General features: G+C 73.1%; 43 protein-coding genes and 1 pseudogene (1 of these 44 running past the window's edge). 21 read left to right on the forward strand and 23 right to left on the reverse strand.

Annotated elements, in window-relative coordinates; genetic code table 11:
- Positions 1-604: 604 nt before the first annotated feature.
- Both B056_RS0130030 and B056_RS0130035 read right to left on the reverse strand, forming a co-directional pair.
- The gene (locus B056_RS0130030; RefSeq protein ID WP_154677314.1) at positions 605-5,413 is read right to left on the reverse strand and encodes a DNRLRE domain-containing protein; all 4,809 of its coding nucleotides are present in this window, start codon (positions 5,411-5,413) and stop codon (positions 605-607) included.
- A gap of 421 nt (positions 5,414-5,834) precedes the next feature.
- Positions 5,835-6,539, reverse strand: coding sequence for a LuxR C-terminal-related transcriptional regulator (locus B056_RS0130035; RefSeq protein ID WP_018505549.1), 705 nt, complete (start codon positions 6,537-6,539; stop codon positions 5,835-5,837).
- 753 nt (positions 6,540-7,292) lie between these two features.
- Between B056_RS0130035 and B056_RS44990 the strand changes: the two genes are divergently transcribed.
- Positions 7,293-8,537, forward strand: coding sequence for a lytic transglycosylase domain-containing protein (locus B056_RS44990; protein ID WP_018505550.1), 1,245 nt, complete (start codon positions 7,293-7,295; stop codon positions 8,535-8,537).
- 61 nt (positions 8,538-8,598) lie between these two features.
- On the opposite strand, the gene B056_RS0130045 is transcribed toward B056_RS44990, so the two are convergent.
- From B056_RS0130045 to B056_RS0130055, 3 genes are all read right to left on the reverse strand, one after another.
- Positions 8,599-10,131, reverse strand: a complete 1,533-nt coding sequence (locus B056_RS0130045; protein ID WP_018505551.1) for an ATP-binding protein — start codon at positions 10,129-10,131, stop codon at positions 8,599-8,601.
- A gap of 88 nt (positions 10,132-10,219) precedes the next feature.
- A complete protein-coding gene (locus B056_RS0130050) occupies positions 10,220-11,968 on the reverse strand; it encodes an FAD-dependent oxidoreductase (RefSeq protein WP_018505552.1) in 1,749 nt (582 codons plus the stop codon).
- 113 nt (positions 11,969-12,081) lie between these two features.
- Complete coding sequence (locus B056_RS0130055; RefSeq protein WP_230203266.1) at positions 12,082-12,999, reverse strand: hypothetical protein; 918 nt, start codon at positions 12,997-12,999, stop codon at positions 12,082-12,084.
- Between the two features lie 115 nt (positions 13,000-13,114).
- Here B056_RS0130055 and B056_RS0130060 point away from each other — a divergent pair, with 115 nt between their 5' ends.
- From B056_RS0130060 to B056_RS0130070, 3 genes are all read left to right on the forward strand, one after another.
- On the forward strand, positions 13,115-14,122 hold the full coding sequence (locus tag B056_RS0130060; RefSeq protein ID WP_020572791.1) for an alpha/beta hydrolase family esterase: 1,008 nt from the start codon (positions 13,115-13,117) through the stop codon (positions 14,120-14,122).
- A gap of 83 nt (positions 14,123-14,205) precedes the next feature.
- The gene (locus tag B056_RS38540; protein ID WP_018505554.1) at positions 14,206-14,721 is read left to right on the forward strand and encodes a MerR family transcriptional regulator; all 516 of its coding nucleotides are present in this window, start codon (positions 14,206-14,208) and stop codon (positions 14,719-14,721) included.
- A 61-nt stretch (positions 14,722-14,782) separates the two neighbouring features.
- On the forward strand, positions 14,783-15,157 hold the full coding sequence (locus tag B056_RS0130070) for a thioredoxin family protein (protein WP_154677315.1): 375 nt from the start codon (positions 14,783-14,785) through the stop codon (positions 15,155-15,157).
- A 40-nt stretch (positions 15,158-15,197) separates the two neighbouring features.
- Here the strand turns inward: B056_RS0130070 and B056_RS38545 are convergent, their stop codons facing one another.
- Positions 15,198-16,598 carry a GGDEF domain-containing protein gene (locus B056_RS38545; RefSeq protein WP_154677316.1) on the reverse strand — a complete coding sequence of 467 codons (1,401 nt, stop codon included), beginning with the start codon at positions 16,596-16,598 and terminating at the stop codon, positions 15,198-15,200.
- 432 nt (positions 16,599-17,030) lie between these two features.
- Here B056_RS38545 and B056_RS0130080 point away from each other — a divergent pair, with 432 nt between their 5' ends.
- A complete protein-coding gene (locus B056_RS0130080) occupies positions 17,031-17,741 on the forward strand; it encodes an MBL fold metallo-hydrolase (protein WP_018505557.1) in 711 nt (236 codons plus the stop codon).
- A gap of 58 nt (positions 17,742-17,799) precedes the next feature.
- Positions 17,800-18,102 (forward strand): SelT/SelW/SelH family protein, encoded by a 303-nt coding sequence (locus tag B056_RS0130085; RefSeq protein WP_020572792.1) that lies wholly within the window; start codon positions 17,800-17,802, stop codon positions 18,100-18,102.
- A gap of 26 nt (positions 18,103-18,128) precedes the next feature.
- On the opposite strand, the gene B056_RS0130090 is transcribed toward B056_RS0130085, so the two are convergent.
- The 3 genes from B056_RS0130090 to B056_RS0130100 all read right to left on the reverse strand — a co-directional run bounded on the left by B056_RS0130090 (position 18,129) and on the right by B056_RS0130100 (position 21,286).
- Complete coding sequence (locus B056_RS0130090) at positions 18,129-18,932, reverse strand: response regulator transcription factor (protein ID WP_018505559.1); 804 nt, start codon at positions 18,930-18,932, stop codon at positions 18,129-18,131.
- Complete coding sequence (locus tag B056_RS0130095; RefSeq protein ID WP_018505560.1) at positions 18,908-20,371, reverse strand: sensor histidine kinase; 1,464 nt, start codon at positions 20,369-20,371, stop codon at positions 18,908-18,910. The genes B056_RS0130090 and B056_RS0130095 overlap by 25 nt, the downstream gene beginning before the upstream one ends.
- Positions 20,372-20,521: 150 nt before the next feature.
- Positions 20,522-21,286: a CAP domain-containing protein gene (locus tag B056_RS0130100; RefSeq protein ID WP_026240306.1), complete on the reverse strand. Its 765-nt coding sequence runs from the start codon at positions 21,284-21,286 to the stop codon at positions 20,522-20,524.
- Positions 21,287-21,558: 272 nt separating this feature from the next.
- Here B056_RS0130100 and B056_RS0130105 point away from each other — a divergent pair, with 272 nt between their 5' ends.
- On the forward strand, positions 21,559-22,371 hold the full coding sequence (locus B056_RS0130105; protein ID WP_018505562.1) for a DUF427 domain-containing protein: 813 nt from the start codon (positions 21,559-21,561) through the stop codon (positions 22,369-22,371).
- A 210-nt stretch (positions 22,372-22,581) separates the two neighbouring features.
- Here B056_RS0130105 and B056_RS0130110 read toward each other — a convergent pair whose 3' ends face one another.
- The 3 genes from B056_RS0130110 to modA are packed head-to-tail and all read right to left on the reverse strand — an operon-like array spanning position 22,582 to position 25,552.
- Positions 22,582-23,865 (reverse strand): ABC transporter ATP-binding protein, encoded by a 1,284-nt coding sequence (locus tag B056_RS0130110; RefSeq protein ID WP_018505563.1) that lies wholly within the window; start codon positions 23,863-23,865, stop codon positions 22,582-22,584.
- On the reverse strand, positions 23,862-24,731 hold the full coding sequence (locus B056_RS0130115) for an ABC transporter permease (protein WP_018505564.1): 870 nt from the start codon (positions 24,729-24,731) through the stop codon (positions 23,862-23,864). Before B056_RS0130115 ends, B056_RS0130110 begins: the two co-directional genes overlap by 4 nt.
- Positions 24,728-25,552 carry a molybdate ABC transporter substrate-binding protein gene (gene modA / locus B056_RS0130120; RefSeq protein WP_026240308.1) on the reverse strand — a complete coding sequence of 275 codons (825 nt, stop codon included), beginning with the start codon at positions 25,550-25,552 and terminating at the stop codon, positions 24,728-24,730. Before modA ends, B056_RS0130115 begins: the two co-directional genes overlap by 4 nt.
- Before the next feature lie 103 nt (positions 25,553-25,655).
- On the opposite strand from modA, the gene B056_RS0130125 reads away from it, so the two are divergent.
- The gene (locus B056_RS0130125) at positions 25,656-26,255 is read left to right on the forward strand and encodes a pyridoxamine 5'-phosphate oxidase family protein (protein ID WP_018505566.1); all 600 of its coding nucleotides are present in this window, start codon (positions 25,656-25,658) and stop codon (positions 26,253-26,255) included.
- 106 nt (positions 26,256-26,361) lie between these two features.
- On the opposite strand, the gene B056_RS0130130 is transcribed toward B056_RS0130125, so the two are convergent.
- The 3 genes from B056_RS0130130 to B056_RS38550 are packed head-to-tail and all read right to left on the reverse strand — an operon-like array spanning position 26,362 to position 31,004.
- Positions 26,362-26,721 carry a DUF742 domain-containing protein gene (locus B056_RS0130130; RefSeq protein WP_018505567.1) on the reverse strand — a complete coding sequence of 120 codons (360 nt, stop codon included), beginning with the start codon at positions 26,719-26,721 and terminating at the stop codon, positions 26,362-26,364.
- Positions 26,722-26,742: 21 nt separating this feature from the next.
- Complete coding sequence (locus B056_RS0130135) at positions 26,743-27,159, reverse strand: roadblock/LC7 domain-containing protein (RefSeq protein WP_018505568.1); 417 nt, start codon at positions 27,157-27,159, stop codon at positions 26,743-26,745.
- Complete coding sequence (locus B056_RS38550) at positions 27,156-31,004, reverse strand: sensor histidine kinase (RefSeq protein ID WP_051105783.1); 3,849 nt, start codon at positions 31,002-31,004, stop codon at positions 27,156-27,158. Before B056_RS38550 ends, B056_RS0130135 begins: the two co-directional genes overlap by 4 nt.
- Before the next feature lie 408 nt (positions 31,005-31,412).
- On the opposite strand from B056_RS38550, the gene B056_RS0130145 reads away from it, so the two are divergent.
- From B056_RS0130145 to B056_RS38560, 8 genes are all read left to right on the forward strand, one after another.
- Positions 31,413-32,738: an ABC transporter substrate-binding protein gene (locus B056_RS0130145; RefSeq protein ID WP_020572793.1), complete on the forward strand. Its 1,326-nt coding sequence runs from the start codon at positions 31,413-31,415 to the stop codon at positions 32,736-32,738.
- The gene (locus B056_RS0130150) at positions 32,739-33,536 is read left to right on the forward strand and encodes an ABC transporter ATP-binding protein (protein ID WP_018505570.1); all 798 of its coding nucleotides are present in this window, start codon (positions 32,739-32,741) and stop codon (positions 33,534-33,536) included.
- Complete coding sequence (locus B056_RS38555) at positions 33,533-34,339, forward strand: ABC transporter permease (protein WP_018505571.1); 807 nt, start codon at positions 33,533-33,535, stop codon at positions 34,337-34,339. Before B056_RS0130150 ends, B056_RS38555 begins: the two co-directional genes overlap by 4 nt.
- Before the next feature lie 201 nt (positions 34,340-34,540).
- Positions 34,541-35,722 carry a hypothetical protein gene (locus B056_RS0130160; RefSeq protein ID WP_026240309.1) on the forward strand — a complete coding sequence of 394 codons (1,182 nt, stop codon included), beginning with the start codon at positions 34,541-34,543 and terminating at the stop codon, positions 35,720-35,722.
- Positions 35,719-37,143: an amidohydrolase family protein gene (locus B056_RS0130165; protein WP_018505573.1), complete on the forward strand. Its 1,425-nt coding sequence runs from the start codon at positions 35,719-35,721 to the stop codon at positions 37,141-37,143. Before B056_RS0130160 ends, B056_RS0130165 begins: the two co-directional genes overlap by 4 nt.
- 106 nt (positions 37,144-37,249) lie before the next feature.
- A complete protein-coding gene (locus B056_RS0130170; protein WP_026240310.1) occupies positions 37,250-39,262 on the forward strand; it encodes an EAL domain-containing protein in 2,013 nt (670 codons plus the stop codon).
- 100 nt (positions 39,263-39,362) lie between these two features.
- Positions 39,363-40,577: an alpha/beta hydrolase family protein gene (locus B056_RS0130175; protein WP_018505575.1), complete on the forward strand. Its 1,215-nt coding sequence runs from the start codon at positions 39,363-39,365 to the stop codon at positions 40,575-40,577.
- Between the two features lie 266 nt (positions 40,578-40,843).
- Positions 40,844-41,341 carry a hypothetical protein gene (locus tag B056_RS38560; protein ID WP_035753300.1) on the forward strand — a complete coding sequence of 166 codons (498 nt, stop codon included), beginning with the start codon at positions 40,844-40,846 and terminating at the stop codon, positions 41,339-41,341.
- Here the strand turns inward: B056_RS38560 and B056_RS0130185 are convergent.
- The gene (locus B056_RS0130185; RefSeq protein ID WP_026240312.1) at positions 41,287-41,925 is read right to left on the reverse strand and encodes a hypothetical protein; all 639 of its coding nucleotides are present in this window, start codon (positions 41,923-41,925) and stop codon (positions 41,287-41,289) included. The two genes, B056_RS38560 and B056_RS0130185, sit on opposite strands and share 55 nt — an antisense overlap.
- Before the next feature lie 1,420 nt (positions 41,926-43,345).
- Here B056_RS0130185 and B056_RS0130195 point away from each other — a divergent pair.
- On the forward strand, positions 43,346-43,951 hold the full coding sequence (locus B056_RS0130195) for a TetR/AcrR family transcriptional regulator (protein ID WP_018505578.1): 606 nt from the start codon (positions 43,346-43,348) through the stop codon (positions 43,949-43,951).
- Positions 43,952-43,966: 15 nt separating this feature from the next.
- Here the strand turns inward: B056_RS0130195 and B056_RS0130200 are convergent, their stop codons facing one another.
- Both B056_RS0130200 and gltX read right to left on the reverse strand, forming a co-directional pair.
- Complete coding sequence (locus B056_RS0130200) at positions 43,967-45,016, reverse strand: LacI family DNA-binding transcriptional regulator (RefSeq protein WP_230203267.1); 1,050 nt, start codon at positions 45,014-45,016, stop codon at positions 43,967-43,969.
- A 304-nt stretch (positions 45,017-45,320) separates the two neighbouring features.
- Positions 45,321-46,814 (reverse strand): glutamate--tRNA ligase, encoded by a 1,494-nt coding sequence (gene gltX, locus B056_RS0130205; RefSeq protein WP_026240314.1) that lies wholly within the window; start codon positions 46,812-46,814, stop codon positions 45,321-45,323.
- 231 nt (positions 46,815-47,045) lie between these two features.
- Here gltX and B056_RS0130210 point away from each other — a divergent pair, with 231 nt between their 5' ends.
- A complete protein-coding gene (locus tag B056_RS0130210) occupies positions 47,046-47,927 on the forward strand; it encodes a PaaX family transcriptional regulator (RefSeq protein ID WP_035753303.1) in 882 nt (293 codons plus the stop codon).
- Positions 47,928-47,955: 28 nt separating this feature from the next.
- Here the strand turns inward: B056_RS0130210 and B056_RS0130215 are convergent, their stop codons facing one another.
- The 3 genes from B056_RS0130215 to B056_RS0130225 all read right to left on the reverse strand — a co-directional run bounded on the left by B056_RS0130215 (position 47,956) and on the right by B056_RS0130225 (position 50,639).
- A complete protein-coding gene (locus B056_RS0130215; RefSeq protein ID WP_035753306.1) occupies positions 47,956-48,858 on the reverse strand; it encodes a FadR/GntR family transcriptional regulator in 903 nt (300 codons plus the stop codon).
- Positions 48,859-49,536: 678 nt separating this feature from the next.
- Positions 49,537-50,076, reverse strand: a complete 540-nt coding sequence (locus B056_RS0130220) for a carboxymuconolactone decarboxylase family protein (protein WP_018505584.1) — start codon at positions 50,074-50,076, stop codon at positions 49,537-49,539.
- A complete protein-coding gene (locus tag B056_RS0130225) occupies positions 50,076-50,639 on the reverse strand; it encodes a peroxiredoxin (RefSeq protein ID WP_018505585.1) in 564 nt (187 codons plus the stop codon). Before B056_RS0130225 ends, B056_RS0130220 begins: the two co-directional genes overlap by 1 nt.
- 111 nt (positions 50,640-50,750) lie before the next feature.
- Here B056_RS0130225 and B056_RS0130230 point away from each other — a divergent pair, with 111 nt between their 5' ends.
- From B056_RS0130230 to B056_RS0130240, 3 genes are all read left to right on the forward strand, one after another.
- Positions 50,751-51,713 carry a LysR substrate-binding domain-containing protein gene (locus tag B056_RS0130230; protein WP_026240316.1) on the forward strand — a complete coding sequence of 321 codons (963 nt, stop codon included), beginning with the start codon at positions 50,751-50,753 and terminating at the stop codon, positions 51,711-51,713.
- Positions 51,714-52,518: 805 nt separating this feature from the next.
- The gene (locus tag B056_RS0130235) at positions 52,519-55,122 is read left to right on the forward strand and encodes a carboxylate--amine ligase/circularly permuted type 2 ATP-grasp protein (RefSeq protein ID WP_026240317.1); all 2,604 of its coding nucleotides are present in this window, start codon (positions 52,519-52,521) and stop codon (positions 55,120-55,122) included.
- A 257-nt stretch (positions 55,123-55,379) separates the two neighbouring features.
- Positions 55,380-57,161: an N-acetylglutaminylglutamine amidotransferase gene (locus B056_RS0130240; RefSeq protein WP_026240318.1), complete on the forward strand. Its 1,782-nt coding sequence runs from the start codon at positions 55,380-55,382 to the stop codon at positions 57,159-57,161.
- A gap of 43 nt (positions 57,162-57,204) precedes the next feature.
- Here B056_RS0130240 and B056_RS44995 read toward each other — a convergent pair.
- Positions 57,205-57,522 (reverse strand): annotated as a pseudogene (locus B056_RS44995) (RNA-guided endonuclease TnpB family protein); the annotation flags it as partial.
- Positions 57,417-57,671, reverse strand: the 3' portion of a protein-coding gene (locus B056_RS46270) for a helix-turn-helix domain-containing protein (protein WP_076784804.1). Its footprint extends 60 nt past the window's final position; the window shows 255 of its 315 coding nt (coding positions 61-315); its start codon lies off the right edge, out of view; the stop codon is at positions 57,417-57,419. The pseudogene B056_RS44995 and the gene B056_RS46270, both read right to left, overlap by 106 nt.

A 57,671-nucleotide genomic window follows, 5' to 3' on the forward strand; every position in this document is an offset into this window, starting at 1 on the left:
ACGCGTCATCCGCCGCCAGGTCACCGACCAGGCGGATTTTTCCCCCTGACCATCACGCGCACGCACTTCAGGAAACCTTCACGGAGATCACCGAGCGGCTCAACCCCTCGCGCCGTCACCGCACCTACCCACGCGCCATCAGACGAGGTCGACACAACGCCTACCGGGTCAAACGCCCAACAGACACCGGCACCCGCCATGATCGACCGGCCACGATCATCCTCGCTCGCGCCGCTTAACTAAGCGGCATTGGCCTATAAGTGTCTCGGTTGAAGGTCGTGCTTGACGGGCGGTGTTGTGGTGAAATTTTTATATGTCGAAGGAATGGTGCCACCTGTGAGGGCGACACCATTCCTTGTCCACGGTCCGTCCTGACTCAAATCAGTATCCCGGCAACCAGAGTAACCAGGCCGGCGGCAGTAATTGCTAGAAATCCTTTCAGCATCACGGGGAAGTATCGATACTGCCTGTCCCTGAACGAGCTAGGGTCGACATCTCGCTTGGTTCGGATCTGAACCGAACTGAAGAAAGCGCCGATAATGCCGCCGACTAGAATGCTGAGTCCGACGGATGTTGTCTGATTCAAGGGTTCCTCCAAGAATGGCTAGCTCATGAGACCGTAGGCGGAGAATCCGGCCCCCGCAATGTTGGTCGCCAAGGAGTAACTATCCTGCAGCGATCCCTTTATGAAAGCCCCGCTACCGAAAGTCGCGAATGATATTGCGGCTCCCGCCACGGCCTTCCCGCATTCGCCGTCACTTCCGATGGTGCACTCGCTGACAGCCGCCGCTCCAGAGAGAGCCATCGACACGGTGCCGGCAGGCGGAAAGAAGGGCGCCGCAAGAGATGTCGCGTCGCTCGCAAGACTCAGCACATCTCCTAGATCGGGGTCGGTAAAGACATCCTTGATGTCACCGAAAAGTGCGCCGGTGGGGTCGAGGTTGTTGGCGGGGTCGCCGCCGGCGTAGGTGTAGGGGTTGGCGCGGGTGGGGTCGTCGATGGTGACGACGGAGTCGGTCTGGGTCCAGGTGGCCTGGTTGGGGTTGTAGTAGCGGAGGCCGATTTTGTACTGGCCGGTGTCGTCGAGGTATGCGCCGGCGAAGCGGTAGGGGTTGGTGGGCAGGGTGCCGCCGACGGCGGTAGCGGTGGCGGCTTCGCCGTAGGGGCCGTAGGTGTAGCGGGCCCGTTCGGCTCCGGAGCCGTCGATGAGTCCGACGACGTTGGCCTGGCCGTCGTAGACGTAATGGTAGGTGGTGGTGCTCCCGCCGCTGGGGACGAGCAGGGATATCAGGCCCCCGGCCGGATCACGTGCCACGTGCGTTGTCTGCCCGCCGGTGGTGAGACTATGCACGCCGAGAAGGCCGTTACGGAACGAGGTTCCACCGGCCTGGGTGCGCAGGACGTTGGTGTCGCCGGCATAGGAGTAGGACGTGGCCGGTCCACCGGAGGTGACGGTGGTGGAGGTCTGCTGGTTCGCGCCGTTGTAGGCGAGAGTGTAAAGCTGCTGGTTACGGGTCTGGCTGCCCTCGCCGTTGTAGGTGAAGTTACCGACCCCGCCGCTCGGTAGCGGTGAACAGGGGGCGGAGGCGCCGGGGTTTGTGGTGGTGGTCCAGCAATGCTGGTTGCCGGAGTTGTACCCGTAGTAAGTGGTCGCGCCGGTGCCCTTTCGGGCGGAGAGCCGGTTGCCGGTGGCGTCGTAGGTGTAGACGAAGTCGTCCGCCGCGCCGTTGTTGAACCTGGTCAGACGTCCGGCGGTGTCGTAGGTGTAGGTGGCGACGAAGCCGGTGGCCAGGTCCTTGCGGCCCTGGATCTGGTTGCGGTCGGTGGTGCTGGAGGTGGTGCACGTCCCCGACGTGTACGGGGAGTAGCAGTACTCGTAGTCCATCACCCGGTTGGCGTCCGCGTCGCTGGAGGCGCGGGTCGTCCGGATGCGCTTCAGCCGGCCGCCGGTGTCGAAGGTGGTGTGGGTGTGCATCGCGAACGTGGTGGGTGGGGTGGAGGTGTTCGCCGAGGCCCAGGTGTCGACGCGGCGGCTGTCGGCGTCGTAGCCGAACACCGTCCGGTTGCCGGCCCGGTCGATCATGGTGGCGACGTTGTTGACGTCGTCGTAGGTGTATGTGGTGGTGCCGCTGAGCTCGGTGACGGTGAGCAGGTTGGACGCCCCGTCGTAGGTGTAGCTGGTCGTGGAGCCGCCGGGGAGGGTCATCGAGGTGAGTCGGGACAGGCCGTCGTAGGCGTAGGTCGTCGTGCCGGAGGCGTCGACCCGCTCGGTCAGGTTGCCGGCGTGGTCGTAGTCGAAGGTGATGTCGGTGGTGGTGTCGGAGTAGTCGATCTCGGTGAGGCGGTCGTTGTTGGTGTAGGAGTAGTCGACCGTCACCCCGGTGCCCGTCACGATCTGGCGGACCCGTTCGCCGTTGTCGAAGTACACCCAGCGCTGGGCCAGGCTGTTGCCGGCGGGCGGATTGACCCGCAGGAGCTGCTTGGTGGTCACGCCGTTGTAAGTGGTCGTGCCGTAGGTGTAGGTGGTGGCGTTGCCGTTCGGGTCGGTCGAGGCGGCCGGCTGGCCGTCGGGGTTGTAGCTGATCTGGGCCTCGGCGCCGAAGGCGTTCTCGTTCGCGGTGATGTTGCCCGGGCCGTCGAAGGTGAACAGCGAGCGGTTCGCCGCCGGGTCGGAGGAGCACATCGGCTGGTGGGTCTGCGGGTTGGCGGGTGCCGGGGTGGCGGCGGGGCACGCCGGGTCGGTGTTGACGTAGCCGTACTTGGTGGTCGCGCCGAGCGGACCGGCGGTGGCGGTGAGGCTGCCGCCGTTGTTGTAGCCCCAGGTGTTGGTGAAGGTGCCGCCGATGGCGTTGGTCACCGAGCCGACCCGGGCCTGCGCGGTCCACGTGGTCGACCGGTCGTTGCCGTCGGCGTCCTCGACGGCTGTGACGCGGCTGCCGTAGTCGCGGTGCTCCACGGTGTAGACGGTCGCCTTCGACCGCGGGTCGGTGACCGTCCGGGTCGGGGGAGTCGCGGCGTCGTTGTAGGCGAACGTGGTGGTCAGGTTGACGCCGGCGCTGGGATGGCGGGTGATCGTGAGGACCCGGCCGGCGGTGTCGTAGGTGAAGTCCGTGGTCCGGCCGTCGGGATCCCAGAACTTGGACAGCTCACCGTTCGCCGAGCCGAAGGTGGTGTAGTCGTAGCTGCGCACCTCGCCGCCGGGGTCCGTCGAGTAGTCGAGGTTCCAGCCGGCGTAGTGGTAGGTGGCGGCCCGCCCGATGTGCGTGTCGGCCAGCGAGGTGAGGAAGTCCTTGCCGCTGGTCGGCTCGTTCGTGTACGCGGCCTGCGTGATCCGTCCACGGGTGTCCTTGATCGTGGAGAGGAAGCCCTCGGCGTAGCCGGGACGGGCCGCGTAGTCGAACGTGGTCGTGTTGCCGTTGCGGTCGGTGGCCTTCCAGAGCTGGTAGACCAGGTTGAGGGGGTCGGTGGTGAACTTCTTGAAGACGTAGACCGTCTTCGAGTCGTCGAAGGTCAGCCGGTACTGGCCGGTCGCCGGCTGGTTCTTCTCCAGCTTCGCGTTGAGGCCCGGCGGGGTCGTGTAGGTGAGCCCGCCGTTGGACTCGAACACGTAGGGGGTGCCTGCCTCGTCGTGGAAGGTGGCGCCGTTGTGACTGGCGCCGTTCCCGTTCTCGAGGATGGAGACGCCGGTGGAGAGTTTCCACCGGTTGAGGCCGAGCGGGGTGTCACCGGCGTTCTGGAAGACGGCAGCCTCGCCGGAGTTGTAGAACCGGGAGACGGTCAGCGGCCGGCCGACGCCGCCGATCGCGTACTCGGCGCACTGGAGCAGCAGGTTGCCGTTGCCGACGTTGACGTTCGCGTCGCAGCGCGAGTCCAGCTTCTGGCCGACGAAGGTGTTGAACTCGCGGCTGCCCGTCTGGGACGTCCAGTCGACGACCATGGAGGGCCGCTGCGCGGCGTTCGTCGCCTGGGTCGAGGCGAACTGGACGACGCCGACCTGCGTCGATTCGTCCGCCTTGAGGATCAGCCCCTGGTTGGCGACGGTGCCGTTGACCCAGTCCTGGGCGAGCTTGCCCGCGTAGATGTCGAACTCGCCGGGGGTGCCGGTGACGTTCTTGACGTCGTAGGCGGCGCCGGCCCACGTGCCGCCGGTCCACGCTCCGCTGCCGCTGTTGTTCCAGGTGGCGGCAGTGGTCCAGCTCTGGCTCAGCCGGTGGAGGTACACGGGGAAGTTCGGCGAGGGCGACGACGCGCCGGTGACGGTGAGCTTGATGTCGGCGGTGGCGACCACGGCGTACTTCGGGATCGCGGAGAGGTCGAAGTTCATGAGCGTGCGCCGCTTGACCACGCCGTTCGGTGAGCCGCCGTGACCGATCTCCAGCAGGCCCGACGAACAGTAGTTCGCGGTGGCGTAGGGTCCGTCGACCACATAGCAGTCGGTGATCTGTGACGGGCCGATGGTGACGGTCGGGTCGACCGTCACGGGCCAGCTCCGGCCCCGGTCCGCGAGCCAGTCCTTCGCCACCGTCTGGGTGACGACGGTGGCGTTCGCCGGCAGCGGGTCCGGGCCCGGCGTGGCGGAGGGGGCGGGGGTGGCGGTGGCGGTGGCAGTGGGCGCGGGGGCCTCCGTGGCGGGCCGCAGGGTGCTCGCGACGGCGTCCCGGCCCGACAGGTTGTCGGCCCTGTCCTCCGCGAAGGCGGCCGGCAGGGTGAAGACGGGTTTGCCGTCCGTACCGGAGACGGCGACGCGCCCGTGGTCGAGCTTCGCGGTCAGGCCGGCCGAGGGTGTGATGGCGAAGGGGTAGGTCGTCGCGGCGCTCGCGCTGTCGAGCACCAGGGATTCCTTCACCCCGGTCGGGAGCACCGTGTAGACGAGGGTGACCCCGGGCAGCGCGTTCTTGTAGGTGACGGTCGACCCCTGGACCGACCCCTGCGCCGTCGAGCCGCGCAGCCGCATGTCGACCCATTTGTCACCGCTGGAGACGCGGACCGCTCCGTCGGCGAGGCTGCCGGGGAAGGCCGCACCGTAGCCGGCGGCCTTCGCCTGCCACCCGCCGCCCGTGGCGGCGGGGACGAGGGCGGTGTCGATCGGCTGCCAGGCGCCCCCGGCGTCCTTGTAGTGGATGGGCGCGGACGAGATCTCGGTCCGGTACACCCCGTCCGTCGACGCGACGGTCCGTGACGTGGCGGTCCGGAGGTCGATCACCTCCCCGGACGCCGGCTTGCCGCTCATCCCGCCGGCGGGTGCCGGGCGTACCGATCCCTCGGTGGGGGCCTCGGTGAACGGTCGGGAGGGTGGAGCCGCCTGCGCGGCTGGAGAGATCAGGACGGGGAGGGTGAGACCGCCGAGGGCGACAAGGCCCGCCGTGACGGCCGCGAGCCTGTGTCGGACGGCCCGCTTCCTGGATTTTCGCACCGTGACTCCCTGGTGTCCCCGCGGTCGCGGGATCGCCGATGAGGGGTTGTGAACCAAGGGCCGAACTACGGCCGGCACGGATCCGCCTGGTGGCGTTGTTTTTTCCGCGCCGAACTGTGGGACGGGCATGCCGTAGCCGGGCCCTCGCCCGGGCGCCGGCTGCGCCGGGCGGAAAGAACCATCACAGATCGTCGCCGCGGGACGAGTAATGGACATCGGCTGCGGGAACGAATTTCGGCGGACCGGGCTAAGCCGGTGAGCTTTTTGTCTCCGCCTTTGTCTCCGCCGCGTCTACGCCGAACGGAGTAGGCGCGGCGGATGCGGGGGAGCTGGCTCGGACGCCCACCGGGCGGTTAGGACGGAGATCAGGTTCGGGAAACCAGGAGAATGCCGACCGGTAACGGTCGGCTGGCGATGTCGCTCAGCTGGCGATGTCGGGCCGCAGATCCAGGTCGGCGACGAGAGCCGCGATACGAGCGGCCTGGACGCGGGTGGGAACGTTGAGTTTCCCCAGCAGGGACTGCATGTGGGTCTTTACGGTCGCCGGGCTGACACCCAGAATTCGGCCGATGTCCGCGTTGGAGCGGCCGGGCACCACCAGGAGGTCGAGCACCTGCCGCTCGCGCGGCGTGAGCAGCGCGACCTTGGCGGCGACGGGCTCCGGGAGGGCGACGAAGCTCTGCCGGAGCCGGGCGACCAGGAGCTCGCCGACCCGCGGGCTGAGCACGGCTCCGGTCCCGCCGGCCACGTCACGGATCGCCGCCTCGAGGCGGCCGTGCCGTACCTCGTCCTTGAACAGGAAGGCCGACGCGCCCGCGACCAGCGAACCGAGAATCTCGTTGGCGCCACGGGAATGGGCCGCCAGCAGAATGATCCGGGTGCCCGCGAGCAGCGGGTCCGCGGTGATCCACCGGATGGCGTCGAGGCCCCCGGCCTCGGGCAGCGCGAAGTCCAGGACAACCACGTCGGGACGCAGCCGGCGGGTCTCCGCCATCAGCCGGCGGCCGTCCGCCACATCCGCGAGAAGGTGCAGGTCAGGGGTCGCGTCAATGAGTTCCCGCAGACCCTGCCGTGCCAGGTAGTCGCCGTCGGCGAGCAGGACCGAAACGACCTCAGAAAGTTCCATCGAGATCTCCGCTCGAGGTCGCTTCCCGCCGCGGTGACGCACCTGGACCGGCGTCCCTGGACCAGCCAGTCTGAACCCGCATCGGACTCGGTTCCATCCTTGTTCAGTGAGCGGAGCGACTGCTGCGACGACGAGCTGTGCCGTCCTTGTGACGCAGGCGAGCATCACACACGAAAAGTTGCGGCGTCCACTCGTTGCGCAACCTTTGTTCGGTTGATACGTTGCTGCGCGTCGAGAGTTCTCGGTGCCGGGTCAATGACGATCTCCAGTACCCATGAGATCGTTACTCTGCGTTGTCTGGTATTCGTTGCGCTGAAAGTGTGACGGTTATCTCGCGGAGGTAACGGTAACCCTGAAACCCCGCGTGCCGACGAACGGCCATCGGGGGAATCGCGGACCCTACGCGTCAGCCCGCTCCGCCCCTCCGGACGGGTTGGCGCGTAGCCCGTTCCAATCATAGGAAAAGCGCTTCGGCATCGTCGACGGACGCGACTGAAGCGCTGTTCCGTCCGTGGTGTGTAGCTGCGCCCACGTAGCAGTCCCGCTTGTGAGGAAAGGTGGCTTTCGATGAGCCGGCACCGCAGGGTGTCCGGAGAGCGCCGTTCCCGCAGCGCCGGGCGGCATCGACGGACGGTCCTCGAACCGACTCCATGCGGTGCGCGCCACCGGCGGCCGGCACCGCGGCCGGCGGCACACCCCGCGGGCCGGCCGAGTTCCGCCGGCCGACCGCGTTCCGCCGTCCGGACAACGCTCGTGCGCGGTGTGCTCCTGCTCGTCGTGCTCCTGTCGGGCGCGGGCGCCGGGTCGCTCGACATCTCCGCGCCGGACGCGAGCGGGTGGGCGTCTCCGCCCAGGTCCGAGCCCCCGCCGTCACCCCCGTCGCCGGCGGACCGCCCTGGGCCCGCGGGCCGGGACGTCCCGGCGACGGAAGCCGGGACCACGAGCGGCCCGCCCAGCCCGTCCAGCCAGGTTCTGACCGGAGAGGTACCGCCCGCCCTGTCCGTGCGTTCCGGTGAGGTCGACGGAACCCGGGCGATCCCCGGCCTCGTCCTGGCCGCCTATCAGAGAGCGGCGCAGCGCTGGGCGGTGGAACAGCCGGCGTGTCATCTCCGCTGGCAGCTGCTCGCCGGAATCGGCCGGATCGAGTCGGACCACGCCGCCGGCCGAGCGATCAGCACCGACGGGACGATCACCGACCCGATCATCGGAGTCGCCCTCGACGGCCGTGGGGGCCGGGCGCTGATCCGGGACACCGACGGCGGCACCCTCGACCGGGACACCCGGCTCGACAGGGCGGTCGGCCCGATGCAGTTCATCCCCTCCACCTGGCGGTGGGCCGGGCGGGACGGATCGGGCGACGGCCGCCGCGACCCGCACAACATCCACGACGCCGCGCAGGCCGCCGCGGGCTATCTCTGTGCCCGGGGCAGAGATCTCGACGTCGCCGCGGATCGTCGGGCGGCTCTGTTCTCCTACAACCCCTCCGACGACTACGTCCGGGCGGTCCTGGGCTGGGCCGAGTACTACTCCGGTCGGGGCGCGCCGGTCGACGGGCCGTCGACCGCGCAGGCCGCGGCGCGCGGTGGCGGGGTCGACATACCGCCGGAGCCGTCGGCGACGGGTGGGCCGGGACCGGGGACCGGTGCGCGACCTGGGCCGGTCACGGTTCCGGCGCCGACCCCGACCCCGACCCCGACCCCGACGCAGCGTCCCACCGGCCCGACGGCGACGCGGTCCCCCACGACCGGAACCGTGCCGACCACGGGGAGCGAGCCGCCGCCATCCACGACCGTTCCCGCCATGACCGTTCCCGCCGGATCCATGAGCCCGTCGGCGGGGCGCCCGCCGGCCGTGCCCCCACCGACCTCGCCGGATCCCGCAAGCGGGCCGGAGAGCGTGGCGGCGGACCCGGACGGGCCGGTGCCGTTCGTGCTCGACGGTGGGTCGGGGCCGCTGACGGTCGTTCCCCTGACCCCGCGGGCCGACAGCGGCTCCTGATCGTCACCCGGCCTGCTGCCAGCCCCGCGGCCCGGCGTGGCCTGGCCTGGCCGATGCCCGCTCAGGCTGAGGAGGCCGGCTCCGTGGCTGACTCGTGCGGTGCGGGTTCCTCGTGCGGCGCGGCCTCGGCGGGCATCAGCGGGTCGGGGTGCAGCGGCAGGGTCACCCGGAACCGGGTGTCGCCGGGCTGCGAGGTCACGGTCAGGTCGCCGTGGTGGCGGCCGACGACGATGCGCCAGGAGATGTCCAGCCCGAGGCCGGTGCCCTCGCCGACCGGCTTCGTGGTGAAGAACGGCTCGAAGATGCGGTCGCGGATCTCCGGCGGCACGCCGGGCCCGGTGTCCCGGATCTCGACGGCCAGGTTGTCGTGGTCCGCCGAGGTGGCGACGGTCAGCGTCCCCGAGCCGGCCATCGCGGCGACCGCGTTGTCGATGAGGTTCGTCCAGACCTGGTTGAGCTCGCCGGCGTAGACCGCGATCTCGGGCAGCGCCCGGTCGTACTCGCGGACCACCCGCACCCCGGACAGCTTCCCGCCGAGCATCGTCAGGGTGCTGTCCAGCAGCTCGTGGATGTCGACGCTGCGGTACGGCGCCCGGTCGAGCTGGGAGTACTGCTTGGCCGCCCCGAGCAGGGTGGAGATCCGGGTGGTGGAGTCCTCGATCTCCTTCATCAGCAGTTCGCTCTCGACCGTGTAGTACAGCCAGCGGATCGCGCCCTCCAGCACCTCCGGCGCCACCGTCGCCGCGACCCGCTCCAGCCAGTCGACGTCGAAGCCCGCCTGGACGAACGTCGGCGCGATCTCCCACCCGGCGTTGCAGCCGTGGTCCTCCAGCCAGTCGGTCAGGGCGTCCTCGCGGTCGCTGGTCTCCATCGGGGTCAGCGTCGGGGCCTTCGCCACCCGCTCGGCGGCCTCCTCCTGCAGGCCGATCAGGGTCTCCAGCGCCTCGCGGTCGTACGGCCCGGCGGCGATCAGGCCGAGCTTGTGCCGCATGCCGGCGACCCGCTCGCGCAGCGACGCCGTGGCCCGCACCGCGGCGGCCGCCGGGTTGTTGAGCTCATGGGTCAGCCCGGCGGACAGCGAGCCGAGCGCCAGCAGCCGCTCCCGCTGGCCGGTGAGCGCCTGGGTGCTCTGCAGGCCGAAGAACAGCCCCTCCAGCATGTGGACGGCCATCGGGAACCACTCGCGCATCAGCCGCGCCAGCGCCGCGCCGTCCAGTACGACGAACCGGGACGGGATCGTGACCCGCATCGAGTTGGTGTAGAGCTGCGGGACGCGGTCGCCCAGGTAGGAGTGCCACGCCCCGGAGTACACCCCGCTCTGGGTCGTCCGGCTGACCTCGACGTCGTCGTCGCCGACCCGCCTGGTCAGCACCAGGCCGCCCTCGACCAGCACGTAGAAGCAGGTGGCCGGCTCGCCCTCGCGGAACACGACGCCCGGCTCGATCAGCTCGACGTGGCCGTTGCGGCAGATCCAGTCGAGCTGGTCGTCGGTGAGCTTCTCGAACAGGAACAGCGTGCGCAGCTCGTCGAGGTCGCAGGGCATCTGCCGGCCCTGGCCGCAGGCCTGGGTGGCGCCGTCAGCGTCGTCCGCCATCGTGTTCCCTTCGCCTTCCGTGATCCGTGCCGCTCGGGTCGGTGGCTCTCGGGTCAGCGCCTCCGGGACATCAGCGATTCCCGAGGTGTCAGCGCTTCGCGAGGTAGCGGTGCACCAGCGCGACGGCCATGGCCCCCTCGCCGACGGCCGAGGCGACCCGTTTCACCGACTCGGCGCGGGCGTCGCCGGCCACGAACACCCCGGGAACGCTGCTCTCCAGGTGGTACGGGTCGCGGTCCAGATCCCAGCCGGACGGGCGCCGCCCGTCGACGACGAGATCCGGCCCGGCGACGACGAAGCCGTGCTCGTCGCGCACGACGACGCCATCCAGCCAGTCGGTGCGCGGGGCGGCGCCGATGAAGACGAACAGCCACTGGGTGTCGACCTGCTCGGTCTCGCCGGTGCTGTTGTCGCGCAGGACGAGGCCCTCCAGGTGGTCGGTTCCCCGCGCGGAGAGGACCTCGGTGCACACCCGGACCGTGATCGCCGGCACGGCCGCGATCTGCTGGATGAGGTAGTGCGACATGGACGCCTCGAGCGACTTGCCGCGCACCAGCATCGTCACCGAGCGGGCGTGCCGGGCGAAGTACATCGCGGCCTGCCCGGCGGAGTTCGCCCCGCCGACGACGTAGACGTCCTGCCCGGAGCAGCTCGGGGCCTCGGTGAGCGCGGAGCCGTAGAAGACGCCCCGGCCGGTCAGGTCGGTCAGGCCGGGGGCGGCGAGCTGGCGGTAGGAGACGCCGGTCGCGAGGATCACCGTGTGCGCGTCGATCCGGCCGCCGTCGGAGAGGAGCAGCCGGCGGGCCGGACCGGCGGCCTCCAGCGTGACGACCTCGGCGGCGGTGAGCAGCTCGGCGCCGAACTTCACGGCCTGGCGGCGGGCCCGGTCGGTGAGCTGCGAGCCGGAGACGCCGTCCGGGAAGCCCAGGTAGTTCTCGATCCGCGAGCTCTGGCCGGCCTGGCCGCCGGTCGCGTGCCGTTCGAGGAGAACCGTCCGCAGGCCCTCGGAGGCGCCGTACACCGCCGCGCCGAGGCCGGCCGGGCCGCCGCCGACCACGACGAGGTCGTAGAAGTCACCGGTGGGGGCGGTCGCGAGGCCGACCTGGATGGCGAGCTCGGTGTCGGTCGGGTCGGTCAGCGCCGAGCCGTCGGTCGTGATGACGCAGGGCAGCGACTCCGGGTCCGCGCCGGCGGCGGTGAGCAGCCGGGCGCCCTCCGGCTCGTCGGCCAGGTACCAGCGGTAGGGGACCTGGTTGCGGGCCAGGAAGTCGCGCACCTCGTACGAGCGGGCCGACCAGCGGTGCCCGACCACCCTGGTCTCGACGACCGGCCGGTGGTCGGTGGCGCGCCACGCGTCGAGCAGTGCCTCGAGGACGGGGTAGAGCTTCTCCTCCGGCGGGTCCCACGGCTTGAGCAGGTAGTGGTCGAGGTCGACGACGTTGATGGCGTCGATCGCGGCCTCGGTGTCGGCGTAGGCGGTCAGCAGCACCCGCCGCGCGGCGGGGAACAGGTCCATCGCCTGTTCCAGGAACTCGATGCCGTTCATTCCGGGCATGCGGTAGTCGGCGAGCAGGACGGCGACGGCGTCGCCGCGCAGCTTGATCTCGCGCAGCGCCTCCAGCGCCTGCGCCCCCGACTCGGCGCGCACGATCCGGTACGTCTCACCGAACCGGCGGCGCAGGTCGCGGGCGACGGCGCGGGAGACGCTCACGTCGTCGTCGACGGTCAGCAGCACGGCCCGAGGGGCACCGCGCCCGCCGCCGGGGTTACCGCGCTCGCCCTGGCCGCCGCCGGAGCCGGGATTCGCCCGGCCCGCCGGGTTCTCGCCCGCCGCCATCAACGCGCCGGGCCGGTCGCCGGGCGTGCCGCCAGGCGGGCCGCCGGGCCGGTGGTGGGGCGTGTTGCCGGGACTGTTTCGGTGCGTCGCCTGCGTCCGCTCACGTCCTCAGTCTAGTTCCGGTGTAGTGGTCGTCCCGGATGCTCCGTGATGTTTGCGGTGGAATCGGAGTTCACGGTGGAATCGCAGCGTAACGCCGGAAGGAGTGCTTCGCGGGCGTCCGGGCGGGCGGCGGCGCCGACCGCGAGATCGACCGGGTCTAGGTCGCGTTGGCGGGTCAGGAAGAGGCGGATCTGGTCCCGGTCCGACGGCGTGGCGGCCCGGGGCCGCCGCGCCGGGCCCGGCTGCCCCGCCGGGCCGGCCGGCCCGGGTTGTCCCGCCTGTCCCGCCGGGCCCGGCTGCCGCCGCCGGGGGGCGGCCGGGCCCGGGCTGCCCGGCGGCACCCCGCCGGGCAGCGGGCCCACCGCCACGACGTCCACCGGGATGAACGGGACCACGCCGTCCAGGATGAGCTGGCCGGGCGCGCGATCGCCCTCCCACGCCCCGCCGTCACGCTGCACGAAGAGTTCCTGGCCGTGTACGGCGAACCTCAGCTGGGACGGCTCCGCCCGGCCGGCGTGCACCGCCGCCCCGCCGTAGGCGGCCGCCAGCCCGTGGCGCGCGGGATCCCCGCCGGCCGCCGGCCCGGCGGTCGCCTCGGCGCCGGGCACGAGGCGCAGCCGTTCGGCGGCCCCCCGGATGTGGCGCAGGCTGAGGCCGGCCCGGCGCAGCGCCGCGATCGCCCGGGCCTGTGTCAGCTCGCCGCGGCCGGGGCGAAGCAGCCCGGAACGCCGCCAGTAGGCGAGCTGGCCGGGTGTCACATGACCCGCGGGAACCTGACCGACGGGAACCTGATCCATGGGAAGCGGGCCGGTGGGAATCCGTCGGCCCGCGGCGGGAATGGGCTCGGGCGCGGCGCCGCGCGGGCCGACGGAGCGTTCCGGAATCGGCGCGGGCGGTCTGCCCGGCGGCCCCGTCACCTGGTCCGTCACCCGGCGAATGTAGCTCTCCGCCGGGCGGTCGGCTCGCCCGAGGTTGCCTTTGTTGTCGGCTTCGTGTCCTCGCCGGGGGGATCATTCCCCGGGCGGTGGGACGTAATGTCCGGGCGTGGCCGGAAAATCGGGTGACAGGTGGATCCGTCGAATCCTGTGCGCGACGGCCGCCCTGGCGTGCGTGACCGCCTGTGGCACAGGCGGTGGCGAGCCGGCCGCACCAGCCGGGGCGGGGGCGGCGGCAGCGGCGGCAGCGGCCGGGCCGGCCGGTACGGCGGCACCCGCGACCACGGCCGGCTGCGGGGCGGCCCCCGCCGCCGCGCCGGTCGCGGGCCCGCGGGTCCTGCGGCACGACGGCGCCGAGCGCACCTATCTGCTGGCCCTGCCGACCGGCTACGACGGGCGGACCCCGGCGCCGGTCGTCCTCGACTTCCACGGCTTCAAGGCGGACAAGGAGACCCAGGAGGGCCGCAGTGCCATGGGCCGGCTCGGGGCCGACCGCGGCTTCGTCGTCGTGACGCCGGACGCGCTCGGCGAGCCGCGCCGCTGGAACACCCCGGGCGCGCCGGAGGCGGCCGACGACTTCGGCTTCGTCGCCGCGCTGCTCGACGACCTCGGCGCCCAGCTGTGTCTCGACCCCGGCCGGGTCTACGCGGCCGGGCACTCCAACGGCGCCGAGTTCGCCGCCGCGCTGGTGTGCCGCCAGGCGCCGCGGTTCGCCGGCGTCGCGATGGTCTCCTCGACCAGCCTCGCGACCTGCCCGCCCGGCACCGCCCCGGCGACCATGGCGGTCCACGGGACGGCGGATCCGTCCGTGCCGTACGCCGGGGGCGTGATCAGCGGTTCGACCACCCGGGTCCCGCCCGCGACGCGGGTGATCGACGAGTACGCGCGGCGCTACGCCTGCGCGCCGGCCGTGCTGCGCACCGTCGCCGGGATGGGGGTGGAACGGTCGCGGCGCACCGGCTGCGCGGGCGGCGCCGAGGTCGTCCTCGACACCGTCGTCGGCGGGACGCACGCCTGGCCGAGCAGCCCCGACGCGCTCGCCGACCGCGCCGACTCGCCGGCCGGCCGCACCTACCAGGCGACCCTCGCCATCCTGGACTTCTTCGCCGGGCACTGACCCACCCGGACGTCCGGGTGGGCGCGTCAGGGCTTGCCTTCACATCGACGTCAACGTCTAGCGTCGGCGCTGAGGAGGTCGGGATGCGCATCGGTGAGCTGGCACGGCGGGCGGGGACGAGTCCCCGGGCGCTGCGGCACTACGAGGACCAGGGGCTGCTCGCCGCCCGGCGGCTGACCAACGGCTACCGGGACTACAGCGACGCGGACCTGCGGGCCGTCGAGGAGATCAGGGCGCTGCTCGCGGCCGGGTTCGCGCTGGAGGAGACCCGGCCGTTCGTCGAGTGTCTGCGGGCCGGGAACGAGACCGCCGACTCGTGCCCGGACTCGATCGAGGGCTACCGGCGCAAGATCGCGCAGATCGACGACTACGTGGCCCGGTTGCTGCGCTCCCGCGAGCGGCTCGCCGCCCAGCTCGCGCTGGCCCGGGACGTCACCGAGGCGCCCGTCGCCGGACCGTCGGGTGTCGGACCGTCTGGTGCCGGACCGCCCGGGGCCGGGCCGACGGACGGCCCGGCCCTGCCCCGGGTGCCACCGGGGATCCCGGGTTGCTCGCTGCACCCGCCGCGGCCCCCGGGCCGTGCGCACCCCCAGCCCTGATCAGGTCCGGTCCCAGTCGTGACCAGGCCGTTCATGACCCTGAAGGATGAAGGAGCTGCCGATGACCACGTCCGATGTTCAGGTCCGGTCGGTGCCGGGCGCGTCCGCTGGCGCCGGAACCGTGTGGCACGCCGACGACACCACGTTCGACGAGATCGTCCTGCGTTCGCCGTTGCCCGTCCTGGTCGACTTCTCCGCCGAGTGGTGCCCGCCGTGCCGGATGATGCGGCCGGTTCTCGCCCAGATCGCGGCCGAGCTCGCCGACCGGCTGCGGGTCGTCGAGGTGGACGCCGACGCCAGCCCGCGGACGGCGATCGCCCACGGCGTGCTGGCCATGCCGACCCTGGTGGTCGTCCGCGGCGGCGAGACGGTCGCGAAGCTGGTCGGCGCGCGCAGCCGGCGCCGCCTGCTGGCCGACATCGCGGATCATCTGTGACGGTCCGCTTCGTGCGGGCCGGTCGGCCGTGGCGGGGCGGTCAGCTGCGGCGGGGCGGCGGCGCGGCCGGGTCGTCCGCGGTTCCCCGCGGCCCGCTCGCCGAGCCGCAGCCGATCACGACCCGGTTGCGGCCCGCCGCCTTCGCCGCGTACAGGTTGCGGTCGGCGGCGATCAGCAGGTCCATCTGGCCGTGCGCGTGCACCGGGTAGACGGCCGCGCCGACGGAGACGGTCGCCCGTAGTCCGGCCCCGCCGCCGAGCTCGATCGGGTCGCGGGCGACGTTGCGCCGTAACCGTTCGGCGAGCTCGCCGGCGGTCTCCGGGCCCACGGTGGGGCCGAGCAGGGCGAACTCCTCACCGCCGAAGCGGGCCAGCAGGTCGCCGGGCCGGCTGGCCGCGGCCAGCCGGGCGCCGATCTCCGCGAGAGCCCGGTCCCCGCACGGGTGGCCGAACCGGTCGTTGATCGACTTGAAGTTGTCGACGTCCACCAGGACCAGGGTGAAGGGCTGCCCGGACCGGTCCGCGCGGCTGATCGTGGCCGGGAGCTGGTTCTGCAGGAACCGCCGGGTGCGCAGCCCGGTGAGCACGTCGGTGGTGGCGAGCCGGCGCTGCTCGGTGACCAGCACGGCCAGCCGCGCCACGATGAGCAGGGCCAGCGTGGCCGAGGCGGCGGCGATGATCCTGATCTGACCGGGCGACCGGTCCGCCTCGGCGAGCAGGAGCACCGGGGCCATCAGCGCGGCCGCCAGCAGCGCGGTGAGTCTGCCCGGACCGAGCCGTCGGTCGTCGGCCCGCGGCGCGCACGACAGGTCCGCCATCGACGGGTGCAGCGCGGCGGCGGCGACCAGCACGTCCCCCAGGACCCAGAGGGACTCGATGACAGCGGTGACGACGTACCCGCCGCCCAGCGTCGAGGTGGTGTAGAGGATGTCGGCGGCGAGGGTGACCACCAGGCTGGCGACCAGCAGGACGAACGAGGCCGGCCGGCGGCCGGGCGCGAGGATCAGGATCAGCGACATCACGAGCAGGCCGAGGTCCATCACGGGGAAGACGACCGAGGCGAGCTGGGCGAGCGGCCCGGAGACCGCCCGCTCGTCGGGCGTGATCACATAGAGCCAGTACAACAGCGACACGGCGACGGCGATGGACGTCGTGTCCAGCACCGCCGAGAGGTTTCGGCCGGGGGCCCGCTGCCGGAACAGCAGCGCAAGCGCCACGATCGCGAACGGGTAGCGGCCGAGGTAGAACAGATCGGCCAGCGACGGATAAGTCGCATCGCGAAATATGAAGATTTTCGTATAGAAAAGGGCGTCCGCGACGGTGTAGAGGGCCTGGGTGACGGCGAGGAGCACCCACGGCGCGCGGCGTTCCGGGCGCCACGTCCGCACGCCGAAAATGATCGCTCCGGCGGTCGACGCGGTCAGCAGGCACCGCAGAGCCACCTGCATCTCCGGGCCCACAGGCGTGCTCGCGCCTGTGGGGATCATGCGCACGCCCATCCCGTGTGTCACGAAAAGCGTGTACAGAACGAAATATCCGACTCCGCCGAGAAGATAGGCCAGCCAGGGCGCCACGCGCGGGCGGCGCCGAGCGGAGCGAGTCGAGGTTCCCGTCGGTCCACCTCCGCGGGCCGGGGCCGAATGACCTCATCGTAGGTTCGGTGCAATTTGAATACATCTTTTGTTGAGCGCGATTATTTTTGATTGGTGTGGGTTCGGCCGCTGTCGGGGGCCCGCCCGCCTCCCGTCCAGGGCGGCGCGGCACGCGGTGGCCAGTGGTGGCACGCGGTGGCCGGCGGTGGCTCCGGAACGGGCGACGGTCCGTCCGCCCCACCGGTTCTGGAGTGCCGGGCCGGCGCTCCGTAGGCTCGTGGTGTGAGCGATCGCCTGTACTTCCGCCAGTTGCTGTCCGGCCGCGACTTCGCGGTGGGTGACCCCGCCGCCACCCAGATGGTCAACTTCGTCTACCTCATCGGGGACCGGGAGACGGGCGAGGCCGTCGTGGTCGATCCCGCCTACCGGGTCGGCGACCTGCTCGACCTGCTGGCCGCCGACGACATGCGGCTGACCGGGGCGCTGGTGACCCACCACCACGCCGACCACGTCGGCGGCACGGCCTTCGGCATCGAGCTGGAGGGGATCCGCGAGCTGCTGGAGCGCACCTCCGTCCCCATCCACCTGCAGCGGGACGAGGCCGAATGGGTGCGGCGCGGGACGGGCGTGGGGGCCGCCGAGCTCGTCGAGCACGGCGACGACGACGTGGTCACGGTCGGCGCGGTCGACATCCGCCTGCTGCACACCCCCGGTCACACCCCGGGCAGCCAGTGCTTCCTGGTGGACGGGCGGCTCGTCGCCGGCGACACGCTCTTCCTCGAGGGCTGCGGGCGGATGGACTTCCCCGGTGGGGACGCCGCGGCCATGTACGACAGCCTGCGCCGCCTGGGAACGCTGCCCGACGACGTCACCGTCTACCCGGGTCACCGCTACTCGGCGGAGTCCGCCGCGGAGCTGGGCGTCGTGCGCAAGATGAACTACGTCTTCCGGCCGACCAGCTCCCGGCAGTGGCTGGCGATGCTCGGCGCCTGATCGCCCGCGAGGAGGGTAGGGGTCGGTGCGGGGGTGAGCGCCGTGAGTGGTGAGTGCCGTGCGTGCGGTGGACGCTGACGGCTCGGCGGGCCCGCGGCCCCGGGTCGAGATCGAGTACTGCACCCGGTGCAGGTGGCTGCCGCGGGCGGCCTGGCTCGCCCAGGAGCTGCTGACCACGTTCGAGGCGGATCTCGGCGCGGTCGCGCTCGTGCCGGGTACCGGCGGGGTGTTCACCGTCCGGCTGGGCGGTGAGGTGATCTGGGACCGTGGCGAGCAGGGCTTCCCCGAGCCGTCCGCGGTCAAGCGGGCGCTGCGGGACAGGATCGCCCCCGGCCGGCCGCTGGGACATGTCGAGCACTGACCGGTCAGGCGAGCCCGGCCGCCCGGTCATCCCGCGGGTTCCTCGGCGTCGTGGACGAGCAGGGCGAGCTGCACCCGGTTGCTCAGGTCGAGCCTGGTCAGCAGCCTCGAGACATACGACTTCGCCGTCGCCACGCTCATGAAGAGCTCACCGGCTATCTCCGCGTTCGACAGACCCCGGCCCACGGCCAGTGCGACCTCCCGCTCCCGTGGGCTGAGCTGCGCGACCGCCTGGCGGGCCGCCGCCCGCCGGGCCGCCGCGCGCCGCGCCGCGCCGCGTTCCGCCGCCGAGCTCTCCGCCGCGGCGACTGCTGGCGGGGCGGTTGTTGGCGGGGCGGCCGGTTCCGGGGCGGTCTCCACCGCCGCGATCCGCGCGATGAGCTGGCGGGTGACGGTGGGGGAGAGCATCGGCTCCCCGGCCGCCACCCGCAGCACCGCCCGGACGATCTCGGCCGGCGGGGTGTCCTTGAGCAGGAAGCCGCTCGCGCCGGCCCGCAGCGCGCGCAGCACCTGGTCGTCCGCGTCGAAGGTGGTCAGCACGACGATCTGTGGCGGCTGCTCGCGGGCGAGCAGGAGCTCCGTGGCCCGCAGCCCGTCCACCCGCGCCATCCGGATGTCCATGAGGACGACGTCCGGGCGCAGCGCGTCGACGGCGGCGGTGACCTCGTCGCCGTCGGTCGCCTCGCCGACGATGCGCGCGCCGTCGGCACCGTCGAACATCATCGCCAGCGCGGAGCGGACCAGCGCGTCGTCGTCGACCACCAGGACCCGGACGGGGACGGCCCCGTCCGGCGGCGGGCCGGCGGTCACGGTGTCGTCCAGGGCAGCCACGCGTAGAGCCGGAACTCGCCCTCGGGGGTCGGGCCGTGCTCGAGCCGCCCGCCGACCAGCGCGGCCCGTTCGGTGAGACCGAGCAGCCCGGTCCCGGCCGGTCCGGCGGTCCCGGTCGGTCCGGACGGACCGGCCGGCCCAGTGGCCCAGGACGGCTGCCCGGGCCGCGGTGCCGGGTCAGGGCCGGGCCGGCGGGCGTTGCGGATCTCCAGGTGCAGCCCGCCGGCGGGCGACCCGTCGATGATCAGCCGGGTCGGCGCGCCGGGGGCGTGCCGCCGGGCGTTGGTCAGCCCCTCCTGCGCGATGCGGAACGCGCTGCCGGCCATCACCGCGGGGGCACTCGCCGCCTCGGCCAGGTGGATGGAGGTCCGGATCTCCATGCCGGCCCGGCGGCACTCGTCCACCAGCTCGGGCAGGTCGTCCAGCGTCGGCTGGGGTCGGGCCGCCGGATCCTCGGGGCCCTCCCGCAGCGCCCCGATCGCCGCCCGCAGGTCCCGCAGGGCCTCGTGGGCGCTCTCCCGGATCACCCCGGCCGCGCCGGCGATCTGCTCGGGGGGCGCGCCCGGGCGGAACTCCAGCGCCCCGGCGTGCATCGTGAGCAGCGAGAGCCGGTGCCCCAGCACGTCGTGCATCTCCCGGGCGATCCGGGTGCGCTCGAGCTGGCGGGCCGCGGCCACCCCGCGCCGCTGCTCGGCCTCGGCCAGCCGGGCCCGTTCGCGCAGCGACAGCAGAAGCTGGCGCCGGGAGCGCACGAACAGCCCCCAGCCGACCGTCAGCGCCAGCATGACGATCAGGAAGACGACCGCCCCCGCGTAGGGCAGGTCGGGATCCGGCCAGACCGCGAAGTACACCAGTCCGGGCGTCCAGTAGACGGCCGCCAGCAGGACGGTCGTGCGCAGCCGGCAGTGCACGGCCACGGTGAACAGCAGGACCACCGACGCGGCCGACGCCGTCGTGGAGAACAGCCCGGTCGGCCAGCTCAGCAGCAGCAGTGTCACCGGCCGGCGCCGCCGCCACCACAGCAGGCCGCACAGTGCCAGGCCGACGACGAGATCGACCAGCACCAGCGGATCCGGGACGTCGGCCCGCCGCGAGGTCTGCTCGACCAGCAGCAGGCCGCAGACCACCGAGAAGCCGAACAGGACGGCGTCGACCACCCAGTCGCGTGCCGTGCGGACGGCCGGGCGGGCGGACCCGTCGGACGGCTCGGTCGGCGCGCCGGGCAGCAGCGCGCCGGGCAGCAGCCAGCGGAACCGGGGGTCGTTGACGAGACCGACATCCGGTGGGCCGGGTTCGTCCAGGGACCGGACGGCGTGCAGCAGCCGGCGCGGGCCCAGCGCGTCCACCGGGCCGCGCCCGGGGAACCCGCGTGGCCGGCCGCGCCGCCGCACGGCCCGGTCGTGGGCCGGGCCGGGTCCGTCCGCCGTCGTGCCGATCACGAGGCGAAGAGTACGCAGCCGGCGGGCGTCGCCGCATCCCTCCGAGGTCTACGGCTCCGGCCGCCCGGCGGTCCGTCGCATCGACTTTCGGCCATCCCGGCCGGTGACCGCCGCGTCGCGGCGGTCACCGGGAGGAGTGGTCGGGACGGGCTAGAGCTTCCCGAAGTCCTGCGTCCAGTAGTAGCGGTACGAGCCGCCCTCGGCGTAGCCGACGCCGATGTGGGTGTAGTCGCAGTTGAGGATGTTCGCGCGGTGCCCCGAGCTGTTCATCCACATCTGGATGGTCGCGGCCGGCGTGGTCGATCCGGCGGCGATGTTCTCGCCGACGAAGCCCGACGGGAAGCCGGCGGCCCTGGTCCGGTCACCCGGTGAGCTGCCGTCCCGGCCGTCATGGCTGAAGTAGTCGTTCGCCGCCATGTCCGCGGTGTGCGCCTGCGCCGCGGCGGTGAGCCGGGAGTCGACGGCGAGCGGTCCGCAGCCGGCCTTCTGACGTTCGACGTTGGTGAGCCGGACGATCTCGTCGGCCTGGGTGCTCGTGCCGGGCGGAGCCGGCGGAGCGGACGTGACCGGCGGGTTCGTGGGAACCGGCGGATCAGCCGGCCCGGGCGGATCGGTCGGCCGCGGTGGCCGCGGCGGCCGGGTGGATGAGGGCGGTGCCGTGGTCGGCGCCGGCGGGGTGGGTGCGGTGGTGGTGGGCAGGGCGGTGGGCGCCGCCGTCGGCGTCGACGGAGGCGGTGTCCCCGTGGGCGGCACCGATGACGTCGGTGCGGCCGTGGGCGACGTGCTCGTGCTTGCTGTCGGCGCCGGGAATCCACCACCTGGTGGACCGCCCGGGGCCGGCCGGCAGGACGCGACGGCCGCCAACAGGGCGACCGTGGCTGCTGCGCTGGCGACGGTCTTGCGGACCGGGGCCATGGAGACTCCTCTGGGTGATCTCCCCCCTCGCAACGCCTGGAACTGTAGCGAACCGGACAATCGTCCGCCACGGCGACCGGTACCCGGGCCGGTGCCGTGGTCGGTGCGTCGTGCCCGGAGTGTCCGCCGGTCGTCCGCCGAGGCCGCGCGTGGTCGTGATGGCGGATCACGCGAAGGAGGGCTCCGGGGCCGGCGGGCGGCCGGGCGGGGGCTGGCAGGGGGCCGGGGCCGGCGGGAGGAAGGTGCGCAGAACGCGCCGTGTTGTGCCTGCCATGAGCCTGACTCTCGGATCCGGCCCGTTCGCCAGCCACCGGGCCGGGGCCTTCAACTTCGACCTGGACGCCTCCGCGCCCGCGCACGTCCTCTACCTCGAGGACGTGGCGCCGCGGATCCGGGCGGAGCTGGCCGGCCAGACCGTGCTCGACACCCGTCGCGCGAAGATCCTGTACGAGACCAACTACCGGGGCGTCTGGTACGTGCCGCTCGAGGACGTCCGCCAGGACCTGCTGGAGCCGACCGACCACCACACCACCTGCCCGTTCAAGGGCACCGCCTCGTACTGGACGCTGCGGGTCGGCGACCGGGTCGAGGAGAACGTGCTGTGGTCCTACCCCGAGCCGCTGCCGGGGGTCCCGCCCCTCGCCGGGCTGGCGGCGTTCTACTTCGACCGCCTGGACGCCTGGTACGAGGAGGACGAGCGGGTCCTCGGCCATCCGCGCGACCCCTACCACCGGGTGGACGCCCGCCGGTCCTCCGACCAGGTCGAAGTGCTGGTGGGTGGTGAGGTGGTGGCCCGGAGCACCCGTCCGGTGAAGCTCTTCGAGACCTCCCTGCCGCCGCGCTGGTACCTCCCCCTCGAGGACGTCCGGGCCGAGGCCCTGGCGGGCTCCGCGACGCACACGGTGTGCGCCTACAAGGGCCAGGCGTCGTACTACACGGTGCGTGGCGGCGGGGAGGTGATCACGGACGGCGCCTGGTACTACCCGGAGCCGCTGCCGGAGTCGGCCGGGATCGCCGGGCTGGTGTCGTTCCTCGGCGAGGGCGTGACCGTTCTGGTCAACGGCGAGCCGGCCCCCGGAGCCTGACCCGAGCCACTCGCCTTTTGGTTTCTACCTCGCCGTTTCGGGGGCGAATCGCGGCTGAGTCCTGTCCGAAAGAGCGAGAAAAATGCCAAAAGGCAAGCAGGCCGATCGATATTTGGGGCTTTCGTTCTAGAGGCGGGAATCGCGGCTGGGGGTGAGGGGCAGGCCCACGGGTGGCGGGATCGCGCGGGCGGGATCCCGCCCGCGGAGGGATCACATCGTGGCGCTGTCCCGGGGGTAGATGTCCAGAGCGTCCTCGTGCACCGTGAGCCAGACCGGTGTGCCGCGGACCAGCCGGAGCAGGCCCAGCCGCGCGGCCGGGATCTCGGCGCGCACGGCGGGGGTGCTGGCGACCAGCACCCGGACCTGGTCGCCCAACGCCTCCACCGAGGTCACCGGACCGGTCAGGACGTTCACCCCGGCCTCGGGCGGCGGCTCCTCCAGGTGGACGCCGACCTCGGCGGGCCGCAACGCCACGAGCACCGCTCCGGAGGGAACGCCCGGGGCCACCCGGAGCGTCCCGCCAGCCGGCGCGGTCATCAGGGCCCCGGCGCCTGTGCCGTCCCCGTCCCCGTCCTGGCCGGTCCCGTCCCCGTCCTGGCCGGTCCCGGTCCCGTCCCCGCCGGTCCCGGTGCTGTCCCCGCCGTTCCCGGTGCCGGCGGCGAACGAGCCACCGTCAGCCGCCAGGTCGAGGACGACCGCGCTGTTCGCCGCGGTTCCCGGGTAGAGGTTCAGACCGGCCAGGCGGGCCACGTACGGCGTGCGCGGACGGGTGATCACCTCGGTCGGCTCGCCTCGTTGGACCACCCGGCCACCCTCGAGGACCGCCACCTCGTCGGCCAGCGTCAGGGCGTCCACCGGGTCGTGGGTGACCATCACGACCGGGACGCCCAGGGTGGGGAGCAGGGCCCGGATCTCGGCGCGGACCTCGAGGCGGGTCCCGGCGTCCAGGGCGGAGAGGGGCTCGTCGAGCAGCAGCATTCCCGGCCCGGGGGCGAGGGCCCGGGCGAGGGCGACCCGTTGCGCCTGTCCGCCGGACAGCGCGGCGGGGCGCAGGTGCGCGACCTCGGCCAGGCCGAGCCGGGCCAGCCATTCCAGGGCGGCCGCGCGGGCCGGGCCGCGCCGCGTCCGGTGCCGGACCCGGGGCCCGAACGCCACGTTGTCGACGGCGCTGAGATGGGGGAAGAGCAGGTAGTCCTGGAAGACGTAGCCGGCACCGCGCCGCTCGGGGGCGACGTACCGCCCGGCCGCCGGGTCGTCGAGCACCGCCCCGTCCAGGGTGATCCGTCCGCGGCGCAGCGGGACGAGTCCGGCCAGCGCGCGCAGCAGCGTCGTCTTGCCGGCGCCGTTGGGGCCCAGGACGGCGAGGGTGCGCCCGGGGGCGACGGTAAGCTCGGCGTCCAGGCGCAGGGCACCCAGGTCGACGCCGATGCGGGCGATCAGCCCGGTGGACCTCTCAGCCGTGCGGCCGGTCATGTCGCCCGTGCGGCCGGTCATGCCAGGCGCTGCGTTCGGCGGGCGTCCCACCAGTGGCCGCGCAGGGCGACCAGGACGACGATGCTGACCACCAGCAGCACCAGCGACAGCGCCACGGCGGCGTCGGGGTCGGTCTCCATCGCCAGGTAGACCGCGAGCGGCATCGTCTGGGTGGTCTTCGGGAAGTTGCCGGCGAAGGTGATCGTCGCGCCGAACTCGCCCAGGGCCCGCGCCCAGCTCAGCACGGCGCCGGCCGCGACCGCCGGGGCGACCATCGGCAGGGTCACCCGGAAGAAGGCCGTCGCCCGGCTGGCGCCGAGGGTGGCCGCCGCGTCCTCGAACCGGCGGTCGGCGGCACTCAGCGCGCCCTCGACCGACAGCACCAGGAACGGCAGCGCCACGAAGGTCTGCGCGATGATCACCGCGTTGGTCGTGAACGGGATCGTGACGCCGAACCAGTCGTCGAGGCGGTTGCCGACGATGCCGCGCCGGCCCAGCACGAGCAGCAGCGACACGCCGCCGACGACCGGCGGCAGCACCAGCGGGATGGTGACCAGCGCGCGCAGCACGCCGCGCCCCGGGAAGGAGCCCCGGGCCAGCGCCCAGGCCAGCGGCACCCCGAACAGGACGCAGATCATCGTGGTCACGGTGGCGGTGCGTACCGACAGCCACAGCGCGTGCCGGGTCGAGGGATCGGTCAGCAGGTCGGGCAGCGACTCCCAGGGGGCTCTGATGATCAGTGCGAGGAGTGGCAGGAGGAGGAACACGGTGGCGAGCGCCGCCGGCACGGCGAGCGGCCAGGGGGCGCGGACGCGGACCTCGCGCCGCACGACCCGGCCGCCCCGCCGGACCCGGCCGCTCTGCCGTACCGGGCGGCTCAGCGTCACGCCGCCGGGCCGAACCCCGCCGCGGAGAGGACCTTCGTGCCTTCGGCGGACAGCAGCGAGTCGACGAACTGCTGCGCGGTCGCGGCCTCGTCGGAGTCGTTCAGCACCGCGATCGGGTACTTCACCGTCGCGTTGACGTCCGCCGGGATCTCCACCCCGACCACGTCGGCGCCGGCGGCGGCCACGTCGGTGCGGTACACCAGACCGGCGTCCACCTCACCGAGGCGCACGGACGTCAGCACGGCCTTGACGTCCTGGCCGTAGGTGACGGGGGTGACCTTCTCGCCGGCCTTGTCCAGGACCGTGGTGGCGGCGACGCCGCAGGGCACCTGCGCCTCGCACAGGGAGACCTTCACGCCGGGCTCGTCGAGGTCACCGATGTCGTCGATCTTGGCCGGGTTGTCCTTGGGCACCGCGATCTCGAGCGAGTTCGTCGCGAAGGTCTTCGGGTCCTTGGCGTGGCCCGCGTCCACGACCTCGGTCATGTTCTTCGGGCTCGCCGAGGCGAAGACGTCCGCCGGCGCGCCCGAGTTGATCTGCTGGGACAACGCGGAGCTGGCCGCGAAGGAGAACGTGACCTTCGTACCCGGGTGGGCGGCCTCGAACTGCTTGCCGAGCTCGGTGAAGGTCTCGGTGAGCGACGCGGCGGCGAAGACCGTGATGGAGTGTGCCTCCGGCGCGGCACTGGTGGTCGTGGCGGCCGGGGTCGCGGTGTCGTCGTCGGACCCGCAGCCGGCGGCGACGAGCGCGAGGGCGGGCACGAGGACGAGAGGGACGGCGAGGCGCGAAACGCGGGTGGACCTGCGAGAGGCTCGGATCATCGACACGGATGCACGATACAGCCGCAATCGCGGTTTCTGACCGATGTCTGCGCCGCGTTTACGGGTAAGTAACCGCTGTCGGGCCTGGTGAGAGGGTGTGGGGATGTCCAACGACCCGCGCGGCCGGGGCGCCGCCTTCCTCGAGTTCTGGCGTGAGCGGCATCTGTGCACCCTGACGACGGTGCGTCCGGACGGCACGGCGCACGTCGTCGCCGTGGGCGTCACCCTGGACGCGCCGGCCGGTCTCGCCAGGGTCATCACGTCCCGCCGGTCGCGCAAGGTCGGACTGCTGGCCGGGCGGGGCGGGCTCGACGCCGCCGGCCGGGTCGCGGCGGCGGGGGCCGGCCCGCGGGCCGCGGCGGCCAGGCCGGTGGGCTCCGGGGGCGAACAGAATCAGATTAATTCGGGCATAAATGGCGAAAAAGCCGGACCATCGGCCCCGGAAGCCCTTGCGGAACAGGTCCTGGAGCCGGCTGGTGGCGGGCTCGCGATGGCGGCGGGTCGGGTCGGTGTGCCGGTCGCGGTCTGTCAGATCGACGGGCGGCGATGGTCGACGATCGAGGGGCTGGCGGTCGTCCGGGACGATCCCGGGTCGGTCGCCGAGGCGGAGCGCCGTTACGCCGAGCGGTACCGCACCCCTCGCGCCAACCCCGACCGGGTCGTGGTGGAGATCACGATCACCCGGATTCTCGGCAGCGTGTGAGGTCCGTGTGCCCGTGCCGGGTGTGTCGGGTCACAGAGCGCGCGGGCCGCCGGGAAATTACCTGTTCGTCATGAGTCCGTAACGTGCCGTGCCACGTCGCGGATGATCACAGGCGGCGCAGGCCCGTGAGCACCCGGCCGAGCAGCCCCACCTCCTGGGTCGCGTCGGTCGTGTCGAGCTGCGAGATCTCCACCAGACCCGTCGACTCGGCGTCCGTCACCAGCACCCGCACGACGCCGACCGGAAGCCGTAGTTTCGCCGCGATCTCGATCACGGACTGCGGGCGCAGGCACATCTCGACGATCGAACGTTCGTCGAGGAGCAGCTCCTGATGCCGGTGCCGCCCGTGCGCGGTCGTACAGACCATCGCCTCGAGCGCGAGCAGGCGGCTGGCGTGGGCACGCCCACGGGTGGCCGTGTAGGGCCGGACGAGTTCGCCGGAAGGGTCAGACCAGTCGTCGGTCACCGGGTACGAGCTCCCGTCCCGCTAGAGGCCCGCGGGTGGTTCGTGGCGTCTGGCCGGGGTCAAGGCGTCGCGGGTGCGCTTGACCAGCACTGTCATCTCGTAGCCGACCAGTCCGATGTCGCAGGTGTTGCTCGCGAGGACGGCGAGGCACGATCCGTCGCCGACGGCCATCAACAGCATCGAGCCCTGGGCCATCTCCACGATCGTCTGTGTGACGGAGCCCCCGTCCACGAACTCGGCCGCCGCCAGGGTGAGGCTGAAAAGACCGGAGGCGATGGTGCCGAGCTGGCCGGCCTGTTCCCGCGGGAACCCGTCACAGACCGCGAGCAGGTGCCCGTCGGACGACGCGACGATGGCGTTGGCGACGCCCGGTACCTGGTCAACGAAGTTGTTGACCAACCAGTCCAGTGACGGGCTGTCGGGGATCGTCTCGGTCACTCGTCCTCCAGCCTATCGAGGGGTGGGCCGAACGGAGGTTCGGCCCGGGCCGCGCCGGGGGGCGCGACCGGAGAGGACACACCGGGCCCCCCGAGGCCGCGGGAGTCGGTGGCGTCGATGTCGCGGGCGTCGATGTCGCGGGCGTCGATGTCGCGGGCGTCGGCGTCGCGGGCGTGGTTCACGCCTTCGTACAGCCGGGAGAGCCGGCCCCGGATCCACTCCGGCCGCACCTCGGGCGTCGGCTGCTCCCAGCTCGGGCGGCCGGCGAGGGCACCCGCTCCCGCCGAGCCCGGGATGCGCCCCGACCCTGTTCCGCCGGGGCCGGGCGCCAGGGGCCCACCGGCCGCGGGGACGCGCATCGGCAGCCCCGCCCTGGTGGTCGGCAGCGCGGCCGGATCGATCCGCTCCGGCGGGCCCTGCAGCCGCTGGACCGGGTCCGTCGACGCGTCGCCGCCCGCGGGCGCCCGGCCCGCTCCGCCGCGCGCCACGCGGTCGGTGGCACCCGGGACCACCGGGTGGACCGGCGGCGGGAGCGGGGCGGCGGCCGGCCTGGTGGGCAGCCCCCCGGCGGGTGTGAAGGCCGCCGGGTCGGCGGGCGCGAACGTGGACGGCACGGCCGGGGTGGGGGCCGCCGGGGTGGGGGCGAAACCGGTGTTGGGTGCCGCCGGGGGCGGGGTGGTCCAGGTGGGCGCGAAGGCGGACGCCGGTGGCACGGCCGCTGGCGCCGTGGGCCCGGGTGGCGTGCGGGGCGCGCTGGCGCCGGTCGGTACGTTCCCGCCCGCCGCTGGCCGGTCGAACCAGGTGAACGGCGCCCCGGGTGGTTCGGGCGGCAGGTGCGCCGCGGAACCCGCCACCGGGTCCACCGCGAGCGGGTCCACCGCGAGCGGGCCCGCCGTCATCGGGCCCACGGTGATCGGGTCCGCCGGGACCGGGTCCGCCGAGACCGGGTCCGCCGAGACCGGGTCCGCCGAGACCGGGTCGGGCGCGGTCCGCTCGCGCTCGCGGGCACGGCCGGCCACGACCTCCTCGATCGGTGGGAGGCCCATCTCGCCGGTGGCGCCGGTGACACCGGTGGACGCGCCCGTCGCCGCTCCGGCCGAGGCGGAGGCGGCTGTCCCCGGCCGGGCAGCGCCCTCCTCGGCCTTGGACGCCGTCCCGCGAGGCTTGAACCAGGCGACCACGGGGGGGTTCGGCACCACCGGTGGCAGCGGATCCAGGCCGTGCGCCTCCGGAGTCCGTGGGACCGGGGGCCGTGGGGCCGGGGGTCGTGGGGCGGGGGAGGACGGCGGCGGCGCCGGAACCTCCGGGGGCGCGGTGGGGATGCTGGGCGCGGGGGGTGGCGGCGGAACCGCCGCCGCGGGCGGCCGGGGGCCGGGATCGGCCGGTCTCGTCGCCGGGCGGTCGGTGAGTCCGTTCAGCTCGAGTAGGCGGTTGAACTCGTCGGTGGTCCCGCCGTCACCGCCGCCGAGGGACGTCATGCGGGGCCGCTGGGGGAGTGGGCCGCTCGAGCCCGGCAGGAGCGGGTCGCCGGCGCCGTGGCCACGGGCGTGGCCGTTCATCGACGCCGGTGCGCCCGGGCCGTTCCCGTTCGGGGACAGCGCCAGCGGCTGGACCCGCCCGCCCGCCGCGAGCGCCGCGCCGCCGCGCGCGGCGCCGGCGTCCTCGCCACGCCGTGGGACGGCCGCGCTGGCCAGCAGGTTCGCCGGCAGGCTGACCTGGGCCTGGACCCCACCGCCGGACGCCGCCGCGAGCCGGACGCTGATCTCGTGCCGCTCGGCGAGCCGGGCGACGACGAACAGGCCGAGCCGCTCGGAGATGGAGAAGTCGAAGATGGGCGGGTGGGCGAGCCGCTCGTTGGCGGCGGCGATCTCCGCCGGGGGCATCCCCAGGCCGCGGTCGGTGATCGAGACCGTCATCCCGCCGTCCGGGGAACGGCGCGCCACGACCTCCACCGGCCGGTGCGGCGGCGAGAACTGCGCGGCGTTCTCCAGCAGTTCGGCGATGAGATGCACGACGTGGTTCACCGCGCCGGCCGTGATGCGGGCGTCGACCACCTCGACGATCTGGATCCGCTGGTACTGCTCGATCTCGCCGACGGCGGCCTGCAGGACGGCGGCCGTCGACACCGGGGTCGCCCGGCGCCGGCCGGGCCCGGTGCCGGCCAGGACCAGCAGGTTCTCGCTGTTGCGCCGCATCCGGGTGGCCAGGTGGTCGAGCCGGAACAGGTTCTCGAGCTGCGCGGGGCTCTCCTCGGCCCGTTCCAGCCGGTCGATGAGGGCTAGCTGGCGCTCGATGAGGCTCTGGCTGCGGCGGGACAGGCTCAGGAACAGCGTGTTGACGCTGCGCCGCAGGACGGCCTGCTCGGCGGCCAGCCGCACCGCCTCGCGCTGGAGGTCGTCGAACGTGCGGGCCACCTCGCCGATCTCGTCCTTCGACCGGATGCCGATGGAGTGGATCCTGGTGTCGACCTGGCCCGCCCCGGCGGTCTGCAGCTGCTCGATGATGCGCGGCAGCCGCTCGTGCGCGACGTCGTGCGCGCCGTCGCGCAGCGCCCGCAGCGGACGGGTCATCGTGGCGGCGATCGCCATGGTCAGCAGCACCGCGGCCAGAGTGATCGCGATGATGAAGCCGCCGATGAGCGCCGTGCGCCCCCAGGCGTCCGCGCGCAGTGTGTCGGCCTCGTCGATCACGTTCTGCGACAGTCCCGACTCGACGGTGCGCAGCAGCTCGATGTGGGTGGTGCTGGCGGCGAACCACTGCTCGGGGTCGACGTCGAGGTCGAGCAGATGCTGGCGGCTGATGGCCCGATCGGAGATCCGCTCGACGGTGAGCACCGCCTGGCCGTTGACCACCCGGTCGTAGCGGGCCCGGTCGTCGGCGTCGGCGACGTCCCGGAACGCCGCCCGCGCGGCGTCGGTCTGCGCCAGCAGGCTCGAGAGCGCGTCGGCCTGCCCGGTGTCGAAGTGCCCGACCTGGGCGACGGCGTAGAGCTCGGCCCGGACCTGCGACTCGACCTCCTTCACCTCGGACAGGTCGCGCAGCACCGTCGTCGTGTAGCCGAGGTCGCCGTCGACCCGGTCCGGCCCGATCCGCCGGTCGACCTCGCGCAGGTCGGCGATGGTCGTGGAGTACTGGTTGAGCACCGCCCCGAGGGGCAGGCCCGCGCCGTCGGCCGCGGCGCGGGCGCGCGGCAGCTCGTCGAGGCTGCGCAGCGCGCGCTGCGCGGCCGGGCCGGCGGCCGGGCCGAAGTTGTCGGACGCCTTCGCCAGCCCGCCGCGCACGGTGGCGACGGCGTCGTCCACCGAGCGGTGCTGCGCCGCCAGCCGCTCGACCCACCGCGCGCCGTCCGGCCGGTTCTGCCGCCCACCGGCGACGAAACCGGCGGCCAGGTCCCGCTCCATCTGCAGCTCGTGGACCGTCGCCGCGATGTCGCGGCCCAGGACGGCCGCGTGCACGCCGCGGCCGTAGCTCGCCGCGTCGGAGATCCAGGTGACGGCGCCGAGGACGGCGACGCTGAGGAACGCCGCGGCGGGGATCGCGATCGACAGCAGCAGCCGGCGGCGCACCGGCAGGTCGGCGACCCGGCCGCCCAGATCCCGCCGGCCGGCCCGGGCGACCCGGGTCAGCCGGGTGGCGCGCCGGCGCCGCGCCGAGGGGCGGACGGTCCGGGGAGAACGGCCGGAGCCGGCGCGCCGGGGCGCCCGGGAACGCCGGTCAGCCCGGGACGACGGAGCCCCGGAGGCACCCGACGCTCCGTGCGCTCCCTGGGCCGGGAGGGCTGTGGGCGCCGTGACGGCCGCGGGGACGGCCTGTCCGGCGTTGGCAAGCTCGGGTGCCTCGGTCATCGTGTTCCCCCGTCCGATGCGGTGGGCGGCGCCGGCCGGCGGCCCGACGGCCGCCGGCAGACCGCCGCCGTGTCGTGCCCTCCGCCGCGCAGCAATACCACGTCGCCTACCTCTCGGGGTCCGTGCGCCCAACGAGCTCCGCGCACGTTCAACCATGCCGGTCGGGAAATCGTATTTCCCGGTGCAGTCGACACTATGGGAGGGGGTCGCGCCGGAAGGAACCTTCTTTTGTTGGGGTGTGATCCGCCTCCCGTTGTTCTTGTCGGGGGGTGAACTGGCTAGAGTGGCCTCGCATTGCGCGGGTACTTGTCGGTGCCGTGGCGTCGGTACTCTGACGCTGTACCGGGCGGACCGCCGTGCCGCGTGTCTGAACGTGCGCCTGGAAGATGACGACGTGGGGGACGAGCCATGGCCATCGTGTCGCCGTCGCGCGTCCTAAGCGTTGCGATCGCAACGGTTCTGGTGCTGGCGACCGGCTGCTCCGGGGATTCGAATTCCAGCGGCACCGGGGTTTCCGGCGTTGTCAAGATCGGCCTGTTGGCTCCGCTCGCCGGCGCGAACGCGGAAGCCGGCCGGGACGCGCAGCGCGGCGCGGACCTCGCCGCCTCGGTCGTCAATGCGGGCACGGACGCCGCTCTCGCCGCGACCGGCGTCTGGGGTGCCGGCCGCGCCTCGCTCTCCATCGTGACAATGGACACAGAAAGCGATCGGCAGCGTGCGGTTGATGCTACTGACCGCCTGGTGGCCGAACAGCGCGTCGCCGGCATGGTCGGCGCCTTCGACGCCGAGGCGACGCTGGATGCCAGCCAACGCGCCGAACGCCTCGGAACTCCATTCGTGAGTGGTGACGTTCCGTTGAGCGCGCTGACGGAACGTGGGCTGGGCTGGTTCTTCCGCTCCGGTCCGGACGTACGGGGCTTCGGCAGCGCGTTCCTTTCCCTGCTGCGTGGCGCGGAACGGGACGGCGTCGCCCGCCGGCGGGTGGCCGTCATTTACGGCGACCGGCCGGAAGGCCACGACCTGAAGGCCATGCTCCAGGAGCTGGCCGAGGAGACCGACGTCGAGCTGGTCGCGCAGGTGCGCTACACGCCCGGCGACCCGGACCTCACCGACGAGGTGGGCGCGGTCCGCGCGGCCGCACCCGACATGGTGCTTTTCGGGGCACTGCCCGGCTCCGGCCGCGTGCTCGGCGAGGCGCTGGGCGGGCTCGGCTACGCCCCGCCCGGGATCGTCGTCTACGGGTCCGCGCAGGAGGCGGTGCCGCTGGCCGCGGTACCCGGTCTCGACGGGCGGGTGAGCCGGCAGGTCGGGTGGTCCGCGCTGGTCGCGCAGGCGAACCCGTTGGCGACCGAGGTGTCGACGCGTTACCAGAGCGTCTACGGCGGCCCGATGACGGAGGCCGCCGCGGCCGCGTACACGGCGGTCATGGTGCTGGCCCGGGCGATCGGCGCCGCGGGCGGCCTCGAACCGGAGCGGATCAGGTCGGCGCTGGTGGCGACGAACGTGCCCGGCGCGGAGACGGTCATGCCCTGGGAGGGCGTCCGCTTCGACGTGACGCACCAGAACACGCTCGCCGCGACGGTGATCGAACAGGCCACCGGCGGCCGGTTCGCCGTCGTGTACCCGCGGGAGCTCGCGACGGCCCCCTTCACCTGGCCGGCGACGGACTCCGGCGGCCTGCCCGCCGGAGCGGCCACCGGCCCGGGCCGCGGCGACGCCCGCGGCGAGGGCTGAGTGGTGTCGCGACCGGGCGAACCATCCCCCGCCAGCGACACGGCGCTCTCCGCCGACGCCGCGCCGCTGCTGACTCTCGCGGCGGCCGGCAAGCGCTTCCCGGACGGGACGACCGCCCTGACCGGTGTCGACCTGGCCGTCAACCGCGGCGACTTCATCAGCCTGGTCGGCCCCTCGGGCTGCGGGAAGAGCACGGTGCTGCGGCTGGCCTCCGGCCTCACCGGGGCGACGACCGGCACCGTCGGGCGGGCGACGGACCGGGTCAGCTACGTCTTCCAGGACCCGACGCTGCTGCCCTGGCGCAGCGTGCGGCGCAACGTCGAGATGCTGGCCGAGGTGACCGGCGTCCCCCGCGACGTCTACCGGCCGACCGCGGCCGAACTCATCGAGCTCGTCGGTCTCACCGGGTTCGAGCGGCACCGGCCGCGGTCGTTGTCCGGCGGCATGCGGATGCGGGTCTCGCTGGCCCGTTCGCTGGTGCTCGCCCCGGAGCTGCTGCTGCTCGACGAGCCGTTCGGCGCCCTCGACGAGCTCTCCCGCGAGCGGCTCAACGACGAGCTGCTCCGGCTGTTCGGCCTGGGCCGGTTCGGGGCGGCGGTCTTCGTGACGCACTCGGTCGCCGAGGCGGTGTTCCTGTCGACGAAGGTGATCGTGATGTCTCCCCGACCGGGCCGGATAGTCGCCGAGCTGGACGTCCCGTTCCCGTATCCGCGCCCGGCGGACCTCCGCTTCACCGACGGGTTCACCCGGCTGACGGCCCGGATCTCGCGGTTGCTGCGCGCCGCGGAGCCGGCGTGACCGCGGCCGGGCGCCGCCCGTTCTGGCGGTCGGTGGATCTCCTCGGCCCGGTGGCGATGTTCGGGCTCATGATCGGCGTCTGGTACCTGGTGAGTCTGGTGCTGCTGGACCCGAAGCGCCGGTTCCTGCTGCCCCCGCCGCACGCCGTCGTGGACGTCGCCTTCTTCGACTGGTACAACCTCGAACAGCTGCTACGCGCGTTGTGGCTGTCCACCTCGGTCGCGCTGACCGGCCTGGGAATCTCCATCGTGCTCGGTATGGCGCTGGCCGTCCTCATGAGCCAGGCGCGCTGGATCGAGCGTTCGGTGTATCCGTACGCCGTTGTCCTGCAGACGATTCCGACGCTCGCGATGGTGCCTCTCATCGGTTTCTGGTTCCACTACGGCTTTGTCAGCCGGGTGATCGTCTGCGTGCTGATCGCGCTCTTCCCGATCATCAGCAGCACGCTCTTCGGGTTGCAGTCGGTCGACCGCGGCATGCTTGATCTCTTCACGCTGCACCGCGTTCCGCGATGGGTGCTGCTGGTGAAGCTGCAGCTTCCCGCGGCGCTGCCCGCGACCTTCTCGGGTTTCCAGGTGTCGGCCGGCCTGGCTGTGGTGGGCGCGGTGGTCGGCGACTTCTTCTTCAAACAGGGCGACCCAGGGATCGGTGTACTGATAGATCTGTACCGGGCTCGGCTGATGACGGAGCAGCTTCTCGGCGCGGTCATTCTCGCGTCGCTGCTCGGGGTGGCCGTCTTCGTTCTCTTCGGCTACCTGTCCAGGCTTGTCACCGGGGCCTGGTACGGCTCCGAAACCCGCTGAGACGCAGCCGGTACAGCGTGGATGCGAGACCGTCCGGATTCGGCCGGACCGCCGCGGCCGGTCGAACGACCGCGGTAAGCCCGCCTCGCCCCGCCGGACCTGGCCCACCCCGGGCCCGTCCTGCCGGACCCGGCCCGCCCCGCACCGCGCCGGCGCCCTCCCGGACCCCGTGAAACGCATACTTCCCTGAAAGGCGACAACATGAGACGAACAAAACTGGGCGTGGTGGCCCTGGGCGCGACGGCGGCACTGGCCCTCGCGGCCTGCTCGGGTGACCCGACGACGGGCGAGAGCGGTTCCGGTGAGCGGGCGCCGGCCGTCGAGGCGGGGGGCGCCCTCGACCTCGCCGGAGTCTGCCCGGAGAACGTGGTGATCCAGACCGACTGGTTCGCCGAGTCCGAGTACGGCTTCCTCTACCACCTGATCGGTCCGGATGCCAAGATCGACAGCAGTGGCAAGCGGATCTCCGGCTCGCTGGTCGCCCAGGGCAAGGACACCGGCGTCAACGTCGAGGTGCGCTTCGGCGGGCCGGCCATCGGCTTCGAGCAGGTCAGCTCCCAGCTCTACCTCGACCCGGAGATCGACCTGGGCCTGGTCTCCACGGACGAGGCGATCCAGAACTCCAAGGATCAGCCGACCACGGCCGTCTTCGCCCCGTTCGAGGTCAGCCCCATCATGATCATGTGGGACAAGGCGAAGAGCCCGAACTTCCACACCCTGGTCGACATCGGCCAGACCGACACGAAGGTCCTGTACTACGAGACCGACACCTACATGCAGTACCTGCTCGGCGCCGGCATCCTGCGGGCGTCCCAGGTCGACGGCAGCTACGACGGCAGCCCGGCGCGCTGGGTGACCGAGGACGGCGCCGTCGCGCAGGGCGGGTTCGCCACCTCCGAGCCCTACATCTACAAGAACGAGCTGGAGGGCGGCCGCAGCTACGACGTCGATCTCCAGCTGATCAACGACACCGGGTACCCGGTGTACGGGCAGGCGCTGTCGATCCGCTCCGGTGACAAGGAGACCCTCGCGCCCTGCCTGAAGAAGCTGATCCCGATCGTCCAGCAGTCGCAGGTCGACTTCGTGAGCGATCCGGCCGAGACCAACGCGCTCATCATCAAGGCCGTGCAGGCCGACAACGCCTCGGTGTGGAACTACTCGCCGGGCCTGGCCGAGTTCGCCGTCACCACGATGAAGGAGCGCGGCCTGGTCGCCAACGGGCCGAACGCGGCCGTCGGCGACATGGAGGAGGACCGGCTGACTCGCATGATCGAGATCCTCGAGCCGATCTTCACCGGCCAGCGCAAGGAGCTCAAGGCCGGCCTGGCCCCCGGTGACCTGTTCACCAACGAGTTCATCAACACCTCGATCGGTCTCAAGTGACCCCACCACCGGCGGGTCCCGCTCCGCTGCCCGCCGACTTCGTCGTGCGGGCCCGGCACGTCCTGACCATGGGGCCCCGCGGCCATCTGCGGGACGCCGCGGTCGCCGTCGTCGGCGGGCGGATCGCCGCCGTCGACACCACGGCGGACGTCCGGGCGCGGTTCGCGGACCTGCCGGTGGTCGGGGACGGTGGCGGGATCCTGATCCCGGGGCTGGTCAGCGCGCACGGCCACTTCTCCGAGGGGCTCGTCACCGGCATCGGTGAGACACACACGCTGTGGGAGTGGTTCGTCCGAGTCGTCGAGCCCATCGAGGGGCACCTCACCCGGGACATGGCCTACGTGGGGACGCTGCTCAAGGCGGCCGAGCTGGCCTGTTCCGGGGTGACGACGGTCGCCGACATGTTCTGCTCGGCGGCCGGGACCACCCCGGTCACCCCCGGGGTGGTCGACGCCCTCGACGCGGTCGGCCTGCGCGGCGACGTGTCGTTCGGGCCGGCCGACTCGGCGAACCCCCGGCCGATGGCGGCCGTCCTCGCCGAGCACGCGGCGCTCGCCGACGCGGCCCGCGGCTCGCGCCGCACCACCTTCCGGGTGGGCCTGGCGACCGTGCCGTCGAGCAGCGACGAACTGCTCGACGAGACGGCCCGGCTGGTCACGGAGACCGGCCGGCTGCACGTCCACCTGCACGAGATCCGCGAGGAGGTGACCGCGTCGCGCACGACGCGCGGCACCGGGTCGATCGAGTTCGCCGCGCGACGCGGGCTGCTCGACGCCCAGGTGGTGGCCGCGCACTGCGTGTGGCTCGACGACACCGACGTCGAGCTGCTGCGCCGGCACCGGGTCGCGGTCGCGCACTGCCCCGTCTCGAACATGATCCTCGCCAGCGGGGTGTGCCAGGTCCCGCGGCTGCTGCGCGACGGGCTCACCGTCGCGCTCGGCGTGGACGGCGCGGCGAGCAACGACAGCCAGAACATGCTGGAGACGATGAAGGTCGCCGCCCTGCTGCAGAAGGTGCACCATCTGCAGGCGACGGCCCTGACCGCGCCGACGGTGCTGCGGATGGCGACCATCGAGGGCGCGCGGGCGCTCGGGCTCGCCGACGAGGTCGGCTCCCTGGAGGTCGGCAAGTCCGCCGACCTGGTCTACCTCGCCGAGGCGAGCCCGTCGCTGGCGCTCGTGCACGACCCGTACCAGGCGGTCGTCTACTGTGCCTCCCCGCGGGACGTCACCGGGGTGTGGGTGGCCGGCGAGCGGGTCGTCGTCGACGGCCGGCTGACCACCGTCGACCTCGGACCGGTCCTGCCGTGGGCGCGTGAGCTGGCTGTCGAGCTCGCCACCCGGGCCGGGCTGGACTCCGAGCTGCGCTCCGCCGTGGGCGCGGCCGGCGCCGGTCCGGGCCCCGGCGCGCCGGGTGGATGACCGGCCCGCCGGTGGAAGAGGCGCCCGGCGCGGCGCGGTGAACGACGGTTGGGGTCCTTTCGGACATTAGACTGCGCACTCCGGGCGGCGCGGTGCGGGAGGTGCGGTGATCGCTGGGGTTGCGGGGCTGGCCGCGGCGGCTTCTTCTGTCGGCATGCTGATCGTCACCGCGGACGGCCGGGTGGCGTGGGTCAACGACGCCCTCGTCGACCTGGTCACCGGGACGCGGAACCCCGACTCGCCGTTCGAGGCGCGGCTCGCGGTGGCCGAGGCGGGCCTGCCGCTGACCGGCCTGCACCCGGCGGCTCCGCCCGCCGTCCTCGACTGGGCCGGCGCCGACGGCGAGCCGCGCCGGCTGCGCATCAGCTGCCGCGACATGAGCGCCGGGCAGCCCTCGGAGCTGCTGCTCTTCGAGATCGTCGACCTCACCGGTGAGGCCGCCGAGGCCGCCGAAGCGGCCCGGGCCGCCGAGGTCACCGCTGCGGAGGCCGCCGCCGAGCTCACCGCGACCGAGGCCGCCCTGGCCGTCCTCGCGGCCGGCCAGCGCCCGGCGCCCGCCGACTCCGGCCTCGCGGAGGATCTTCCCTCCACCGGGCCCGTCGGCCCGGCCGCCGCCGGTCAGGACACCGACGCGGCGGGCGGCCTCGATCCCGAGGACGCCGCCTGGCTCGACGCCGCGGCGTCGATCGCACTGGCCGCCGCGGGCGCCGAGACTCCGTCCCCAGCCCGGTCCGACGGCGGGTTCCCGACCGCCCCCGCCGTCGACCCGCTCACCGGGTTCGCCACCCGGTACGCCATGGCCGAGGAGCTGGACGCCCGCATCGCGGCCGCGGCCGCGGCGGCCGCCGCCTCGGCCACCGCGGGCCCGGCGGTCGAGGCGCTCGAGGCGGAGGCCGCGGGCCCGGCGGGCCCACCGGGCTGCCTGCTGCTGCTCGACGTCGACCACCTCGCGGACGTCAACGACCTGCAGGGTCACACGGCGGGCGACGCCGTCCTGCGCGGGCTCGCCCACAGCCTGCGCGCCGAGCTGCCCGAGGCGGTGCTCGGCCGGCTCGGCGGGGACGAGTTCGCCGTCCTGCTGCCCACCGGCGGCGGCGGCGAGGGGCTGGCGGTCGCCGAACGGCTCTGCGGCACGCTCGCCGCCGGGCCCGTCGCGGCCGGCGAACTCCCGGCGGCCCGGGCCACGGTCAGCATCGGCGTCGTCCCGCTGGACCTGGCGGCCGGCAGCGAGGCCGCGTTCGCCTGGGCGGACCTCGCGTTGCGGGCGGCGAAGCGGTCCGGGCGCAACCGGGCCCGGCTGTTCACCCGGGAGCAGTACGACGAGGCCGCGCTGCGGGTGACGGTGACCAGCCGGGTCGCCGCCGCGCTCGACAGCGGCCAGATGGCACTGGACGTGCTGCCCCTCGTCGATCTCGCCAGCCGCGAGGTGGTCGGTTTCGAGCTGCTCTCCCGGCTGCGGGACGGCGTGTGGCCGGAACTCGGGCCGCGAGGCTTCCTCGCGGCGGCCGAGCACACCGACCTGGGCCTGCACCTCGACCGGTGGGTCGTCCTGCGGGCGGTCAACGCCCTGGTCAGCGGGGTTCCGGGCCGGCTGTACGTCAACCTGGCCGCCCGGTCCCTGCACGATCCCGCCTTCGGTGACTTCGTGCTCTCCACCCTGCGGGACGGCCGGGTCGACCCGGCTCGGCTGGGTCTGGAGATCTCCGAGAGCGCGGCGGTGGCCAGCCCGGACGCGGCCCGGCGGCTGGCCGAGCAGGTCGGCGCCGCCGGCTGCCCCGTCCTGCTGGACGACTTCGGGATGCAGACGGGCGCGATCGTCGCCCTGCGCAACCTCCCGCTGTGGGCGGTGAAGATCGACGCGAACGTCGTCCGTAACGTCGACGCGAACCCACGGGACCGCTCGCTGGTGGAGGCGGTCGTCCAGATCGCCCGGACGGCCGGCATGCTCGTCATCGCCGAGGGGGTGGACCGGGCGTCGCTGCCTCAGCTGCTGCTCGACCTCGGGGTGGGCCTGGCGCAGGGCTATCACGTCGGCCGCCCGCGCCGCCTCACCGAACTGCTCGGCGGCCCGGACGGCGACGACGTCACGACCGTGATGAGCCTCGGTAACCGGCGGTGAGGCCCTCCCGAAACCAGCCGTCGCCGGCCAGACGGGGTGATGTGACGTAGAAGGACCACGCCGCGCGCCGGGTGTCGTGACCGTGCGTAGTGTCAGTCGCATGGGGGGAAGCGCCGGAAGCGGCGCGGTCGTGCCGCGTGTCCTGCTGGTGGCCGCCCTGCTCGTGGGGCTGCTGCTCTGCCTGCCCGGTCCGCCGTCCGCCGGCCCGGCCCGGGCGGGCGTGATCCTGGCCGGCGGGTCGGGCGGGGTCGCCCCGCTCGCGGCACCCGACGAGCCGGGCCCGTTCGCCGCCGGGTACCAGACCGTGACCGTCTCGGATCCGGCCCGCCCGGGCCGGATCCTGACCACCTCGATCTGGTATCCGGGCACCCTGGCGCCTCCCGGCCCGGCGGCGCTGTCGTCGGTCGCCGCGTCGTCGGTCGCGCGCTATCCGGTGGCGCGCTATCCGGTGGCGCCGGGCGTGGACGTGTTGTCAGCCTCGGCCCACGGGGAGATCCCGGTGGCGCCGGGCCGGTTCCCGCTCGTGGTCCTCTCGCATGGCAGTGCCGGCAGCCGGGTGCAGCTCGCCTACCTGGCCGAGGCGCTGGCGACACACGGCTTCGTCGTGGCCGCGCCGGACCATCCCGGTGACACCATGATCGAGACGGCGGAGGGCCGGCAGGCCCCGCTCGCCGAGCTCGCCAGCGACCGTCTGCTCGACGTCTCGGCGGTCATCAGCGCGTTCACGAAGGAAAACCGCCCGCTGTCGCGGATGGTGCGCGCGGACGAGATCGCCGTCCTCGGGTTCTCCTTCGGCGGGCTGACCTCGGTGGTCTCGACCGTGGGTTTCCTGCGGGCGCCGGCGGACCCGCGGGTGCGGGCCGTGGTCGGGATCGCGCCGGCCACCGAGGTCGTGCCGGCGGGAGAGCTCGACCGGGTGCGCGTCCCGACGCTGCTCGTCGGCGGCGGCGGCGACCTGGTGGCGCCGGTGGAGCGCAACGCCGGGCGCACCTTCGCCGGCCTGCACGGCGCGCACCCGCGCTACCTGGTCACGGTGACGGGCGGGACGCACAACTCGTTCACCGAGATCTGCGCCCAGGCCGCGGCGGTGCGTGACCGCCCGGTTCCCGAGGGTGTGCGGGTGCGGCTGGAGGTGACGGCGGAGATGACCTGCCGGCCGCCGGCCGTCGACATCGAGCGCGCCCACCGCCTGACCACCTACTACACGGTGGCCTTCCTGGAACGCCGGTTGCTCGGGGTCACCGCCTACGACTCGTTCCTCACCCCGGCCGCCGCCCGCCGGTTTCCCGAGGCGCTGTTCCGCGCCGCCGGCTGACGCGTCCGCGGCGTCCGCGGAGCTCGTGGTGCGCCGGTGCTGTCCGGGTGGACACCGCTGTGGTCTGATCAGCTGGGCGTGCGCGTGTGACCTGCGGCGACGCCTGCACGTGCGGGCGCGCCGAGGTCCGGCGCGGCGAAACGGATGACCGCCGCCGACACCGGCGGCTACGGTGGCCCGACCAGCCGGTGACCGGGTGGCCGCCGGTGGGGTGTAGCGCAACGCTCAGGGGCACGGCGATGTGACCCGCGAGGAGGTCGGCCAGTATGTCCGCTCGCCAGGTACGGCGGTTTCATCTCGAGCGTGATGTCGACGTGTCCGGGGTGTCCGGCACGGGTTCGGTCGCCTTCGGGGCGCAGGCTCCGGACGGCACCTGTGTCCTGTGGTGGAACTCCGAGCATGGGTCGGTCGCCATCTACCCGTCGATGGAGACGCTGCTCGCCATCCACGGCCACGCCGGGATGACGAGAGCGGTCTACATCGACTCCCCGCCCGCGGGCCCGCCCGGCGCCGCGGCGCAGGCGGCGCCCCGGGCGGCCCGCACCGGTGGTTGGCGGTCGGTGGCGGCTCGAGGCGGCCGCGCCGGCCGGGCCGGGCGGGCCGCCCGCACGACGGCCGGGCGGCCCGCCCGGCCGTCGTGGAACGTGACCACCGGATCCGTCGCCGCGCGGATGGCCGCCCGGGGCGGGGCGGCGCGCGCTCTGTCCGTTCAGGTCAGCGGTCGGAAGCACGGCACGGTCGGCCCGTCCGGGTCGATCGTGTAGAGCGCGAGGGTGCCCGCCATGTCCTGCGGGTCCACGCCGATGATGTTCATGTCGTCGACGACGCCCGCCATCACACCGAGCGTGTGGCGCAGCAGGACGGGCGCCAGCCCGCGCGGGCTGTTGACGCGGGAGTGGAACTCGACAGCGGTGTCACGGTCCGCGGTCAGCGCGGCCAAAGTGCCGAGCCTGATCCGGTCGGTGAGGATCTCCCAGACCCGTTCCGACTCCGGTGCCTCCGGGCTGCGCCACACCGTCCGGTAGGACATCGCGGAGATCACCGCGGACGGGGACTGCCCGGTGCGCAGGTGGATCGTGACCGTCCACATGGCAAGCAGCCAGCACAACGCCCCCATCGTTCGGTGCGGATCGTCATCGACCCGTTCGGCCAGGTGTTGTTCGGCGGCATACCGGGTGTGCGGCGACAGCCACGCCACGACCAGGCGTTCGACGTCGACCACGTCAATCATGGGGAGCTCGTTGGGGTGGGGACGGGCGAGTGCTGCAGCCCGCCGTGAACTTGTGTCGACCAGGGCCAACGCCCCCGCGTCCGGGAGAGTCTGCCAGGCGAGTCCCGACAGCGGCATGGCGCACACCGTAACGTGGCGTGCGCCATTCCACCACCAGCGTTGGTGAAAGCTTGGGGTCGTTCGTGTTTCCGACCCCACTCTTCTGTGCCAGTCGAGCGGATTTTCGCGCCGGTCAGGCTGGTTCTGTTCCCGCTCCGTCGCCCTCGGTTCCGGCTGTGCAACGTGGTGTGTCTACCGGCGTGCCCTGCGTGTTGACGCGAGGGCACGCCGGGCCCACCGAGGTGTTGGTCCGTCGGTGCCGGTCCGGCGGGTGCCCGCCGGACCGTTGGCTATTCGCCGAGCAGGTCGATGACGGTGCTGGGTGACTGGCTGGGGATGGTGGCGATGTGGGTGCGCCAGTGGGTTTCGGCGGCGTCGGTGTCGTGGCGGNACGGCCGCGACGAACGAGCCGAAGGCCACGGTGAGGACACCAAGCATCGCCGCGAGGACGACTGCCACGAGGACGCCGGCGGCGACAGCCGGTTCCACGGAGCCGAGCTGGCTCCGCTCGGACACTCCGTCCAGCGCCGTCCCGCCGAGCTCGACGTCGATGCCGGCGGCGCGGGCCGGGTCCGCGGCGGCGAACAGGGCCGCCCGTGCCCCGGCGGTCAGCCGCGCGTAGCGGACGGTGTAGGTGACCTGTGTGTAGGCCGTCCGGCCGTCACTGGAGATCCCGCCTTCGACGGACCCGACGCCGGGGACGCCCGGCTCGCCGCCGGTGCCGGGCTCGCCGCCACCGAGGGGCCCGCCGCCGCCGAAGGGATCACCGACCCGCCCGACGAGCGGCGCCCGCCCGAGGGCGGCGAGGACGTCCTCGATCGCGCGCCGGCGGTCGGGGTCGTCGAGGCGGCCCCGGGTGCCCCGCCGCGCGTCGAGGGTGAGGACCAGCCGGACTGTCGCGGTGTCGACTTCGCCGCCCGGCAGCCGTCGCCGCAGCAGGTCGGCCGCCCGCTGCGACTCCGAGCCCACCGCGACGAGCCCGCCCCCGGAGGCCGCGGTGGTACCCGCGCCGGTGAGAGCGCCGGTGGGTGTCGCGGTGCCCAGGCCGGTGAGAGTGGCGGTGCCCGCGCCGGCCAGCCCGAGCAGTGCCAGCCACAGCGCGAGGACGACCCGCCGATGCCGGTGGGAGGCCCGGCCGAGCCGGTACAGGTAGGTGCCCAACAGTCCGTCTCCTTGCGGGGTCGCCCGCGTGCGTCGCGGGTTTCACGCGGACGCCCGGCCCGGCCCTCGTTCGTGGCCCCGGTGATGGCTCCTCGGCGCCACTCGACGGTGCCGCGTGACGGTGCCCCGTACCCCCGTTCGGGGCGGTCGGCCCGGACGGACGTCCGATGCCTGATTCGCGCGGATCTACCTGCTCGGTCCCCCCGTGGGAGTGTGGTGCGCCACAATGAGGGCCCCCTGAGCGAGGTGACCAGGGCCGGATGGGAGGGCCGAGATCGTGACTGCCGAGCTGGCGGAACGCCGGATTGGGCCGGGCGCCGGCCGGGAGCGCCTGCGGGCGACCGCCCTGGACCTGTTCACCGAGCGCGGTGTGAGCGCCACCTCACTCCAGATGATCGCGGACGCGATGGGCGTCACCAAGGCGGCCGTCTACCACCACTACAAGAGCAAGGACGAGATCGTCCTCGCGGTCGTGCGCCCGGCGCTCGAGCAGATCATGGGGCTGGTGCGGCTGGCCGAGAGCCGGCGGTCCCGGGCCACCCAGGTCGAGACGATGATCGTCGGCTTAGCCGATCTCATCATCGCCAACCGTCGGTTATACGGGCTGATGCAGGGCGATCCGACCTGTTCGACCATCCTGCAGCGGTACCCGGAGTTTCCCACCCTGGGCGAGCGTCTCGTCGCGCTGCTCGCCGGGCCGGACCCCGACCCGGGCTCCGTCATGGCGGCCGGCATGCTGCTGGCGGGGCTGCGCGGCGCCGGCTCCGACCCCCGGGTGACGGCGCTGGACGACGAGGAGTTCCGCCGTTACCTCGTCAGCTGCGCCCACCGCCTGATCCGGCCCCGCCGGCCGGCGTCCGGCACCGGTGCCGGCACCGGCTGACCCCCCGGCCGGTGCTCAGACGCGGCGGGTGCTCTCCCGCTCGACCAGCTCCACCGGCAGCACGACCTCGCGGGGTCGGGCGTCGTCGCCGACCATGTCGATGAGGAGCCGGGCCGCCTCGGCCCCCAGCCGTTCGGGATGGCGGGCCACCGTCGTCAGTGACGGTTCGGTGAGCTCACCCCACGGGATTCCGTCGATTCCGGTGATCAGCACACCACCGGGCACCTGCCGGCCGGCGTGCCGCAACGCCCGCATCGCGCCGACGGCCTGCAGATCGTTCGAACAGAAGATCGCGTCGACCTGAGGGTCGGCGGCGAGCAGCTGGTCGGCCGCCCAGCGCCCCGCCTCGATCGTGTACCGGCTGGCGATCGAGCGCCACGGTGGCAGCGAACGTCCCGAGGCCTGCAGCTCGGCGCGGAAGCCGGCGCGGCGGGCGCGGGCCGTGCCGAGGTGCTCCGGCCCGCAGATCATCGCGATCCGGCGCGCGCCGCGGGCGAGGATGTGCCCGGCGGCGAGCCGCCCGGCCGCGGCGTCGTCGGCGAAGATCCCGCCGGCGCCGGTCAGCTCCAGGCGCTCGTCGCAGGCCACCACGGCGACGCCGCTGTCGACCAGGTGCTGCAGCTGCTCGGCCTGCCCGGACGCAGAGCAGACCAGGAGGCCGTCGGCCGCCCCGGCCAGGCGGTCGAGGTAGTCGGCCTCGCGCGCGTCGTCGAGGTCGGTGTTGCCGAGGAACACCGCCCAGCCGGACGACTGGGCCACCGTCTCGACGCCGTGCGCGATCTCGGCGAAGAACGGGTTGCGCGCGTCCGGGACGACGAGGCCGATGGCGTGCCGGCTCGGTGTCCGCACCGGCCGCGCGGCGTCGACCGGGCGGTACCCGAGGCGGTGGGCCGCGGCGCGCACCCGGGCGCTGGACGCTCCGCTGACCGACCGCCGGCCGGCCAGCGCGTTGCTGACGGTCGACACGCTGACGCCGGCGAGCGCCGCGACCTCGCGGATCGTGGCGGGCCGCCGCACCGCCGCCTCGCGGGACGTGATGCGCTCGATGTAGCGGTCTGTAGACATCGACTCCATTAAAGGTCGATGTCGCCCGCGCGGGAGGTCGCGTCGGTCACGATGCCAGCCCGCAAGGTCCACGGCGGGTGACCGTCTCCGGATCCAAGGGTCTCTTGAGCCGTTCTTAAGCATCGTTTATGGCGGCGGTGCTGTGATGACGGTGTCGCTGCGAAGGTCCCCGGTCCACCCGGCGGAGGTACCCCCCACCCTCCGACGGGTCTCCGGCCCGGGTCGTGGTCTGTCCCAACCACGACCCGGGCCCATGACGTCAGCGGACGGGCTGCCTGGACTCGGCGCGCCCAGGCCGGCACGTTCAGGCCGGGTTCGCCGCCGTACCGAGGCGCTCCACCGCGCCGCGCAGCCGCCGCAGCGTCTCCTCGCGGCCGAGGATCGCCAACGACTCGAACAGCGGCGGGCCGACCGTCCGGCCGGTGACCGCCACCCGGACGGGCGCCTGGGCCTTCCCGAGCTTCAGCCCGTGCCGCTCCCCGACCTCGATCAGCGTCTCGCGCAGGACGTCGTGATCCCAGGCGGCCTTCTCGTAGGCCTCGGCCGCCTCGGTGAGCAGGTCGAGGGCGGGGCCCTTCATGGTCTTCGCCCAGGCGGTCTCGTCCACCGGCGCCTCGGGCAGGAACAGGAAGTCGACCATTGGGACGATCTCCGACAGCACCGCCACCCGGGACTGCACCAGCGGCGCGGCGGCGGCGAAGACCTCGGCGGAGAACCGCTCCGGTGACCACGGCGGGGCCGGCACCGTCGTGGTCGCGCCCACGGCCCGGTCCTCCCCGGCCGCCGCCTCCGGCGCGCCGGGCGAGCCGGGCGCGGGCACGAGCCACGGCTCGCACGCGGCCACGAACTCCTCGACGGTCAGCGCGCGGATGTACTCACCGTTGAAGGCCCGCAGCTTCTTCTCGTCGAAGAACGCGGGAGAGGGCTTCACGTCCTCGAGCCGGAACGACGCCTCGATGGTCTCGAACGGGACGATCTCCTCGTCGCCGGGCGGAGCCCAGCCCAGGAGCATCAGGTAGTTGCGCATGGCCGTGGCGAGATAGCCCTCGGCGCGGTACGACTCCAGCGCGACCTTGTCGCGCCGCTTCGAGAGCTTCTGGCGCTTCTCGTTGACGATCACCGGGACGTGCGCCCAGACCGGCGGCGGCGTGCCGAGCGCCGCCCACAGCAGCTGCTGCTTCGGCGTGTTGGACAGGTGCTCCTCGCCGCGCACGACGTGGGTGATGCCCATGTCGAGATCGTCCACGACGTTCGCGAGCAGGAAGACCGCCGAGCCGTCCGCCCGGGCGATGACGAAGTCCTCAATGGTGTCGTTCGGGAACTCCGGCGTGCCGCGGATCACGTCGAGGACCACGGTGGTGCCCTCGTCGGGGGTGCGGAACCGCAGCGCGCGCCCCGGGCCGGGGCCGAGCCCGCGCTCCCGGCAGAAGCCGTCGTAGCCGTGCTGGGCGTTGCCGGTGCGGGCGGCGAGCTCGTCGCGGGTGCAGCCGCAGTAGTAGGCGCGACCGGCGGCGAACAGGCCCGCGGCCGCCTCGGCGTGCCGGTCGGCCCGCTCCGACTGGAACACCGGGCCCTCGTAGCCACCTGGGCTGATGCCCAGCCAGTCGAGCGCGCTGATGATGCCCTCGGTCCACTCCGGCCGGTTCCGCGAGGCGTCGGTGTCCTCGACGCGGAGGACGAAGTCACCGTCGGAGCCCCTGGCCACCAGCCAGTTGAAGAGCGCCGATCGTGCCCCGCCCACGTGGAAGATGCCGGTCGGCGACGGCGCGAACCGTACGCGCACCCGTCCAGTGCTCATGGTCGCCGAGCGTACAGGTCGCCCGTCAGGAGACGACCGACGTCACCCGGACCACAGGAGATCCGGACCGATCGCGTGGAATGTCGGTAGGGGCTCGTAAAATCGGAGAGCGTGACAGCGCCCGCGCGGCTCGCAGGTCGCGACCGTGATCCGGGTCGTGGCCGGCGCCCGGCCGTCCGCCGGCCGCAGGCCGGGGCCCAAGGTGTGAATCCGGCACCTCCTCTGGTCGACATGGTCGACCTGCCCAGAGTCCAGGTGGGTGCGCAGCCCCAGCACCTGCTCACCACCCTGCTCGGTGACTACTGGGCCGGCCGCCGGGAGCACGTGCCGTCGGTGGTGCTGGTCAGCCTGCTCGCCGATTTCGACGTCAGCACGGTCGGCGCCCGGGCCGCGCTCAGCCGGCTGTCGCGGCGCGGCCTGTTGGAATCGTCCCGGATCGGCCGCAACACCTACTACGGCCTGACGGCGGAGGCCTCGGCCGCGATCGACGCGTCGGCGAACCGGATCTTCACCTTCGGCCTGCGGCACGACCCGTGGGACGGACGCTGGACGGTGGCGGCCTTCTCCATCCCCGAGGACCAGCGCGACGTGCGGCACGCCGTGCGGGCACGACTGCGCTGGCTGGGTTTCGCCCCGCTCTACGACGGCATGTGGGTCACCCCGCGGTCCGCCGGTGAGGCGGCCCGCCGGGTCTTCGCCGAGCTGGGTGTCACCGCGTCGACGGTGCTGATCACCACGTCGGAAGCGCGCCGCAGCGATCCCCGCCCGCCGATGGCCGCCTGGGATCTCAGCGAGCTGCAGCGCACCTACGAGGAGTTCGTCCGCACTTATGTTCCCCTGCTGGAGCGGGTCCGCCACGGCGAGGTGCGCGGCGCGGAGGCGCTGGCCGCGCGCACCGCGGTGATGGAGTCCTGGGGGCGCTTCCCGAGCCTCGACCCGGATCTTCCGATCGACCTGCTGCCTGGCCGCTGGCCGCGGCGGGAGGCCCGCACGGTCTTCGCCGAGATCTACGACGGGCTGGCCGTCCCGGCGGTGGCGCGGGTCCGCGAGCTGCTGACCGAGGTGTCCCCGGAGTTGGCCGACCTCGTCCGGCTGCGCACGACGGTCTCCTGACCGGCCGGGCCCGAGTCTCCTGACCTGGTCAGCCCGCGGAGTTCCGGGGTGTCGGCATCGGCATCGGTCGGGTGCCCTCGAAGCCGCGGCCATGGGTGGCGGGCGGTGCGCCGAGCAGGTCGATGACGGTGCTGGGTGACTGGCTGGGGATGGTGGCGATGTGGGTGCGCCAGTGGGTTTCGGCGGCGTCGGTGTCGTGGCGGGCGATGAGGTCGAGGAGGTGGGTGTGGTCGTGGTGGTTGTGGGGGGTGGTGTGGGTGGGGAGGGTGGTGTGGGTGTCGAGGATGTGGCGGAGCATGCCGGCGATCATGGTGAGGGTCTGGTTGCCGGCGTGTTCGAGGAGTTGGTGGTGGAAGTGGGTGGGGTCGGGGTGGGTGAGGGCGGTGTGCAGGGTGGTGAGGGTGGTGTCGGTGTGGTGGGTGGCGAGGAGTCGGACGGCGGCGGGTTCGAGCAGGGTGTGGGCGGTGTGGACGTCGGCGAGGGTGGTGTGGCGGTGTTCGAGGACGAGGCCGGCGTAGCGGGCGGCGACCTGGCCGTCGGGGGTGTGGACGCGGGCGCCGCCGTGGGCGCCTCGGCGGACGGAGATGAGGGCTTCGGATTCGAGGACGCGGAAGGCTTCGCGCAGGGTGGGTCGGGAGACGCCGAACTGTTCCATGAGGACGGCTTCGGGGGGTAGGGCGTCGCCTTCGACGAGCTCACCACGGACGATCTGGCGGCGGAGCTGGGCCGCGACGAGTTCGGCGGTCTTGGGCACGCGGACCTGCTGACCGACCTTGTTCTCGGGGAGCAGGGGGATCCGCGGTGGGCCGGCTGATCCGGCGCCGGATCCGTCGGGTCCGGTCGTGGTGGCGCCCTCGCCGCCGCGCCGGGGCACCCGCAGCGCGTGCCCGTTCCGAGACGGGCTCACATTTGCCGGATTCAGTAACGCCATGGTGATGGTCCCCCAGTTCCTCGAGCTGCCGGTGCCCGCTCCTGTCGCGGCCGGCGGCGTCCGTGTCGCCGTTGTGCGCGCTCGTCGTCGGCGGTCGGCTCCGCCGGGCGGAGCCGTCGGTGCCCGTCGCCGCGCCGTCGCCCAACTTCGACTACAAGGCGTGCTTGTGAAGTTGCATTGTGACATCGGATGGACTGCCTGGTTGGGCTGCGCGGAATCAGACCACGGTGTAAACCAAAGCTGGCTTGGCGTAATGCGGCGGCATGGTTACTCAAAGTGCTGAAGTGAGGATGCTCAGACCTTGCCGTCGCCGTGCCGGCGAGAGCCCGGTCAGGCGCCGGATCTGCGTGTTCTCCGGTTGTGGCGGTGCGATCCGGGGCCGGGGTGGACTCCCGCGGCCCACGCGCGGGACCGGCTCGCGATCACGCTCGGTCGCCTTCGCCGGCCGGTCGACATTTACGGAGACCACGGCGAGCCGCGGCGGTCGCCGGCCGCGGGTGGCCCCGATCACGCGGGTGGCCCCCCTGGCCCGCGGGTGGCCCCGTGGCTCGTGGGTGGCCCCGTGGCCCGCGGGCGGCCCCGGACATGAGGATGGCCCGGCGCCGCGGTCGGGTGGACCGCGAGGCCGGGCCTCGATGAATCAGCTGGGGGGGATGACGGGCCGGCGGCCCGGGTGGCTCAGGCGGTGGCCGGTACCTGCTCGTGGCTCTCGATCGTCACGGCCACCGCGTGCACGACCGAGGCGATCCGGATCGCGTCCTGGATGACTTCCCGAGGCACCCCGCGCTCACGCAGCTCGTGCTCGTGGGCGGTCAGGCACATGCCGCAGCCGTTCACCGCCGACGCCGCCAGCGACCAGAGCTCGAAGTCGACCTTGTCGACGCCGGGGTTGGCGATGGCGTTCATCCGCAGCCCGGCGCGCAGCCTGGAGTACTCCTTGTCCTCCAGCAGGTGCAGCGTCCGGTAGTACACGTTGTTCATCGCCATCAGCGCGGCGGCCGTACGAGCCGCCTTGGCGGCCTCGGGGCTGAGATGCTCCAGCGCCTCGGTCTCGAGCTCGGTCAGGGTGGTCGCGCCGCGGCTGGCGATCGCCGACGTCAGGACGGTGCCCCACAGCTGCTGGGGGTTCAGCTGCGACTGGGAGGTCACCGAGCCGAGGTTGAGGCGTAGGTCCTTGGCGTAGTCGGGAAGCAGCTCCCGCAGCCGGGCGACTCCCATCAGGCCGCGACCTCCGCCGGGGCCGGCGCCGCGGCACCCAGGGTGGCCTCGCCCTTCTGCCAGTTGCACGGGCACAGCTCGTCGGTCTGCAGCGCGTCGAGCACCCGCAGCACCTCGGCCGGGTTCCGGCCGACGCTGCCGGCGGTGACCATGACGAACTGGATGACGCCGTCCGGGTCGATGACGAAGGTCGCCCGCTGCGCCACACCGTCGTCGCCGAGCACCCCGGCGGCCGCGGTGAGCTCGCGCTTGATGTCCGCCAGCATCGGGAACGGGAGCTCGCGCAGGTCGGAGTGGTTCTGCCGCCACGCGAGGTGGACGTACTCGCTGTCCGTGGAGACGCCGAGGACCTGCGCGTCGCGGTCGGCGAACTCGGAGTTGAGCCGGCCGAAGGCGGCGATCTCGGTCGGACACACGAAGGTGAAGTCCTTCGGCCAGAAGAACACGACCCGCCACTGCCCGGTGCGGCTGGTGGAGGTCTCCTGGACGAACGCGGTGTCGGGGTCGCTGGACACGACGCCGGTCAGGTCGTAGGCGGGGAACACGTCGCCGACGGTCAGCACCTGGACGATCTCCTCTCGGTGCGCCCCGGGGTGGGGCGACGGGCTCCACTCTTACGATCGGCGACTCAGAAGAGAAATCGAAAGATTCGGCAAGTCTGATAGCTTCTCCCTATGGCTCAACCTCAGCCAACGCTCGCTCAGCTACGGGCCCTCGTGGGTGTCGCGGATCACCGGCACTTCGGTCGGGCCGCGACCTCGCTGCACGTCAGCCAGCCGACCCTGTCGAGCGCGATCGCCGCGCTGGAACGCACCCTGGGCATCCAGCTGGTCGAGCGGACGACCCGCAGCGTGCTGCTGACGCCGGTGGGGGAGGAGATCGTCCAGCGGGCGCGCGGGGTGCTCGGCGCCGTCGACGACATCGCCCAGCTCGCGATGCGCGCGCGGGCACCGCTGTCGGGCGACATCCGGCTCGGCGTGATCCCCACGGTGGCGCCCTACCTGCTGCCGCGGCTGCTGCCGTCGCTACGGGCCCGCCGGCCGGACGCCCGGCTGCGGCTGCGCGAGGCGCAGACGTCCGCGCTGCTGGAGGAGTTGCGCGGCGGCTCGCTGGACCTGGCGCTGCTCGCCCTGCCGACGGACGAGCCCGGGGTGGCCGAGCTGCCGCTCTACGACGAGGACTTCGTGCTCGTGATGCCCGTCGATCATCCGATGGCCGGCGGCGCCGCGCTGCCGGTGTCCTCCCTGTGCGGGCGGGATCTGCTCCTGCTGGAGGACGGGCACTGCTTCCGGGCGCAGGCCCTGGACGTCTGCCGCGAGGCCGGGGCACGCGAGCGCAGCGCGCTGCGCGCGGCGAGCCTGTCCACGATCGTGCAGATGGTCGCCGGCGGCCTGGGGCTGACGCTGATCCCGGCGGCGGCGGTGGGCGTCGAGGTGGGGGAGGGGCGCGGCCTGGCGACGGCGACCTTCCGCGACCCGGCGCCGCGCCGGCGCATCGGACTGGCCTACCGGACGACCTCGGCCCGGGTGGCGGACTGGACCCTGCTCGCGGCCGAGATCCGGGAGGCGCTGCCCGGCACCGGCCTGGAGGTGACACCGGTGCCCGCGCCCGAGCGGGTACCGGTCCCGGTCGGCTGATCCGGCCCCAACCGGGCCGGGAAACGTCGCGCCCTCGGTGCCCGAATACCGTTTCCGTGGTCCCGGGCCGTCGCCGCGACGGTAAATCGACGCGTGTTTGCGTGGGCGGCGGCTATTCGTCGGAATCGTCGCGCGTACCAGCACGCTGCCGGCCCGGCCGACGCCAGCCGACGCCGGCCGGGCCGCGTCGTCCGGTATCCCGAAACGGGTCGGTGGCCCCGCGTCCGCGCGCCCTGGCGATCCGTGGCCGGCCGGTGGCCGACCCGTACGGTGCTCCGTGCGGTGCCCGATGAGCTGCTTGCGGCTGATCCGTTCTGCCGCCCGCGAGGATGGAACGTGTGCGCCGCGACCCCGGCGGAACCGTCGCGCGGAGTCCGGCCGGGTGCGTCCCCAGGCGCCCGGAACATGCGCCGCGAGCAGGCAGGACGTGATGTCCATGGGTGTTTCATCACGGTTTTAACAGGTTCCCCGTGGGTACCACTAGCATGCTGGTCCGGGTGGACGCGTGCTCCGGCCGGCGCGCAGGGCGTTGCCCGCTCCCGGCTCCGGCCGTGTGAGCGGTGGCCGTCGCGGACTCGGCCCGCATGGAACCGCCATGCGTGGCGGACCGCGCAGGATGAGGTTCGGAGCCGACGTGAACATCGAGGACGGCGGCGCGGCCGCGGCGCGGGCGATTTCCGCGCCGGGCGCGGCACCATCGGAGACCGCTCCCGAAGAATTCCGATTCACGGCGACCTGTGACAGACTCAGGACATATCGCCGTGACCCCTCGGCCCTGTACGACAGTGACAGAGTGTAGGTATTCATGAGCGACGCGCGGATCGCGGCCGTCGGTGTTGAAGAAGAATTCCACATTCTCGATCTCGCTACCAGGCAGCTGGTGCCCCGCGCGGAGGAGATCCTGCGCGGCCTCCCCGACGACCAGTACTCCCCGGAGCTGCTGCGCTCCGTGGTCGAAACCAACAGTCGGCCCTGTACGGACCTCTCCGACCTGCGGGCGGACCTGCTAGACCTGCGCCGCCGCCTCGCCGCGGTGGCCGAGCCGCTCGGCCTCGGCCCCGCCGCAGCGGGAACGGTGCCGATCGTCGACATGTCCGTCCTGGACGTCTCGCGGGACCCGCGCTACATCCAGATGACCGAGGAGTACCAGCTGCTCGCGCGCGAGCAGCTCATCTGCGGCGCCCAGGTCCACGTGGACGTCGCCGACCGTGACCTGGCGATGGCCGTCACCGCCTGGGTGGCGCCCTGGCTGCCGATGCTGCTGGCGCTCTCGGCGAGCTCGCCGTTCTGGCGCGGTTCCGACAGCGGCTACGCGAGCATGCGGACGATGGTCTGGCAGCGCTGGCCGACCGCCGGCGTGGCCGGGCCGTTCCGCACCGCCGCCGAGTACGACCAGTTGGTGGCGGACCTGGTGAAGTCCGGCGTCATCAGCGACCCGGGCATGGTCTACTTCGACGTCCGGCCGTCCGCCCACCTGCCGACCGTCGAGCTGCGCATCTGCGACGCCTGCCCGGACGTCGACAACGTCATCCTGATCGCGGGGCTGTTCCGGGCGCTGGTGTGCCGGGCGATCGAGGCGGTGGAGGCCGGCGCGCCGGCGCCGCCGCCGCGCGCCGAGCTGCTGCGCGCGGCCACCTGGCGGGCGGCCCGCTCCGGCATCGAGGGTGACCTCGTGGACCTGTCGGGCACCGGCAGCATGCCGGCCGAGGAGCTGCTGCGCCGACTGGTCACCGAGGTCCGCCCCGACCTGGAGAAGGTCGGCGACTGGGACCTGGTCCGTGACCTGGCCGAGGCGGCGGTGGGGCGGGGCAGCGCCGCGTCCCGTCAGCGGCGGGCCTTCGCCCGCCGCGGCCTGCTGACCGACGTCGCGGACCTCGTGCTGGCCGAGACCCGCGAGTCGCCGACGTCGGCGGTCCACCCGCCGGGCACCGTCGCGTCGGTGGGCGCGGCGGCCGCGCTGCCGCCGCTGCTGGACCGCTACCAGCCGTCCGGGTTCGACGAGGTCATCGCGGAGGACGGCGGCGTCCGGGCGCACTACCGCGGCGTCGTGCGCACCCTGGACCGCCTCGGCCCGGCCGTGCTCGCCGAACGCGGCGAGGCCATGCAGGCAGAGCAGATCGAGCGCGGCGTGGTGTTCCGGGTGAACGGCGAGACCGAGCAGCGCCCGTTCCCGTTCGACCTGGTTCCACGGGTCGTCACCCCGGGCGACTGGGAACGGCTGCAGGCCGGGCTCACCCAGCGGGTGCGGGCGCTGGAGGCGTTCCTGCGCGACACCTACTCGGAGCGCGCCGCGGTCGCCGACGGGGTGATCCCGGCCTGGCTGGTCAACGACTCGCCGGGGCTGCGCCACTCCGGCCGGGTCCTGTCCGGCGACGGGTCGCCACGCTCCGGCGGCATCCGGGTGACCGTGGCGGGCATCGACCTCGTCCGCGGCGCCGACGGCAAGTGGCTCGTGCTGGAGGACAACCTGCGGGTGCCCTCCGGGATCGCCTACGCGGTCGAGGGCCGGCGGCTGACCCGTTCGGCGCTGCCCGAGCTCAACCCGCCCGGGGCCATCCTGGGCGTGGACGCGGTGCCGGCGCTGCTGCACGAGGCGCTGGTCGCCGCGGCCCCGCCGGCGGTGCGCGGGGAGCCCGCCGTCGCCGTCCTGACCGTCGGCGAGGAGGACTCCGCCTACTACGAGCACACCTTCCTCGCCGAGGAGATGGGGGTGCCGCTGCTGACCCCGGCCGACATCCTGGTCGACGACGACGACGTGCTCTACGCCGTCGACGGCGGGCGGCGCCGCCGGATCGACGTCCTCTACCGGCGGGTGGACGAGGACGAGCTGACCGGGCTGCCGGGCGCCGACGGGCTGCCGCTGGGCCCCGGGCTGCTGCGCGCGGTGCGGGCCGGCACGCTCGCGCTGGCGAACGCGCTGGGCAACGGGGTCGCCGACGACAAGGTCGTCTACGCCTACGTCTCCAGGATGATCACTTACTACCTGGGTGAGCAGCCGCTGCTCGACGACGTCCCGACCTACGTCTGCGGTGACCAGGAGCAGTGCTCGCACGTCCTGGAGCATCTCGAGCAGCTCGTCGTGAAGCCGGTGGTGGACGGCTACGGCGGTTCCGGGGTGGTGATCGGCCCGCAGGCCGAGCCGTTCGAGCTGACCGAGGTCCGCGAGCGGATCCTGGCCGACCCGCGCGGCTGGATCGGCCAGGAGATGGTCGCGCTGTCGACCCATCCCACCTGGGTCGACGGTGAGCTCCAGCCGTGCGCGGTCGATCTGCGGGCCTTCGTCTACGCCGGTCGCGAGACCGCCGTGGTCGCCCCGGCGGCTCTGAGTCGGGTCGCGCCGCCGGGCAGCCTGATCGTCAACTCGTCCCGGGGTGGCGGGTCGAAGGACACCTGGCTGCTGCGTCCCTGAGCGTCCCCGACGGCCGGCGGTCCCCTGGGCCCGCCGGCCGTCGGCGTGCGCGTGAACGGTCGCGCACCGCAACACCCTTGTCATTGTGGTGAAACCTGGGCCGTCGAATGTGGTCCTCGGCATCGCACCGCGCCACCCGCCGTCATCGCGGGGCACCCGCCCCGACGGTCCCGGCGGGTCCCCGGAACCGGGTGGGCGGACGTCGTCGAGGAGGGGAAGAACGGCCGTCCGACCAACCGATCGACGGGAGCTGGACTATGTGCGGGTTGAGCGGGGAGCTGAGGTTCGACGGCCGGGAGGCGGACGTCGCCGCGGTGGGGCGGATGACCGCCGCGATGGAGGCCCGGGGCCCGGACGGGGTCGGCCTGTGGGCCACCGGCCCGGTGGCGTTCGGCCACCGCCGACTGAAGATCATCGATCTGTCGGAGCGGGGCGCCCAGCCCATGGTCGACACCGCGCTCGGCCTCACCGCGGTGTTCAACGGCTGCATCTACAACTACCAGGAGCTGCGCGACCGGCTCGTCGACGCCGGCTACCGCTTCTTCTCCACCTCCGACACCGAGGTGATCCTCAAGGCCTACCACCACTGGGGTCCCCGGTGCGTCGACCACTTCGCCGGCATGTTCGCCTTCGCCGTGTACGAGCGTGACACCGGCCGGCTCGTCCTCGTCCGCGACCGGCTCGGGATCAAGCCGCTCTACGTGGCCCGCGACCCGCACCGGCTGCGCTTCGCCTCCAGCCTGCCGGCCCTGCTCGCCGGCGGCGGGGTGTCCTCCGACATCGACCTGGTCGCCTTCCACCACTACCTGTCGTTCCACTCGGTGGTCCCGCCGCCGCACACGATCCTGGCCGGCGTGCGCAAGCTGCCGCAGGCCACCATCCGGACCGTCGAGGCGGACGGCACCACCCGCGACGAGGTCTACTGGCGGCCCGACTTCACCCGCCAGGCCGACCACGCCTCCTGGACGGCGGACGACTGGCGGGACGCGATCGGCGAGCGGCTGCGCACCGCCGTGCGCCGGCGCATGGTCGCCGACGTCCCCGTCGGGGTGCTGCTCTCCGGCGGTCTGGACTCCAGCCTCATCGTCGCGCTGCTCGCCGAGGCCGGGCAGCGCGACCTGGCCACGTTCAGCGTCGGCTTCGAGGCCGCCGGCGGCGAGTCCGGCGACGAGTTCCACTACTCGGACATCATCGCCCGGCGCTTCGGCACCGACCACCACCAGATCCGCGTCCCCGGCGACCGGCTGCTGCCGGCGATCGACGCGGCCGTCGCCGCGATGAGCGAGCCGATGGTCAGCCACGACTGCGTCGCGTTCTACCTGCTCTCGCAGGAGGTGGCCCGGCACGTCAAGGTCGTGCAGTCCGGCCAGGGCGCCGACGAGGTCTTCGCCGGCTACTCCTGGTACCCGCCGCTGGCGAGCGTCCCGCGCGGCGACGCCGTCGACGCCTACCTGCGGGTGTTCGCCGACCGGCCGCACTCCGAGCTGCCGGCGATGGTCGAGCCGCACCACCTCACCGAGGGCGATGCCAGCCGGCACTTCGTCGCCGAGCGGTTCGCCGAGCCCGGCGCGCAGACCTCGGTCGACGCCGCGCTGCGCATCGACTCCACGGTGATGCTGGTCGACGACCCGGTGAAGCGGGTCGACAACATGACGATGGCGGCCGGCCTGGAGGCCCGCACCCCCTTCCTCGACCACGAGCTCGTCGAGCTCGCCGCCGCGTGCCCGCCCGAGCTGAAGCTCGCCTCCGGTGGCAAGGGCGTGCTCAAGGACCTCAGCCGGCCGCTGATGCCGGCGGACGTCATCGACCGGCCGAAGGGCTACTTCCCGGTGCCGGCGATCCGCCACCTCGACGGCCCGTTCCTGGCCCGGGTCGCCGACGCGCTGACCGACCCGGTCGCCCGGGGCCGCGGGCTGTTCCGCAAGGACTGGGTCGACGAGATGCTCGCCGACCCGAACTCGAACCGCACGACGCTCGGGGCGAACGCGCTCTGGCAGGCCGCCCTGCTCGAGATGTGGCTGCAGACACAGGGGGTGTGATTGACATCCTCCCCGCTCTGAGGGGCGGGGATTTCAATTAATTTCACACAACGACCAGAGGAGGTGTGGTTAGTTGAGGTTCACGGTTCACGGGCTTCGGCAATCCGATGCCTCCCCGCGCGGTCACGGCGTGCCCCGCCGCGATGTTCCTGGCCGCGTTCGCGTCGGCGACATGCCCGCAGGCAGAACAGAGCTGGGAGGTGTACGCGGCGGGTTTTTTCTCGACCCGGCCGGGCGCCTTGTCCTCAAGGCGCTTTACCGGCAGGCCCCACCCGTTCGCCGGGATCGCCCGGTTCGGGCCTGCTTTCTGTCGGACGTTCCTGCCCGGCCCGGTCCCTGGTGACCCGGTGCCGGTCCGCGTCGCGGCGTCCACCATGCCTGCTGTTCTACGGCAAGATTCCACACAAACCGCGCATGGTGGCAGTGGGATTCCAGTACGGCAGCCTGTTCGGGTGCTGGGTAAAGCCGGAACCGGGACAGGTCGCATTCTACCGAAAGGATACGAACATG

The sequence above is a fragment of the Parafrankia discariae genome, assembly GCF_000373365.1.
Lineage (GTDB): Bacteria > Actinomycetota > Actinomycetes > Frankiales > Frankiaceae > Parafrankia > Parafrankia discariae.

Excerpts from the sequence above, each read along its gene's own strand:
- B056_RS0130235 (WP_026240317.1), top strand. The coding sequence starts at position 52,519 with ATGAGCGACGCGCGGATCGCGGCCGTCGGTGTTGAAGAAGAATTCCAC.
- B056_RS38550 (WP_051105783.1), bottom strand. The coding sequence starts at position 31,004 with ATGACCGAGGCACCCGAGCTTGCCAACGCCGGACAGGCCGTCCCCGCG.
- B056_RS0130160 (WP_026240309.1), top strand. The coding sequence starts at position 34,541 with ATGAGACGAACAAAACTGGGCGTGGTGGCCCTGGGCGCGACGGCGGCA.
- B056_RS0130185 (WP_026240312.1), bottom strand. The coding sequence starts at position 41,925 with ATGCCGCTGTCGGGACTCGCCTGGCAGACTCTCCCGGACGCGGGGGCG.
- gltX (WP_026240314.1), bottom strand. The coding sequence starts at position 46,814 with ATGAGCACTGGACGGGTGCGCGTACGGTTCGCGCCGTCGCCGACCGGC.
- B056_RS0130070 (WP_154677315.1), top strand. The coding sequence starts at position 14,783 with ATGACCACGTCCGATGTTCAGGTCCGGTCGGTGCCGGGCGCGTCCGCT.
- B056_RS38540 (WP_018505554.1), top strand. The coding sequence starts at position 14,206 with ATGCGCATCGGTGAGCTGGCACGGCGGGCGGGGACGAGTCCCCGGGCG.
- B056_RS0130100 (WP_026240306.1), bottom strand. The coding sequence starts at position 21,286 with ATGGCCCCGGTCCGCAAGACCGTCGCCAGCGCAGCAGCCACGGTCGCC.
- B056_RS0130175 (WP_018505575.1), top strand. The coding sequence starts at position 39,363 with ATGGGGGGAAGCGCCGGAAGCGGCGCGGTCGTGCCGCGTGTCCTGCTG.
- B056_RS0130215 (WP_035753306.1), bottom strand. The coding sequence starts at position 48,858 with ATGGCGTTACTGAATCCGGCAAATGTGAGCCCGTCTCGGAACGGGCAC.
- B056_RS38560 (WP_035753300.1), top strand. The coding sequence starts at position 40,844 with ATGTCCGCTCGCCAGGTACGGCGGTTTCATCTCGAGCGTGATGTCGAC.
- modA (WP_026240308.1), bottom strand. The coding sequence starts at position 25,552 with ATGATCCGAGCCTCTCGCAGGTCCACCCGCGTTTCGCGCCTCGCCGTC.
- B056_RS0130230 (WP_026240316.1), top strand. The coding sequence starts at position 50,751 with ATGGCTCAACCTCAGCCAACGCTCGCTCAGCTACGGGCCCTCGTGGGT.
- B056_RS0130240 (WP_026240318.1), top strand. The coding sequence starts at position 55,380 with ATGTGCGGGTTGAGCGGGGAGCTGAGGTTCGACGGCCGGGAGGCGGAC.
- B056_RS0130110 (WP_018505563.1), bottom strand. The coding sequence starts at position 23,865 with ATGACCGGCCGCACGGGCGACATGACCGGCCGCACGGCTGAGAGGTCC.
- B056_RS0130045 (WP_018505551.1), bottom strand. The coding sequence starts at position 10,131 with ATGGCGGACGACGCTGACGGCGCCACCCAGGCCTGCGGCCAGGGCCGG.
- B056_RS0130035 (WP_018505549.1), bottom strand. The coding sequence starts at position 6,539 with ATGGAACTTTCTGAGGTCGTTTCGGTCCTGCTCGCCGACGGCGACTAC.
- B056_RS0130050 (WP_018505552.1), bottom strand. The coding sequence starts at position 11,968 with ATGGCGGCGGGCGAGAACCCGGCGGGCCGGGCGAATCCCGGCTCCGGC.
- B056_RS0130105 (WP_018505562.1), top strand. The coding sequence starts at position 21,559 with ATGAGCCTGACTCTCGGATCCGGCCCGTTCGCCAGCCACCGGGCCGGG.
- B056_RS0130220 (WP_018505584.1), bottom strand. The coding sequence starts at position 50,076 with ATGGGAGTCGCCCGGCTGCGGGAGCTGCTTCCCGACTACGCCAAGGAC.
- B056_RS0130210 (WP_035753303.1), top strand. The coding sequence starts at position 47,046 with ATGGTCGACCTGCCCAGAGTCCAGGTGGGTGCGCAGCCCCAGCACCTG.
- B056_RS0130145 (WP_020572793.1), top strand. The coding sequence starts at position 31,413 with ATGGCCATCGTGTCGCCGTCGCGCGTCCTAAGCGTTGCGATCGCAACG.
- B056_RS0130200 (WP_230203267.1), bottom strand. The coding sequence starts at position 45,016 with ATGTCTACAGACCGCTACATCGAGCGCATCACGTCCCGCGAGGCGGCG.
- B056_RS0130125 (WP_018505566.1), top strand. The coding sequence starts at position 25,656 with ATGTCCAACGACCCGCGCGGCCGGGGCGCCGCCTTCCTCGAGTTCTGG.